Raw genomic sequence first — 55,639 nt, forward strand, 5'->3', positions numbered from 1 at the left:
GCGCCGCCATCGTCCGACGTGCAGGACCAGATCGCCCGCACCCTGGAATGGGTGGCGGAGCCGGGCCGGCACATCCTGACATTGTCGGATCCAGCCTACCCCCAAAGCCTGCTGACCACCGCCGACCCGCCGCTGCTGCTGTACGTCAATGGCGACCCGGCGCGCCTGGCCACGCGGGCGCTGGCGGTGGTGGGCGCCCGCAGCGCCACGCCGGGCGGCTGCGACAACGCGCGCGCCTTTGCCCGCCACCTGGCCGGCCACGGCTGGTGCGTGGTCAGCGGCCTGGCCCTGGGCATCGACGCCGCCGCCCACGAAGGCGCCTTGCAGGCCGGCCCCGCCGGCGCGGGCACGGTGGCCGTCATGGGCACCGGCATCGACCGCGTCTACCCCGCCCGCCACCGCGAGCTGGCGCACCGCATCGCCGAACAGGGCGCGCTGGTGTCCGAGCTGCCGCTGGGCACGGGCGCGCGGCCGCACCACTTCCCGCGCCGCAACCGGTTGGTGGCCGGCCTGGCGCGCGGCGTACTGGTGGTGGAGGCGGCGCGCCAGAGCGGCTCCCTGATCACCGCCCGCCTGGCCGGCGAAAGCGGCCGCGAGGTGTTCGCCATCCCCGGCTCGATCCACTCGCCGTTGTCGCGCGGCTGCCATGCGCTGATCCGCCAGGGCGCCAAGCTGGTCGAGACGGCCCAGGACATTACCGACGAGCTGGGCGGCGGCGACCGGGCCCCCGCGGCGACGGCGGCGGCCGCGCCGTCCCTGCAGGAAACCCCGCTGTTGCAGGCCCTCGGCTACGACCCGCTGCACCTGGACGCGCTGCAGGCGCGCACCGGCCTGGACGTCGCCACGCTGAACGCCCAGCTGCTCGAACTGGAACTGGCCGGTCGCGTCGCGCGCCTGGACGGCGGCCGCTTCCAGCGCCTGAAATAGGCAGCGGGGCTACTATTGGGATATTCGACCCGCGCCGGCCGCCCGGCGCGCCATTACTTGCCACAGGAAGAGACATGCCGCTGCCCTCCCGCGCCAAGATCGTCGAGGTATCGCCCCGCGATGGCCTGCAGAACGAAAAAACCCTCATCGCCACCGACATCAAGGTAGAGCTGGTCGACCGCCTGACCGCCGCCGGCTTTCCCAACATCGAGGCCACCTCGTTCGTCTCCCCCAAGTGGGTGCCGCAGATGGCCGATGCCGCCGACGTCATGGCCCGCATCCAGCGCAAGCCGGGGGTGATCTACTCGGTGCTGACGCCCAACATGAAGGGCCTGGAAGGCGCGCTGGCCGCCAAGGCGGACGAGGTCGTGATCTTCGGCGCGGCCAGCGAGGCGTTCTCCCAGAAGAACATCAACTGCTCGATCGCCGAATCGATCGCCCGCTTCGAACCGGTGGCCGAGGCCGCGCGCGCGGCCGGGGTGCGCCTGCGCGGCAGCATCAGCTGCGCGCTGGGCTGTCCGTACCAGGGCGAGGTGCCGGTCGAGGCCGTGGTGGACGTCGCGCGCCGCTACGTGGCGCTGGGCTGCGACGAGATCGACGTGGCCGACACCATCGGCGTGGGCACGCCGCGGCGGGTCCGCGAAGTCATGGCGGCAGTCACCCAGGTGATCGATCCGGCGCGCGTGTCCGGACACTTCCACGACACCTATGGCCAGGCGCTGGCCAACATCCTGGCGGCGCTGGAAACCGGCATCGGCATCTTCCACACCTCGGTGGCCGGCCTGGGAGGCTGCCCGTACGCCAAGGGCGCCACCGGCAACGTCGCCACCGAAGACGTGCTGTACATGCTGCGCGGCCTGGACATCGACACGGGCGTGGACTTCGATGCCGTGGTCGACATCGGCCAGTGGATGTCGGCGCACCTGGACCGCAAGGGCGGCAGCCGCGCCGGCAATGCGGTCGCCGCCAAGCGCGCCGCCTGAGCCGCGTGCGCCAGAATGCCCGCCCCGCGCCGCGCCACCGGACCCCGCCCGTCATGACCTCACTCTTTGCCCCGCCCCCGGCGGAAGAACGCGACGCGCTGCTGCGCGAAATCGGCCCGCTGCCGCTGACCGGCCAGGCCTGGCCGGACTGGGTGCGCATCCTGGCCTGGATCATCCTGGCCATCATCGGGGTGCAGATCGTCTCGTCGGCGATCCGGCTGCCGCCGGGTCAGGTCAGCACTGTATTGGCGGCCATCGTGATCCTGTGCTTCCTGGGGCTGGTGCTGGTCTCCTGGCACATGCAGAAATCCGTCACCACCATCGACGAGTCCGGCCTGCGCCAGACCTGGATCACCCGCCGCGAAGTGACCTGGCAGGAAATCCAGTTCGCCAAGTTCGTGCCGCTGCTGTTCTCGAAGCGGCTGGTGGTGTTCACCCAGCGCGGCCGCCCGGTGGTGTTCCAGGGCGGCACGCGGGAACTGCAGATCGCCTTCGCGAAGATTTCCCTGCTGTACCGGCGCAAGCGCTAGGCGGCCAGCGACACCGAGACCGGCGCGTTGGCCTCGCAGGCGTCCAGCGCCTGGCCGAGCCGCGCGATGCCCTGGGCGATCTGCGTTTCGTTCATGGTGGCGAAGGACATGCGCATGGCGTGCAGGTCGGCCTGCGCCGGATCGGCATAGAACGCCTTGCCCGGCACATAGACCACGCCCTGCTCGATGGCATAGGGCAGCAGGCGGGTGGCGTCGGCCTCGCCCTCGAGGCGGGCCCAGAAGAACATGCCGCCTTCCGGCTTGCGGAAGCTGACCCGGCCGGCCAGGCCGGCCAGTGCCTGGGCCAGCGCGTCGCAGCGCGCGCCGTAGGCGGCGCGGATGCGCGGCACGTGCTGCTGGTAGCGGCCGTTGGCCAGGTACTGCGCCACCACTTCCTGCACCCATGCCGACGACGCCATGTCGTCGGCCGCCTTGGCGCCCACGCAACGGCGGCGCACTTCGGCGGGCGCCACCAGCCAGCCGATGCGCAGCGCCGGCGCCATGGTCTTGGACATGGTCGAGATGTACACCGCCCAGTGGCGCGCCTCGCCCTCGGCCAGGGCGGCGATGGGCGGGACCACCTCGCCGGCGAAGCGCAGTTCGCCATAGGGGTCGTCCTCGACGATGAGGAACTGGTGCTTGACCGCCAGTTCGAGCAGCCGCAGGCGGCGCTGCCGGCTGATGGTGGCGCCGCACGGGTTGGAGAACGACGCCACCACGCAGACGATCTTGGGCTTCAGGCGCGCGGCCATGTCGTCCAGGGCGTCCACGTCGATGCCTTCCGGCCCGGACGCCACCGGATGCACGGTGGCGCCGGTGTAGCGCAGGGCCTGCACCGAATTGGGAAAAGCAGGGCTTTCGATGAAGGCATGGTCGCCGGGCTGCAACATGACGCGGCTGACCAGCGCCAGCGCCTGCTGCGAGCCGCCGGTCACGGCCAGCTCGGTATCGGGATCGCACGCCAGCCCGCGTTCGGCGGTGAGGCGCGCCAGCTCGGCGCGCAGGCTGGCCTGGCCGTCGATGTTGGAATACTGCAGGCACGCTCCGAGGCGCGCCAGCACCTGGTTCGACGCGCTGGTCAGGCCGTCGATGTCGAACAGTTCCTGGGCGGGATAGCCGCCCGCCAGCGAAATGGTGCCGGGGCTCATGGCGTACGACATGAGCGAGCGGATGGGCGAGGCGGCGGGAGTCTGGAAGGGGGCGGCGAAAGCGTAGCGTGGCGCTGCGGAAGACATGATGGAGGGCGGAGCCGGCGGGAACAGGGGCATCGGCGCGGCAGAACGCCGCGGGACGGCATAGAACCTTGAAATATAAACAAATATCAAAAGATTCTATGCCCGCCCCCCCAGGCCGGTCAACGCGCGCCGCGCCGGCCGCGCGGCGCGCGGCGTTTATCATGATCGTTTTGTATGGAATCCCCCACACACATGAGTTCCGACGACTCCATGGCGGCGCGCGTGGCGCGGCTGCGCCAGCGCATCGACGCGGCGTGCGAGCGGGCCGGGCGGGCCCCCGGCAGCGTGGCGCTGCTGCCGGTCAGCAAGACCTTCGGCGCCGAGGCGGTGCGCGCGGCCGCCGCCCTGGGCTTGCGCCGCTTCGGCGAGAACAAGACCCAGGAAATCCGCCAGAAGGCCGTGGAGCTGGCCGACCTGGACATCCAATGGGTAATGATCGGCCACCTGCAGACCAACAAGGCCAAGGACGCGGCGCGCGATGCCGCCGAAGTGCAGTCGCTGGACCGCCTGGAACTGGCCCATGCGCTGCAGCGCCGGCTCGAAGCCGCCGGCCGCGCCATCGACGTGCTGGTGCAGGTCAAGACCTCGCCCGAACCCAGCAAGCATGGCCTGGCGCCGCAGGACGCGGCCGGCTTCCTGCGCACCCTGGCGCGCGAATGCCCGGCCCTGCGGGTCCAGGGGCTGATGACCATGGCGGTGCAATCGGACGATGCCGGCGCGGTGCGCGCCTGCTTCCGCCGCCTGCGGGAGTTGCGCGACCGCCTGCGGGACGAGGCCATCGACGGGGTGCGGCTGGACCGCCTGTCGATGGGCATGAGCGGCGATTTCGAGATCGCCGTCGAAGAAGGCGCCACCGAAGTGCGTATCGGCAGCGCCATTTTCGGGGCCCGGCACTACGCCTAGCGGGCCCCGGCAGGGCGGGGCGGCGTCAGTGCTTCATGTGCATGCCATGGCCGGCGTTGTGGCCGATCGGCATGACCTTGAATTTCACCGCGACTTCCCCGGCGTGTTCGAACTTCAGGGTGGCGGGCACTTCGGCGCCTTCGGTGAACGGCTGCTTCAGCTTCAGGAACATGACGTGATAGCCGCCCGGCGCCAGCTTGACCTCGCCGTCGGCCGGCACCGGAATGCCGTCCGGCAGGTGGCGCATGCGGGCCACGCCGTTTTCGGTCTGCACGGTATGCAGCTCGACGCGCTCGGCGGCGTCGGAAGTCACGGACACCAGGCGGTCGGCGGTCTTGGCGTCGTTGTCGATCTCCATATAGCCGGCGCCGTTGGGCTGGCCGGGCGCGGTCGCGCGCACCCAGGCGTCGTCGATCTCGATCTGGCCGACCTTGTAGTCCACTGCCCAGGCGGACGTCGCGGCGCACAGTCCCAGCGCGGCCATGAGTGTCCATTGACGCAATTTCATGAGGCGTTCCTCCATGCTGCCGACCCGCGACCGGGCGCGGCGGGTTAACGCCGCCGGACCAGGTTGCCGGCGGCCGCCAGGACCGACTGGGTCAAGGCTTCCATAGCCTGCGAGTTTACCCGCCAGTGCTGCCAGTACAGCGGCACATCCTCAGTGGCGCGGGCGCGCAGCGGAACCAGGCGCCCGCTTTCCAGCGCTTCGTTGATCAGCGGCAAGGGGTTCATGGTCCAGCCCAGGCCGTCGAGAGTGGCCTGCACGAACGCGCGCGACGAGGGCAGCCACCACACGGGCGGCTGCCACGGCACATCGCCCATGACCTTGCGAGCGAAGCGCGCCTGCAGGGCGTCCTTGCGGTTGAAGACCAGCACCGGCGCGCTGGCCAGGCTGCGCGCATTGACGCCCTGGGCGAAATGGCGGGCGTGGAACTCCGGCGTGCAGGTCGCCACATACCGCATGCTGCCCAGCGGATGGATGCGGCAGCCCTGCACCGGGTCGGCCAGCGCGGTGACCGCGCCCATCACCGAGCCGTTGCGCAACAGCGCCGCGGTGTGGTCCTGGTCTTCGGACTGCAGGTCCAGCGTCGCCCGGCTGCGCGCCGCGAACAGCCGGGCCGCCTCCATGAACCAGGTTTCCAGGCTGTCGTGGTTGACCGCCACCGCGATGCTGGCGTGCGGCACGGCGTCGCCTTCCAGGCCGAGGCGGTCGAGGGCGTCGTGCTCTAGCAGCGCGGTCTGTTCGGCCAGCTGCACCAGCACCTGGCCATCGGGCGTGGGCACCGCCGGCACGGTGCGCTGCACCAGCAGCCGGCCCATGCGCGCCTCGAGCGCCTTGACCCGTTGCGACACCGCCGATGGGGTGACATTGAGGGCTGAGGCGGCCCGTTCGAAGCTGCCTTCGCGCACCACCGCGGCCAAGGCGCGCAGGTTGCCGTGATCGATTTTCATGACATTAGATTTGCTTAATCAGCTTAAACAAAATTAGCTTTATTTCATCGATTCCACAAGCCAGAATACGGGTCCTGGCCGCGGCGCATTGCCGCGGCGTTGTTTTCATCGCCACGCCGGTGGCCTGCTCACCCCACGGATCATGTTTTCGCTCGCGTCCTTGCCCGCTTTCTTCACCGCCTGGGCCAGTGGCACCGCCACCGGCCTGGGGCTGTTCGCCGTGGTGGGCGCGCAAAGCGCGTTCATCCTGCGACAGGGGCTGATGCGCGCGCACCTGCTGAGCATCCTGGCCGTGTGCGCCGCCATCGACGCCGTATTCATCTTCGCCAGCGTGTGGGGGCTGCAGGCGGTGGCCGCCTGGTTCCCCTGGCTGACCGAGGCGGTGCTGTGGTTCGGCGTGGCGTTCCTGGCCTGGTACGCGCTGCAGTCGGCCCGCCGCGCGCTGCGGGCGCAAGGCGGCCTGGTCGCCGCGCGGCAAGCCGTGCCGTCGCGCCGCGCCGCCCTGCTCGGGGCGGCCGGCTTCACGCTGCTGAACCCGCATTTCTGGCTGGACATCATGGTGGTGGGCTCGCTGGCGCACAGCTTCGAAGACGCCCGCCTGGCCTTCGCCGCCGGCGCGCTCACCGCCAGCCTGCTATGGCTGGCCGTGCTGGGCATCGGCTCCCGCCTGTTCGCCCCCTGGTTCGCCAACCCGCGCGCCTGGCGGGTGCTGGACGGCGGGATCGCCATGGTGCTGATCGTATTGGTGGGGCGGCTGGCCTACAAAGGGTTGGCGGGATGACCGGTCGGTTCCTGAGGGCCATGACGGGTTCTTCTGGACGTCGTGGCGGGGCGGCCGGTAGGCCAGGCTTCTTTGCCGCCCATGGATTCTTCTTGCCGAAGAATTACATGGCCTAGCCGCCGGCCAATCACCGCTCACCCCTCGAACCTCATCGCCACACCCGGGCATGCCAAGCCTGAATGCCTTGCTGGGGCCGCTCGGGGCGGCCCCAGAAAGGCGGCCCCACAAACTGTTCCTGTCCCCACCCGCGGCAGCCGACGAAGTGCAAGCAAGACGACCTGCCCGGCGATGGGATGAACTCAAGCCACTGCGAGTCGTGGCGGGGCGGGGGCCGTGGGCGGGCGCCTCGGGGCCGAGCGAGCGGAGGCCGAACGGAGGCCCGCAGGGGCCGGAGGAGGCGAGCGATGCGGTGTCGGCCGCCCGGGCGGCCGACCGGCACCGTGAAGCCCGCCCACGGCCCCCGCCCCGCCACGACGCCCAGAAGAATTCACCCCACCCCGCGACTACTCCCCGACTCCATCTCCGCCGTATTCCTTCAACCCCTCCAGATCAAGCACCCGCACCGCCCCATACTCCACCCGCAACAAGCCCACCCCCTCCAGCTTCCCCAACGCCTGGTTGGCGCGCTGCCGCGACACCCTCGCCAGGTAGCCGACTTCTTCCTGCGTGATGGCCAGCCGCATCCCCATGCCGGGATACAGCAGCGGATTGAAGAGTTCGGCCAGGCAGCGCGCCACGCGGGCATCCGGGTCCAGCAGGCGGTCGTACTCGGCCTTGCCGATGAACTGCGCGACGCGCTCATTCAGTTGGTGCAGCAGATAGCGGTTGAACGGAATGCTGGTGTCGAGCAGCCAGTCGAAGGTGGCCGCCGGCAGCCGCGCCACCACGGAATCGCGCAATGCCACCACGTCGTACTTGCGCACTTCGCGCTTGAGCAGCGAGCCTTCGCCGATCCAGCCGCCGGCCGGCACGCCGGTCAGCGAGGCGATCTTGCCTTCGGCATTGCCCACGGAAACCTTCACCAGCCCGGCCAGCACGCCGATCCAGACCTGCGCAAGTTCGCCTTTGCGCTCTATGATCGTGCCAGCCTGCGCGGACTGCACGGCGATATCCCGCTCGACGCGCGCTTGCTGCTCGTCGGTCAAGACGCGGAACCAGGCCGCGGCAAGGTGCAGGGAATCGGCTAGCTGCATCGGGAATACCCTATATGTTCCTGGAATGTCGCAATCGTGACAGTCGGTCGCAACCCAACCTTATACCTTAACTACCGCTGCATATCGAAAATGAACTGGTCAAGTGCCGCCCCGGTGTTCATGCCGCCAGCTTGAACGCCACACGGGGCGGCCCCCAAACCGGAGGAGACAACGTGGCGCATGCACTGCCCGCCGGCGCACCCGCGCCGGCCACGCCAGGCACTTTCCCTGGCCTGCTGCTGGAGCACGCCCGGGTGCGCGGCGCGCGGCCGGCCATCCGCGAGAAAGACCTGGGCATCTGGCAGACGCTCAGCTGGGCCGAAGTCGCCAGCCACGTCCGCCAGGCCGCGCACGGCCTGGCCGCGCTGGGCATCGCGCCGGGCATGCACGTGGCCGTCATCGGCGAGAACCGCCCGCGCCTGTACATCGCCATGATGGCCACGCAGGCGCTCGGCGCGATCCCGGTGCCGCTCTACCAGGACGCGGTCGCGCAGGAAATGGTCTACGTCCTGCAGGACGCCGGCATCACCGTGGCCGTGGTCGAAGACCAGGAACAGGTCGACAAGATGCTCGAAGTGCGCGACCAGTGCCCGGCCCTGGCGCACGTGGTGTACGATGACCCGCGCGGCATGCGCCATTACACCGACCCGATGCTGCGTTCGTACGAACAGCTCGAGGCCATCGGCCGCGAGCATGCCGAACGCCATCCCGCGTATTTCGACGACGCGGTCGCGGCGGTGCAGCCGCACGACGCCGCCGCCATGTTCTATACCTCCGGCACCACCGGCAAGCCCAAGGGCGTGGTGCTGACGCACCATGCCCTGATCGACCGCGCGCGCGCCGTGGCCGAACTGGAAAAACTCACCGACCAGGAAGACGTGCTGGCCTACCTGCCGCCCGCATGGATCGGCCAGAACATGTTCTCGTACACCCAGCTGCTGGTCAGCGGCTTCACGGTCAACCACCCCGAATCGCCCGATACGGTGGCGATCGATATGCGCGACATCGGCCCCACGTATTATTTCGCGCCGCCGCGCGTGCTGGAAGGGCTGCTCACCCATGTCATGATCCGCATGGAAGACGCCGGCCGCCTCAAGCGCGCGATGTTCCGCCGCTGCATGAACCTGGCGCGCAAGGTGGGCGTGCGCATCCTCGACGGCGAGCCGGTGGGCGCGTGGGACCGCCTGCGCTATGCCATCGGCAACGTGCTGGTCTACGGTCCGCTGCGCAACGCGCTGGGCATGAGCCGCGTGCGCGTGGCCTATACCGCCGGCGAAGCCATCGGGCCGGACCTGTTCGTGTTCTACCGGTCCATCGGCATCAACCTGAAGCAGCTGTACGGCTCGACCGAGACCTCGGTGTTCGTCTGCGTGCAGCCCGACGGCCAGGTGCGCGACGACACCGTGGGCCCGCCCGTCAGCGGGGTGGAAATCCGGGTAGCCGACAACGGCGAGATCCTGGTCAAGAGCCCCGGGCTGTTCAAGGAGTACTACCGCAACCCGCAGGCCACCGAAGAAGCGCGCGACGCGGACGGCTGGTTCCATACCGGCGACGCCGGCTACTTGGACACCGACGGCCAGCTCAAGATCATCGACCGCGCCAAGGATGTCGGCAAGCTGGCCGACGGCAGCCTGTTCGCGCCCAAGTACCTCGAGAACAAGCTCAAGTTCTTCCCGCACATCAAGGAAGCGGTGGCCTTCGGCGCCGGCCGCGACCACGTCTGCGCCTTCGTCAACATCGACCTCGAAGCCGTCGGCAACTGGGCCGAGCGCCGCGGCCTGCCCTACGCCGGCTACACCGACCTGGCTGGCAAGGACGAGGTCTACCAGCTGGTGGGCGAGTGCATCGAGCAGATCAACGCCGACCTGGCGGGCGACCCCAAGCTGGCCGCCTCGCAGATCGCCCGCTTCCTGATCCTGCACAAGGAGCTGGACCCGGACGACGACGAACTCACGCGCACCCGCAAGGTGCGGCGCGCCTTCATCGCCCAGAAGTACGGCGTGCTGGTCGACGCCCTGTTCGCCGGCCAGGAATCCCAATACATCGAGACCGAGGTCAAGTTCGAGGACGGCCGCGTCGGCAAGATCGCCGCCGACCTGAAGATCCGCCCGGTCAAGACCTTCCCTCCCATTACCGCCCGGGCCGCGTAGACCATGAGCCAGACAGACCGCGACCAGCGCATCGGCAAGGTCATGCTCGACCTGCAGAACATCTCGCTGTCGTTCGGGGGCGTGAAGGCCCTGACCGACATCTCGTTCAATGTGCGCGAACACGAGATCCGCGCCATCATCGGCCCGAACGGCGCCGGCAAGAGCTCGATGCTCAACGTCATCAACGGCGTCTATACGCCGCAGCAGGGTGGCATTGAATTCGAGGGCAGGCGCTACTCGCGCATGAACCCGCGCCGCGCCGCCGAGATGGGCATCGCCCGCACGTTCCAGAACCTGGCGCTGTTCAAGGGCATGAGCGTGTTGGACAACATCATGACCGGCCGCAACCTGCGCATGAAGTGCGGTCTGCTGGCGCAGGCGCTGCGCTGGGGGCCGGCCGAGCGCGAGGAAATCCGCCACCGCGAATTCGTCGAGAACATCATCGACTTCCTGGAGATCCAGGCCCACCGCAAGACGCCGGTCGGCCGCCTGCCGTACGGCCTGCAGAAGCGCGTCGACCTGGGCCGGGCGCTGGCCATGGAACCGCGCCTGCTGCTGCTGGACGAACCCATGGCGGGCATGAACATCGAGGAAAAGCAGGACATGAGCCGCTTCATCCTCGATGTCAACGACGAGTTCGGCACCACCATCGTGCTGATCGAGCACGACATGGGCGTGGTCATGGACATCTCCGACCGCGTGGTGGTGCTGGACTACGGCAAGAAGATCGGCGACGGCAAGCCCGACGAGGTCCGGTCCAACGAGGCGGTGATCCAGGCCTACCTGGGCGTCTCGCACTAAACAAGGCAGAAAGACATGGGATTTTTCCTGGAAACCCTGTTCGGCGGCCTGATGAGCGGCATGCTGTACGCGCTGATCGGCCTGGGCTTCGTGCTGATCTTCAAGGCCTCGGGCGTGTTCAACTTCGCGCAGGGCGCCATGGTGCTGGTGGCGGCGCTGTCGATGGCGCGCTTCTCGGAATGGATCCCCGTCTGGCTCGGCTTCGAGAACCAGCTGCTGGCCAATGTCCTGGCGTTCATCGTCAGCGCCCTGCTGATGTTCCTGCTGGCGGTGGCGGTGGAACGCTACGTGTTGCGCCACCTGGTCAACCAGGAGGCGACCACGCTGCTGATGGCCACGCTCGGCATCAGCTACTTCCTGGACGGCCTGGGCCAGATCGCCTTCGGCAGTTCGGTCTACAGCATCGACGTGGGCATGCCCAAGGATCCGGCCTTCATCCTGGAGTCCATGTTCGAGGGCGGCATCCTGATCAACCTGGAAGACCTCACCGCCGCCGTGGTGGCGGCGCTGCTGGTGGCCACCCTGGCCATCTTCTTCCAGTACACCAGCACCGGCCGGGCGCTGCGCGCGGTGGCCGACGACCACCAGGCGGCCCAGTCGATCGGCATCCCGCTGAACCGCATCTGGGTCATCGTCTGGAGCGTGGCGGGGCTGGTGGCGCTGGTGGCGGGCATCATCTGGGGCTCGAAATTCGGCGTGCAGTTCACCCTGTCGACCGCGGCGCTGCGCGCCCTGCCGGTGGTCATCCTGGGCGGGCTGACATCGGTGCCGGGCGCCATCCTGGGCGGCCTGATCATCGGCGTGGGCGAGAAGCTGTCGGAAGTCTACCTGGGCTCGCTGGTGGGCGGCGGCATCGAAATCTGGTTCGCCTACGTACTGGCGCTCGTGTTCCTGCTGTTCCGCCCGCAAGGGCTGTTCGGCGAGAAAATCATCGACCGGGTCTGAGGACAAAACCATGTTCTACCGCGAAAACGGCCAATTCAAGACCGGCTATCGCGCCGACCAGCAGATCTTCCCGATCCGCCAGGACCGCATCTTCATCGGCCTGCTGCTGGCGATCGCCTTCGTGGCGGTGCCGCTGCTGGCCAGCGACTACCTGCTGCGCGCCATCCTGATCCCGTTCCTGATCCTGGCGCTGGCCGCCGTGGGCCTGAACATCCTGGTGGGGTACTGCGGCCAGATCTCGCTGGGCACCGGCGCCTTCATGGCGGTGGGCGCCTACGCCGCCTGGAACTTCGGCGTGCGTTTTCCCGGCATGCCGCTGGTGGCGCAGATCCTGCTGGGCGGCTGCTTCGCCACGCTGGTGGGGGTGCTGTTCGGCATACCCAGCCTGCGCATCCGCGGCCTGTACCTGGCGGTGGCCACGCTGGCCGCGCAGTTCTTCGTCGACTGGGCGTTCCTGCGCATTCCGTTCTTCACCAACTATTCCTCGTCGGGCAGCGTGTCGGTGCCGCCGCTGACGGCCTTCGGGCTGCCGGTGCACACCTCGCTGCAGCGCTACCTGTTCGTGCTGATCTTCGTGGTGGTGTTCGCCCTGCTGGCCAAGAACCTGGTGCGCGGCGCCATCGGCCGGCAATGGATGGCGATCCGCGACATGGACGTGGCGGCGGCGGTGATCGGCATCCGGCCCATGTACGCCAAACTCACCGCCTTCGCGGTCAGCTCGTTCATCGTGGGCGTGGCGGGCGCGCTGTGGGGCTACATCCACCTCGGCTCCTGGGAACCGCTCGCTTTCGACCTGGCGCGCTCGTTCCAGCTGCTGTTCATGGTGATCATCGGCGGGCTGGGCTCCATCATGGGCAGCTTCTTCGGCGCGGCATTCATCGTGCTGGTGCCGGTGGCGCTGACCAACGTGCCGCACCTGCTGGGCCTGTCCCTGTCGGTGGACACCGCGGCGCACATCGAACACATGGTGTTCGGCGCGCTGATCGTGTTCTTCCTGATCGCCGAGCCGCACGGGCTGGCCCGCCTGTGGAGCATCGGCAAAGAGAAACTGCGCATCTGGCCATTCCCGCATTGAGTTCCGGCCGCCGCGCCGGCACGCGCGGCGGCCCTTTCGACTACCCGGCCTCAGACCGGGCCAATCCCGGTGTCACATGCACCAAGCAGGAGGTAAATGGAGATGAAGCGTCTTAACCTGAAGTGGGCAGCGGCCATGGTGGCCGTATCCGGCGCCCTGACCGCGGCCGCCGCGCCGGCGCTGGCGGCGGAAGAGCAATTCGTTCCGCTCTTGGTGTACCGCACCGGCTCGTTCGCGCCGCTGGGCATTCCGTGGGCCGACGGCAAGCTGGACTACCTGAAGCTGGTCAACGCGCGCGACGGCGGCGTCAACGGCGTGAAGATCACCTACGAGGAATGCGAGACCGCCTACGCCACCGACCGTGGCGTGGAATGCTACGAGCGCCTCAAGGGCAAGAACGGCGGCGCGTCCGGCTTCGATACCCAGTCCACCGGCATTACCTTCGCGGTGAGCGACAAGGCCATCGTCGACAAGGTGCCGGTCGAGACCATGGGCTACGGCCTGTCCCAGTCGGTGGACGGCAGCGTGTTCGAATGGAACTTCCCGCTGCTGGGCACCTACTGGACCGCCGCCGACGTGATGATCCAGGACATCGCCAAGAAGGAAGGCGGCATGGACAAGCTCAAGGGCAAGAAGATCGCCCTGGTCTACCATGACTCGCCCTACGGCAAGGAGCCGATCCCGCTGCTGCAGAAGCGCGCCGCCGCGCAGGGCTTCGAGCTGCTGCTGTATCCGGTGACCGCGCCCGGGGTGGAGCAGAAATCCACCTGGCTGCAGATCCGCCAGTCGCGTCCTGCCTACGTGCTGCTGTGGAGCGCCGGCATCATGACGCCCACCGCCATCCGCGAGGCGCAGGCCAGCGGCTACCCGCGCGAGAAGATGTACGCGATCTGGTGGGCCGGCTCCGAAGGCGACGTGAAAGACCTCGGCAACGTGGCCAAGGGCTACAACGCCATCACCATCCACAACAGCGCCGCCCAGGGCAAGGTCTATGAAGACCTGAAGAAGTACGTCTACGACAAGGGCCAGGGCAGCGACGCCTCGGGCAGCACCACGCTGGGCACCATCGCCCATACCCGCGGCATGATGATCTCGATGCTGCAGGTCGAGGCGATCCGCACCGCCCAGGAGAAGTTCGGCAAGGGCAAGCGCATGACGCCGGAACAGGTGCGCTGGGGCTTCGAGAACCTGAACATCACCCAGGAACGCCTGAACGAGCTGGGCTTCGGCGACATCATGCGGCCGGTCAAGACCTCGTGCAGCAACCACATGGGCGACGACTGGGCCCGCATCGTGCAATGGGACGGCAAGGAGTTCAAGGTGGTATCGGACTGGTACCAGTCCGACAAGTCGGTGACGCGTCCGCTGGTGCAGGAAGCCGCGGCGAAGTACGCCAAAGAGAAGAACATCACGCCCCGCAAGTGCGAAGGCTGATGTGAACCGGCCGCCGGCGCCCGCGCGCCGGCGGCTACCCCGCCGCAGGAATCGCCATGACCGCTGCAAATCCCGCCGAAGCCGCCAAGATGCTGTTGGACGTGAACGGCATCGAGGTCATCTACAACCACGTCATCCTGGTGCTCAAGGGCGTGTCGCTGCAGGTCCCGGAAGGCCGCATCGTGGCGCTGCTGGGCGCCAATGGCGCCGGCAAGACCACCACGCTGCGCGCCGTGTCCAACCTGCTCAAGGGCGAACGCGGCGACGTCACCAAGGGCTACATCCAGTATCGCGGCCAGCGCATCGAGCGGCTGTCGCCGGCCGAGCTGGTCAAGCGCGGCGTGGTGCAGGTAATGGAAGGCCGCCACTGCTTCGCCCACCTGACCATCGAGGAAAACCTGCTGACCGGCGCCTACACCCGCGACCTGAATCGCGGCGACACGGCCGCCGCGCTGGAGCGGGTGTACCAGTATTTCCCGCGCCTGAAGCAACGCCGCGCCAGCCAGGCCGGCTACACCTCGGGCGGCGAGCAGCAGATGACGGCCATCGGCCGCGCGCTGATGGCCAACCCCAACATGATCCTGCTCGACGAACCGTCGATGGGGCTGGCCCCGCAGATCGTCGAGGAAATCTTCGAGATCGTGCGCGACCTGAACCAGCGCGAACGGGTCAGTTTCCTGCTGGCCGAGCAGAACACCAACATCGCCCTGCGCTATGCCGACTACGGCTACATCCTGGAAAACGGCCGCGTCATGATGGACGGGGCGGCCGACGACCTGGCGCGCAACGAGGACGTCAAGGAGTTCTACCTGGGCATTTCCAGCGGCGAGCGCAAGAGCTTCCGCGACCACAAGTTCTACCGGCGCCGCAAGCGCTGGCTGGCCTAGGTCTCCCAGGGCGACCCCGACGTTTTCCCCCTATGGCATCCCGAAGAGTGCGACCTCATGCCTGCGTTTTTTGATGCACTGGAAACCCGCGCCCCCGAAGAGCGCGAACGCGACCTGATGGCAGCCCTGCCGGGCGCCATCGAACGCGCCATGGCCGGGGCGCCCGCCATCGCCGCCCAGCTGCGCGGCGTCGACCCGCGCGGCATCACATCGCGGCAGGCGCTGGCCGCGCTGCCGGTGCTGCGCAAGCACGAACTGCTGGAACGCCAGCAGCACAGCCGGGCCGGCGCCGGCCCGGCCGGCGCGGCCAAGGCCTTCGGCGGCTTCTCGACCATCGGCTGGGGCCAGGCGCTGCGCGTGTTCGCCTCGCCCGGCCCGATCTACGAACCCGAGAGCGCGCGCGCCGACTACTGGCGCTTCGCCCGCGCCCTGTACGCGGCCGGCTTCCGGTCGGGCGAACTGACCTACAACTGCTTTTCCTACCATTTCACGCCGGCCGGCTCCATGATGGAAACGGCGGCCCACGCGGTCGGCTGCACCGTGTTCCCGGGCGGCACCGGCCAGACCGAACAGCAAGTGCGCGCCATTGCCGACCTGGCCCCCAGCGGCTACACCGGCACCCCCAGCTTCCTCAAGATCATCCTGGAAAAGGCCGACGAACTGGGCGTGCCGCTGCCGTCGCTGCGGCGCGCGCTGGTGTCGGGCGAGGCGTTTCCGCCCTCGCTGCGCGACTGGCTGGCCGCGCGCGGCATCGACGGCTACCAGGCCTACGGCAGCGCCGACCTGGGCATGATCGCCTTCGAGACCGGCGCCCGCGAGGGCTTGGTGGTGGGCGAGGAAATCATCGTCGAGATCGTGCGGCCGGGCACCGGCACGCCAGTGCCCGACGGCGAGGTGGGCGAGGTGGTCGTCACCACGCTCAACCCCGACTACCCGCTGGTGCGCTTCGGCACCGGCGACCTGTCGGCCATTCTGCCCGGCGCGTCGCCCTGCGGCCGCACCAATATCCGCATCAAGGGCTGGATGGGCCGCGCCGACCAGACCACCAAGGTGCGCGGCATGTTCGTGCATCCGTCCCAGGTCGCCGAAGTGCTGGCGCGCCACCCCGAGATCGCGCGCGCCCGGCTGGTGGTCAGCGGCGAAATGGGAGCCGACCGCATGGTGCTGCAGGTCGAGGCCCCCGAGCGCGGCGACGCGCTGGCCGCGCGCATCGCCGAATCGGTGCGCGAGGTGACCAAGCTGCGCGCCGACGTGCAATGGGCCGAGCCGGGCAGCCTGCCGAACGACGGCAAGGTGATCGACGACGTGCGGTCGTACAAATAGCGCGGCGCCTCCAGGTGTCAGACACCCTTATGGGTGTCTGACACCTTCCGCCGACACGCCACCGCCTCTGCCAGGTGTCAGACACCCCGTGGGTGTCTGACACCTCCTGCCGGCACGCCGCCGCTCGCCGCTTGCGCCGCGCGCCAATATCCCGCAACATCGATGCATCGCCGCCGGGCCTTGCACGCGTTGCCTCATGTTCGCCGAAGCGCAATCCGACCCTTCCCTGTCCAAAGAGGCCTATGAAGCCCAGGAAGCGCGGCTGCGCGTCGCCTTGCTCAAGGCGCAGTACGAGCGCCTCGAACGCGCCGAGCGCGCGCTGCTGATCGTGGTGGCCGGCATCGACGGGGCCGGCAAGGGCGCCACCATCAACCTGCTGAACGAATGGATGGACCCGCGCCATATCCAGACCCTGGCGTTCGGCCCCCCCGAGCCCGACGAGCAGGAACGCCCGCCCATGTGGCGCTACTGGAACGAACTGCCGGCCAAGGGCCGCACCGGCATCGTGTTCGGCTCGTGGTACGTGCCGCTGCTGCTCGAGGCCGCCCGCAAGAAGCCCCGCCAGCGCCGCATCGAGGCGCACGCCGAGGCCATCCGCCGCTTCGAGGCCGTGCTCTCGGCCGACGGAGTGCAGATCATCAAGCTGTGGTACCACCTGTCGGACAAGGCGCAGGCCGAGCGCACCGAGCGCCTGCTGGCCAGCCCCGAAACCGCCTGGCAGGTGACGCCGGCCGACCGCAAGGTGCGCAAGAAATACGACCGCCTGTGCGATGCCGGCCGCCTGGCCATCGGCCTGACCAACGGCGCGCACGCGCCCTGGGTGGTGATCCCCAGCGCCGACGACCGCCTGCGCGCCGTGCGCACCAGCGAAGCGGTGCTGGCCGCGCTGCGGCAGCGCGCCGCGCCGCGCGTCGATCCGGCCTATGCCGGGCCGCCCGCGAAGCCGGCGCGCGGCGCCCGCCGGCTCGAGCAGCTCGACTACGACGCCCATATCGACAAGGACGACTACGAAACCGTCCTGGGCCTGCTGCAGGGGCGCCTGGCGCGCGCCGTCCGTTCGCCGGACTTCCGCCGGCGCAGCCTGGTCCTGGTGTTCGAAGGGCAGGACGCCGCCGGCAAGGGCGGCACCATCCGGCGCGTCACGCATGCGCTGGACGCGCGGCAGTTCGACATCACCCCGGTCAGCGCGCCCGCCCGGCACGAACTGGCGCGCCCGTATCTGTGGCGGTTCTGGCGCCGCCTGCCCCGACAGGGCCGCATCGCCATCTTCGACCGCTCCTGGTATGGCCGCGTGCTGGTCGAGCGCGTCGAGGGGCTGGCCGCGCCGGCCGCCTGGCGCCGCGCCTATACCGAGATCAACGATTTCGAGCGCCAGCTGGCCGAGCACGGCGCCATCGTGCTGAAGTTCTGGCTGGCGGTCACCGCCGACGAACAACTGCGGCGCTTCCGCGAACGCGAACAGTCGCCGTTCAAGCATTTCAAGATCACGCCCGACGACTGGCGCAACCGCAAGAAGTGGCGCGAGTACGGCGCCGCGGTCGACGACATGCTGGCGCGCACCGACAGCGCCCACGCGCCCTGGCACGTGATCCCGTCCAACGACAAGCGCTACGCGCGCGTGCAGGTGTTGCGGCATATCGTCGCCGCCCTGGAAGATTCCCTCTGACCCTCCGGTTCTGCCCATGAAGCCCGCCAAGCCCTCCGCCGATATCCGCCCTGTCGTCTCCGCCAACTTCGAAGTCTGGCTGCCCCTCTGGAAGGGCTACCAGGCCTTCTACAACGTCGACATTCCCGACGCAGTCACCCGCAGCACCTGGGAACGCTTCCTGGACCCGGCCGAGCCCATGCACGCCGCGCTGGCCTATGACGGCGGCCGCGCCGTGGGCATGGTGCACTGGATCCTGCATCGCTCGACCTGGACGGCCGGCGACTACTGCTACCTGCAGGACCTGTTCGTGGCGCCGGACGTGCGCGGCGGCGGCCACGGCCGCGCCCTCATCGAGCACGTATACGCTCAGGCGCGCGCCGTCAACGCCGCGCGCGTCTACTGGCTGACCCACGAAACCAACCATACGGCGATGCAGCTGTACGACCGCATCGCCGACCGGCCCGGGTTTGTGCAGTACCGGAAGGTCCTGTGAGCGCGCGCGACCCCGACTGCCCCCTGTGCCGCGAAGACGGCGGCGACCTGCTGTGGCAGGGCCCGCACCTGCGCGTCATCGAGGTGCCGGATGCCGACTACCCGGGTTTCACCCGGGTCATCTGGAACGCCCACATCCCGGAGATGACCAGCCTGTCCACCCACGGGCGCGAGCTGCTGATGCGCGCGGTCTACGCCGTGGAACAGGCGCAGCGCGACATCCTGGCGCCCGACAAGGTCAACCTGGCCTCGCTGGGCAACATGGTGCCGCACCTGCATTGGCACATCATCCCGCGCTGGCGCGGCGACCGGCATTTCCCCGACGCGGTATGGGCGCCGCCGCGCGTCGCCCCCGGCGCCGAACCGCCGGACTGGCACGCGCGGCAAAGCCGCATCCAGCAACTGCTGCCGCGCTACCGCAACCGGCTGGCCGAAGCCATGAACGCCTTGTTGTGGCATTGAATACAAAGGCCCGGCGCCGCTTGGCGCATGGAGGTGTCTGACACCCCATGGAGCACCCCGGGCCGGCAACGAGCGTGGCAAGGGGTGTCAGACACCTCGGTTCTCCCGGGAAGGTGTCTGACACCCCATGGAGCACCCCGCGCCGGCAACGGGCGCGGCAAGGGGTGTCAAACACCTCGGCCCCCAGGGAAGGCGCCAGACACCTCGATCCCCTGGCAAGGTGCCTGACGCGCCGGTCCCCGCAGGCTAGAGCGTGGTCGCCATGGCCGGGTCGCTGATGCCGTGCTTGCCGGTTTCCAGCCGGCCGGCGAAGCGTCGCTCGACGCCGTCGGCCACCAGCGTGAAGTCGTACCAGTTGCCGCTGTCGGCCAGCGTCCAGTGCTGCTCGGCCACGCCGCCGGCCGGCACGTCGAGCTGCCACGGGCCGTCGCCGCGATACGCATTGGCCTGCAGCGTCACGCTGGCCGGCGCGCTGCCGGCATTGGCCACCTTGGCGTACACCGCGCCGTTCTGCACGTCGTAGCAGACCTGCGCCTCCACTTTGGCGCCGGTCGCGCCGTTGCCGCTGAACGTGCGCACGAAGCCGTTGGTGCTGTAGACCCACAGGTCGTAATCGCCGCCGTCGGCGGGCGCGTCCCAGTCGTCTTCCAGCAGCTTGCCGGGCTCGACGGTGTAGCGGCGGGGGATCAGGTCCAGGTGCTTCTTGTCGTACACATGGAACACCGCGCCGACCGTGCCCGTATTGCTGAACAGCAGCGTCACGCGGCCGTCCTCGCCCACCCTGGCGCTGACGTGCAGCTCATACGGCAGTGCGCGCGAAGGGCGGGTGCCGGTTTCCTGGAACAGCGCCTGCGGCGTCGCCGGCGGATCGGCGCGCGGCAGGGTGCGCTGCTGGGCCTCCTGCGCGGCGTAGTCGCCATTGTCGGGCAGCACCGGGAAGGACGGATCGTTGGGGCTGGCGAAGTCGAAGGCCGAGGTCAGGTCGCCGCACACGGCGCGATGCCAGGGGCTGATGCTGTCGACCGTGATGCCGAAGCGCTTCTCCAGGAAGCGGCCCACCGAGGTGTGGTCGAACACTTCGGAACTGACCCAGCCGCCGCGGCTCCACGGCGAGATCACGTACATCGGGACGCGCGGCCCCAATCCCCACGGGCGCGTGGTGCCGCTGATGGTGTCGTCCTCCTTCAGGTACCGGCGGCCGGGGTCCGAGAAATACTCGCCGTCCAGCGGCACCGTGGACTTGCCCATCAGCTTGCCGTCGGCGTCGTACGACGGCACGGCGGGCGGCGGCAGGTGGTCGAACAGCCCGTCGTTCTCGTCGAAGGTGATGAAGAACACGGTCTTGCTCCACACCTCCGGGTTGGCGGTCAGCGCATCCAGCACGCGCGAGATGTAGTCGGCGCCCTGCGAGGTGCTGCCGCCGCCGCTGGGGTGCTCGGACACGGCCGGCCAGGGCAGCACCCAAGAGACCTGCGGCAGGGTGTTGTTGCGCACGTCGTCGGTCAGGTCCTCAAGGCTGTAGTGCTTCATGCCCTTTTCATACAGCGGCGAGCCGGGCTCGGCGGTGCGGAACGATTCGAATGCCAGGCCGCCGTGCATGGCGCCGGTCCAGTTGTTGTTGGGGTCCTGATAAAAGCGCCAGCTCACGCCGGCTTGCTCCAGCAGGTCGGGCAGCGTCGGCCACTTGAACGACGAGCCCTGGTAGGTGTAGCCCGGTTCGGGCAGCGCCCCGGTGATCCAGCAGCGCAGATTGTTCGGCTCGGAATCCGCATCGGTGCAGTTGATGCCCTGGCGGCCCAGCTCGGGGTTGAAGTTCGAGCCCGACCAGAACACGATGCGATTGGGATCGGTGCCGGTGGTGATCGAACAGTGATAGCCGTCGCAGATGGTGAAGGCTTCCGCCAGCGCGTACTGGAACGGGATGTCGTTGCGGCGGTAGTAGCCCATCGAATGCACGTTCTTGTACTTGGGCCAGAAGCCGAACTTGCCCTGGTTCCAGGCCGCCTGGGAATCCGAAAACGAGTGCGGCGTGCCCGGCACGAAGATGGCGTTCATCGACTCGCGGTCCAGGTGGTACGGCGGCACCTCCTTGGTGCCGTCGGACTGGAACCACACCGACTTGCCGCTCGCCAGCGGGATCGGGAACCGGTCGCCGAAGCCGCGCACGCCCCGCATGGCGCCGAAGTAGTGATTGAAGGCGCGGTTCTCCTGCATCAGGATCACCACGTGCTTGACGTCCTGGATGGTGCCGGTTTCAACCGCGGCCGGGATCGCCAGCGCCCGCTGGATCGACGCGGGCAGCATGGCGGCGGCCGACAGGGCGCCCATGGCGCCGGCCGATTTGCGCAGGAAGTCGCGCCGGTTCGCATTGCGGGGCGCGAGGTCGCCGGCCGCCGGGGGGAAAGGCTTGTTCATGGAGGTTCTCAGGCTGGAAGGGGAACGGTGGACGAGGCTGGCCGCGGCGGCAGCCGGCTCAGGGCGCGCAGCGCAGTTGCGGCGCGGGGGTTTCCGGCGTTTCGGGCTGCTGCACCGGCGGATCGTCATCGTCGTCGCTGCCGCTGCCGCAGGCGGTCAGCAGACAGAACAGCAGGCTGGCCGCCAGCGCGGCCCAGGGGCGGGAAGAAAGCGCATTCATCACGGGTCCTCGTGCAGTGGGAGTCGTCGATGGATGGCAGCTTAGGTAGCCAACATGACAGCCGAATGAATAGATTTCAAATATTGTTTATTACAAATTGAGCGTTACTCAGTTACACTGCGCGGGCCTTTTCTGCCGACGCATTGCATGTCCACCTACGCTGCCCCCGCCCTGCCCCGTCCCGCGCCATTCCGCCCGTCCGCCACGCCCTGGCACGCCGGGCGCTCCAGGCTGATCCTGGACCTGGACGGCACGCTGATCCGCGAACACGAACCGATCGACGGCGCGCACGCGTTGCTGCAGGCATTTCGCGGGCGTTTCGCCATCGTCTCGAACAACTCCACGCACACGGCGCGCCAACTGGCCCGGCGCTTGCGCGGCATGGGCCTGCCGGTGCGCGCCGCGGACCTGGTGCTGGCGGGGGAACAGATGGTGGAGTACCTGCGCGGCCACCATGCGCAGGCGCGCATCCTGATGTACGCCTCTGCGGCGCTGCGCCGCCACGCGGCGGCGCGCGGCTGCCGGCTGGTCGAGCGCGATGCGCACATCGTGGCGCTGGCCCTGGACAAGCGCTTCGGCTATGCCGCGCTGGCCGACGCCGCGCACGAGTTGGCGCGCGGCGCGCGCCTGGTGGTGAGCAACCCCGACCTGACGCACCCGGGACCGGACGGCCGGCAGGTGCCGGAGACCGGCGCCCTGCTGCAGGCCGTGCGGGCCTGCGCCGGCGTGGCGTCCTGGCATATGGTGGGCAAGCCAGAGCCGGCCATGTTCGAGGAAGGGCTGCGCCGCCTGGGCGGCGCGCCGCACGACACCCTGGTCATCGGCGACAACCCGCTGACCGACGGCGCCGGCGCCGCGCGCGCCGGCCTGCCCTGTCTGCTGCTGGGCCACGACGCGGGCGCGGCCGCGGCCACGCCCGCGCAACTGCTCGCGCTGGACGACGCCCCGCTCAGTAGCGCTTGAGCGACAGCACGTTGAAGGTGCGCTTCAGGGTGTCGACCGACTTGTCGTAGTTGGCCAGCGCCAGGCAGGCGATCAGCGCGTCGATGATGGCGAGCTGCGCCAGCCGGCTGGTCATGGCCTCGGTGCGGAAGCGCGTCTCGCGCGCCATGGTGTGCAGCAGCACATCGGCGAAGGGCTGGATCGGCGACTTGCCGAAGTTGGTGATGCAGATGGTGCGCGCGCCGGCCTCTTTGGCCAGGCGCGTGGCCAGCACGGTTTCGTGGGTGCTGCCCGAATGCGAGATGGTCAGCACGGCCACGTCGGGCCCGGTCAGCGACGCGCTGATGGCCTGCACGTGCGAATCGGTGACCGCGGTGGCGTTCAGGCCGATGCGCAGCATCCGGTAGTGCGCGTCCTCGGCGATGGTGGCCGAGCTGCCGATGCCGTAGATCTCGATGCGGCGCGCCTGCGCGAGCAGCCGCACGGCCTGTTCCAGGGCCTGTGTGTCGAGCACCGAGGCGGTTTCCTGCAGGGCCTGGATATTGCTCTGGAAGATCTTGCCCACCACCGTGCCGGCGCTGTCCTCGGGCGCAAGGTCTTCGTGGATGTACTGCACTGGCCGGACGATTTCCTGCGCCAGGGCGATCTTCAGTTGCTGGAAACCCGTGGCGCCCACCATTTTGCAGAAGCCGATGACGCTGCCTTCGCTGGACTCGGTTTTCTCGGCCACTTCGCTGACCGACATGTGCACCACCTGGGCGGGGTGCCGGATCACGAATTCGCCGATGCGCTGCGTGGCGGGGCCCATGGACGACAGCAGGCTTTCGATGCGCGCCAGCATGGCGGGCGGCGCCGCATGGGTGGCGGGAGCTTCGGCGCCGGAGGCTGCGGGCTTCTTGGTAGTGGCCATGGCGTGACAATCAGGGGAGCGGCCATTCTCTCACAGCCACATGACGCGCCGCCACGCCGGCGGTATTCAGCCCGGCCGGCCGTCCACTCGCGGACGCGCCAGCCGGGGCGCGTAGGCCAGCGCGTACAGCGTGAAGCCCAGCACCCAGCACAACGCGGCGCCGTAGAGCCAATGCAGGAAGCCGGCCGGCCAGACCAGCGGCCCCAGCACGCGCAACACGGCGGCGGCGACGACCAGCCAGTAGGCCGCGACCTCGGCGCGGCCCGCCGCCAGCCGCCGGCCCGTATGGCCCAGCGCCGTGCGGGTGATCATGGCGATGATGGCCGTGCCCACCACGCCCACCGCGAAGGCGTGCTCTGCCACGCCGGGCATCACCCAGCCCAGCGCGCTGGCTGCCAGCAGCAGGAAGCTGACCGGCAGCCAGGCGTACGCCAGGTGCAGGATCCACAGAATGGGCCGGTTGCCCACCGCATAGCCGCGCCAGCCCGCCACCCGCACCGCCAGCAATGCGCCGGCCAGCGCAGCCAGCGGCGCCATCAGCCAGCCGGGCGCGGCCAGCACCCAGGCCAGCAGCGCCAGGATGGTCGCCCCCAGGATGGGTTTGCCCAGCCCGGGATACGACTTCAGGCGAAAGCCGGGCACGGCATTGGTCGTGAACATGGGCAGCACGCGCGCGCCGATCACCACCACGAACAGCACGGGCAGGGCCAGGCCCGCCACGCACACGCGCAGCGCCAGGCCGGGTTCGCCCAGCCAGGCGCAGGCATGAAAGAGCAGGTTGACGGCGCCGTACACCCACAGCGCGAGGGCGAGCGGGTAATTGCGGCGATTGCCCGCGCGCCGCAGCACGCGCGTGAAGGCCAGCGCCGCCAGCGGCAGGAACAGCCCGTCGAGCAAGGTCGCCAGCCACAGCGGGCCGGACCACATAGCCACGCGGCCGGCCAGCCACAGCGCGGTCAGGGCCGCCAGCGCCGGGCCGGCCGGCGTGTCGACGCCGGTCCAGGCGCGGCCGGCGGTAAACAGAAAACCCACGACGATCGCGGCGGCGAAGCCGAACACCATTTCGTGCGCATGCCACAGCAGGGCCAGGCCCATGGCGCCGGCGCCCGGCGGCGGCAGCAGGCCGGCCAGCTGCCCCGCCCAGACCGCCACCGCCACGGCGGCGAACAGCGCGCCGCACAGGTAGAAGGGCCGGAAGCCCAGGGCGAACAGGGCCCAGCCCGAAGGCGGCGCTTGCCGGGGCTCGGCGGGCCGGTGCAAGGAAGAAGGAGAAAGGGGGATCTGGACCATGGCTGTCGGACAAAAAAATGGCGCCGTGCGGATGGGCACGGCTGTGCACGAGTCTACCCGCGCGGCGCAACGCCAACGGCCATCGCGCCGATGTCGGCGGCCTATTACGCAAATGTTTGCGCTTCCGCAAAATGCCTGGTCGCGTATATCTTACGACGATCAGGTTATTTGGCGAGCCGCGACGGGCTGGCTAAGCTGTCGGGCTCCGGAATGCGGCCGGCGCTGTGGCGGCCGCGCTTATGGGGAAGCACACCATGAAGATTGCAAGAACATTGATCGGCGCCGCCCTGCTGGCCGGCGCCATGGCCGGCGCGCAGGCCGCCACCCTGGACGTCGTGCGCGAACGGGGCGAACTGCGCTGCGGCACCACGACCGGCTTTGCCGGCTTCTCGGCGCCGGACGCCAAAGGCGTATGGCGCGGCCTGGACGTCGACCTGTGCCGCGCGATTGCCGCCGCGGTGTTCGGCGACGCCGGGAAGATCAAGGTCGTGCCGCTGAATTCGCAGCAGCGCTTCACGGCGCTGCAGTCGGGCGAGGTCGATGTGCTGACGCGCAACACCACGGTGACCCAGCAGCGCGATACGGCGCTGGGCATCATCCATGCCGGCATCAATTTCTACGACGGGCAGGGTTTCCTGGTGCCCAGGTCGCTGGGCGTGAAGCACGCCACCGAGCTCAATGGCGCGACCATATGCCTGCAGACCGGCACGTCCAACGAGAACACGCTGGCCGACTGGGCGCGCGCGCACAAGGTGGAATACAAGCCGGTGGTCATCGAGACCTTCAATGAAGTGGTCAACGCCTTCGCCTCGGGACGCTGCGACGTGTTCAGCACCGATGCCTCCGGCCTGGCCTCCATCCGCATCTCCAAGCTGCAGAACCCCGACGACTACCTGGTGCTGCCCGAGATCATCTCGAAAGAGCCGCTGGGGCCGTTCGTGCGCCAGGGCGACGACGCCTGGCTGAACATCGTGCGCTGGTCGCTGTCGGCAATGATCGAGGCCGAGGAATACGGCATCACCTCCGCCAACGTGGACCAGCAGACCAACAGCGCCAACCCGAATATCCGCCGCATCCTGGGCGTGACGCCGGGCGCCGGCGCCAACATGGGCCTGGACGAAAAGTGGGCCTACAACATCATCAAGCAGGTGGGCAACTACGGCGAGAGCTTCGACCGCAACGTGGGCGCCGGCAGCCCGCTGAAGATCGAGCGCGGGCTGAACGCGCAATGGCGCGATGGCGGCCTGATGTACGCGCTGCCCATACGCTGAAGCCGGCAGCGCGGCGGCTGGGGGGAATTGAACCCCCCGCCGCTCAATTGATGCTGTAGCCGCGGCCCTTGAAGCACGCGCCCATGGCGCGGCTGTACGATTCGGTAGCGACGCCGGTGGTGTATTCGCTGATGTTGTCGGGGTCGAAACCGCTCTGGTTCATGGCCCAGCGGCGGCATTCGGCGCGGTCGCGCGCCTGCTGGGCATCGCTCTGGCCCTTGGCCGGGTAGGCGATGACATCCAGGCTGGACGAGGCCGCAATGCGCGGCGTCGAATACGTGACAGTGGGCGCCACGTAGGTGACGGGCGGGGCGGCATAGACCGGCGCCGGGTAGGCCACCGGCGGGTAGTACACGGGCGGCGACACATACGTGACGCCGCTGTAGCCATAGCGCGGCCCGCTGCTGAGCGCCAGCGCCACGCCGGCGCCCAGCAGCGCCGCGCCGCCCACCCACCAGCCGGAGTAATAGCCGCCATGGTAGCGGCCATGGGCCGAGGCCTGGCCGCTGGCCGTGGCCAGCAGGGCGGCCGCGACGGCCGCGCACCAAAATCGGGACTTCATGTTCGTCTTTCCTGAAAATCACTGGCCGCCGGCGCCGCGGGCATGCCGTGGAGAGAAACGCGGGCGGGAACAGCCATATGTACTTTACTCCCGCGCCGCGGGCCTGTCGCGCGCCAGGCCGGCGCGCCATGTAAAAGCGGCATCACGGCGTTTCAAGGGCGCGGCGCCCGGGCCGGGCCGCCATTGGAAGAACGGCGCCGCGGTATGCAAAAATCCGGCCCATGCCTTTTGACAATCGCTTGCAGAAAAATTCCCTGGCCGCGCAGGCCGCCCAATTGCCGGCCGCCTGGCAAGCGGCGTTCCAGCAACCCGACGTGGCCCGGGCGCTGCGCGAGGTGACCGCCTACGTCGAGCAGCGGCTGGCCGAGGGCGCCGTGGTGTATCCGGCCACCCCGTTCCGGGCCCTGGAGGGGCTGGTTCCGGCCGAAGTGCGGGTGGTGATCCTGGGCCAGGACCCCTACCATGGCCCCGGCCAGGCGCAGGGCCTGGCCTTCTCGGTGCCCGACGATTGCAAGCGCCCGCCCAGCCTGCGCAACATTTTCAACCAGATCGCCCAGGACCACCCGGGCACGCCGCTGCCGCGCGGCAACGACTTGTCGCGCTGGACGCGCCAGGGCGTGCTGCTGTTGAACACCGCGCTTACCGTGGAAGACGGCCAGCCGGCTTCGCACGCCAGGCGCGGCTGGGAAACGGTGACGGACGCCCTGATCAGCCTGGTGGCGCGCGACCCCGCCCCCAAGGCTTTCTTGCTGTGGGGCGCGCATGCGCAAGCCAAGCAGGTGTTGCTGCCCGACCACAGTGGCCATCTGGTGCTGACCGCCAACCACCCCTCGCCGCTGTCCGCGCGGCGCCCCCCTGTGCCGTTCCTGGGCTGCGGCCATTTCGCCCAGGTCAATGCCTGGCTGGCCACCCAAGGCAAAGCCCCTATTGACTGGACCACCGAAGAAAACCAAGGGGATGTACGCCAGGGCGAATTCGGGTTATGATCGCGGCACTGCACAAATTTGTGCCGGCATTAAATCCGCGCCCTGAGTAGCACCACGCGGTCACTGACGCAGTTTGTCGGGTCAGCTTCCCGACCCCATGCCGGTCACCATCGATTCCTGACCTCCTTTCCTTTCGCCTCGCGCTTCACATACAGCGCGCCGCGCGCACGGTTGTTCCGGTCGGCCCGATGCTCCATCAACCGTCGCCCGGACCCGCCGCTTTTCCTTCGGCTCGCCTGGCACATGCGCCGCTTTGCGCGGCAAGGACAAGGTATGTCTTTCGAAACCCTGGGTCTCGCGCCCACTCTGCTGTCGGCCCTGCAAGAGGCCGGCTTTTCCGCCCCCACGCCCGTCCAGGCCGCCGCCATTCCGCAGGCCCTGGCCGGCCATGACCTGATGGTCTCGTCGCAGACCGGCAGCGGCAAGACCGCCGCCTTCATGCTGCCCGCCCTCAACCGTATCGCCGGCCAGCCCGGCAACAAGGGCGTGGGCGTGCAAGTGCTGGTGCTGACCCCGACGCGCGAACTGGCCCTGCAAGTCACCGAGGCGACCGGCTCGTACGGCCGCAATCTGCCCGGCCTGCGCACCGCCACCGTGGTGGGCGGCATGCCCTACGGTGCCCAGCTCAAGGCGCTGTCGCGCCGCGTCGACGTGCTGGTGGCCACGCCCGGCCGGCTGATCGACCACCTGAAGGCCGGCCGCGTCAAGCTGAACACCGTGCACACCCTGGTGCTGGATGAAGCCGACCGCATGCTGGACATGGGCTTCATCGAAGATATCGAAACCATCGTCGAGCGCCTGCCCGAGCAGCGCCAGACGCTGCTGTTCTCGGCCACGCTGGATGGCACCGTGGCCAAGCTGGCCGCGCGCATGATGCGCGAACCGCAGCGCATCGAAATGGCGGCCCAGAAAGAAAAGCACGCCAATATCACGCAAAGCCTGCTGTACGCCGACGACGCCAGCCACAAGATGCAGCTGCTCGACCACGTGTTGCGCGACGCCAAGCTGGACCAGGCGATTGTCTTCACCGCCACCAAGCGCGGCGCCGACGACCTGGCCGACCGCCTGGCCGACCAGGGCTTTGCCGCCGCCGCCCTGCACGGCGACATGAATCAGCGCCAGCGCACCCGCACGCTGACCCAGTTGCAGCGCGGCCAGTTGCGCGTCCTGGTGGCCACCGACGTGGCGGCGCGCGGCATCGACGTGCAAGGCATCAGCCACGCCGTCAACTTCGACCTGCCCATGCAGGCCGAAGACTACGTGCACCGCATCGGCCGCACCGGCCGCGCCGGCCGTGATGGCCAGGCCTTCACGCTGGCGACCCACGCGGAACGCCACAAGGTGCGCCGCATCGAGCATTACATCGGCCAGTCGATCACTCCGGAAACCATTGCCGGCCTGGAACCCAAGCGTACGCCGCGCCCCTATGCCGGCGGTCCCGGCCGTGGCGGCAAGCCGTTCGGCAAGCGCCCCGGAGGTTTCGGCGGCGATCGCCCGCAATCGCGCGAGGGCCGGGGCTTCCGCGCCGATGCGCAGCGCGAGGGCGGCTGGCGCGGCCATGACGCCAAGCCCCGCGAGGGCGGCTTCCGCGGCGAGTTCCAGCCGCGCGAAGGCGGCTGGCGCGGCCGCGACGAGCGCCCCGCCCGTCCGGCCGGCGAGCGCGATTTCCGGCCCGCCCGCGCCTTTGGCGAGCGCCCGCAACACGGCGACTGGCGCGCCGAGCGCGACGCCCGCCCGACGGCCGGGTACGAACCGCGCCCGCACCGCGACGGCGCCCGGCGCGGCGAGTTCCAACCGCGCGGCGAATTCCAACCTCGTGGCGAGTTCAAGCCGCGCGGTGAATTCAAGCCGCGCAGTGAGTTCAAGCCGCGCGGGGACTTCCAGCCCCGTGGCGAATTCCAGCCCCGCGGTGAATTCCAGCCCCGCCAGGCGCGCGGCGAAGGCGATTTTCGTGGCGCCGAGCGCCGTCCCGGCGGCTTCCGGCCGTCGACCAAGCCGTTCGCGCAACGCGCCGGCGGCCCGTCCAAGCACTACGGCAAACCCGGCGGCCCGCGCCGCGGCTAAACCGCACGGCAGGGGCGGCATGGGACAATAACGCCCATGCAACGCCCTGCCACTGCCTCCCTCCCCGCTCTCGACCCGGACAGCGCGCGCCACAGCGCGCGCGCCGCCGCCCACCTGCGCCAGGCCATCGGCGCGGCGGGCGGCTGGCTGCCGTTCGATCAATGGATGGCGCAAGCGCTTTATGCGCCGGGCCTGGGCTATTACGCCGCCGGCGCGCTCAAGCTGGCCGCGCCGGCCGTGGATGCGCGCGGCATGCCCATCGCGGCGGGCGATTTCGTCACCGCGCCGGAACTGACGCCATTGTTCGGTCACACCGTGGCCCGGCAAGTGGCGCAGGTGCTGGCCGACACCGGCACGGCCACCGTACTGGAATTCGGCGCCGGCACCGGCGCCCTGGCCGACAGCGTGCTGGCCGGGCTGGACGCGCTCGGCGTGTCCGCCGACTACCGCATCATCGAAGTCTCGGCCGACCTGCGCGCGCGCCAGCAGGCACGCCTGGCGCCGCATGGCGCCCGCGTGCAGTGGCTGGACGCGCTGCCAACCAGTTTTTCGGGCTGCGTGCTGGCCAACGAAGTGCTCGACGCCATGCCGGTATCGCTATTCCGCTGGAGCGAGGCCGGCGCCGTGCTGGAGCGCGGCGTGGCCCTGGACGCGAACGGCGACTTCGCCTGGGACGACCGGCCGGCCGGCGCGCCATTGGCGCAGGCGGTGGCGGCGCGCATGCCGCCGCTACCCGGCTATGTATCCGAGATCAACCTGCAGGCCGAGGCCTGGATGCGGGCAATGGGCGGCTGGCTGGCGTGCGGCGCCGCCCTGCTGTTCGATTACGGCTTCCCGCGCCGCGAGTACTACCATCCGCAGCGCGCCGGCGGCACGCTGATGTGCCATCTGCGCCACCATGCCCACGCCGACCCGCTGGTCGCCCCGGGCGTACAGGACATCACCGCCCATGTCGATTTCACCGCCATGGCCGACGCGGCGCTCGAGGCCGGCCTGCAGGTGCTGGGCTATACCTCGCAGGCGCGCTTCCTGATGAACGCCGGGCTGGCGGAACTGCTGGCGCGGCACGATCCAGCCGATGCGCGCGCCTATGCGCAGGCGGTGGCGCCGGTGCAGAAACTCCTGAGCGAAGCCGAGATGGGCGAGCTGTTCAAGGTGCTGGCCGTGGGCCGCGACATCGCCGCGCCGCTGCGCGGCTTCGCGCGCGGCGACCGGCTGGCGGCGCTGTAGGCGGCGCGCCCGGCAGGTCGGCAGGGCGGCAGGTGTCTGACACCCTACGGGAGTCAGACACCGAGCTACGACTTAGCCGCGCGCACAGCGGTGCCAGCACCTCCGCAGCCTGACACCCGGGAATGGGCCGCGTACGGAGCGGCCGCGCAGCACGCGGCGGGCCGCTCGATCGCCCATGCGGCGTTTGCCTGGCGCGGCACAATATCGGAAACTGTCTGGCGCCGGCGCTGATGCCGGATACCCCGGACAATGCCACGGAGACCTTCATGCCCCCTTCATCGCTCGACGGGCGCCGCATTCTCGTTGTCGAAGACGAAGCGATGATCGCCATGCTGCTCGAGGTTCACCTGGCCGATTTCGGATGCGAGGTCGCGGGCTCGGCGAACAGCGTGCGGGCGGCGCTGCAGCTGATCGAAGACGAGCCGGGCGCCGACGCCGCGATCCTCGACATGAACCTGGCCGGTGAACCCGTCAACCCGGTGGCCCGCGCGCTTTCGGCCAGGCGCATTCCGTTCCTGTTCCTGACCGGATACGGCAGCCAGCCTGTCGAGGCCTACCCGGATGCGCCGGTGCTGGGCAAGCCGCTGGAAGTCAATCAACTGCGCCGGGCGCTGGAGCAGATCTCGGCGCCTGGCCGATCGACCCCGTGACGCCGTCCTGGCGCCACGGCAGGCACAGCTCGACATGCAACCCCGAGGCCAGCCACTGGCGCGACAGCGTGCCGCCCAGCTGCGCCACGCACCGGTCGATGAGCGCAGAACCCAGCCCGGCGCGCGTCGGCTGACACACCGCCGGGCCGCCGTTTTCGGTCCAGCGGATCACGATGTCGTCCGGCGCGCGGTGCCACTGGACTGCAAGCCTGGCGCCCGACACCGATAGCGCGCCGTATTTGGCGGCATTGGTGGCCAATTCGTGGATGATCATGGCCACCGATTGCGCGGCCATCGGCGCCAGCGGCAGCGCCGGCCCTTGCAGCCAGACGCCGCTTTCATCGCTTTTCATGTAAGGCGCCAGCTCCTCGGTGACCAGCTGGGCCAGGTCGGCGCCCGCCCAGCTGCTATGGGCCAGCAGGTTATGGGCGCGGGCCAGCGTCCGCAAACGGCCATCCAGCGCCGCGCGGTAACTGGGCACATCCGGGGCTACGGTCAGGGCGACGAACGACTGCATGACCGACAACAGATTATTGGCGCGATGATTCACTTCGTGCAGCAACAGCCGCTGCCGCTCCTCGGCCTCCTTGCGCTCGGTGATGTCGACCAGCATGTTGATGCCGCCGACGATATTGCCTTGGGCATCGCGCAAAGGCGTCGGATAGGGCAGGAACACAATGCGGGAACCGTCGGGGCGTTCGGCGATCGCTTCCACTCCCCGCACCTCGCGCCCTTCCTTCAGCGCCACGGCCATCGGGCATTCGTCAGGCCGCATGGGGCTTCCGTCCAGGCGGTACAAGCGCCAGGTCACGCACCATTCGTCCGATCCCAGGATGGGGCGGCGGCCCGACAAGGTGACGGCAGCCTCGTTATAGAAGGTGATGCGGCCCTGTGCATCGGTGGTGTAGATGGCGGCCGGCAGTGCATTCAACAAGCCGTGATACAGGAATTCCTGGATGATCCCGGGCGGCTCGGCGGCCTCGCGAGGGGCGGCCTGCGGCGTCTCGCCGGCGGGCAGCGGCGCCGGGCGCGGTGGTTGCGGGGTATTCATTCATCCTCCTTGCCGAAGCGCGATACCGCCGCGAGCGTGCGCAGGCGCGCCTCGTGCAACGCCGGCTTGATGCGCGCCGGGTCGCCCGCGCATTGGCGGGCGATGGCGCCGGCATCCACGGCGCGCACCGCCTCGGCGCGGCGTTGCCAGGCCGGCAGGTCGATCGCGGCCACCACCGCCGCCGCCTGCAACAGCGCGATGAAACGGTCCGGCTTGCGCAGCGCGTCGCAAGACTCGATCAGCGCCAATTGGGCGGCGGGATCGGCGGCGCCGGCCTGGTCCACCACGCGCGGCAGCAGGCGCGCCTGGTCGGCGCAGTCGGTCGGCACGCGCAGGCGGCGGGCTAGCGCATCGCGCTCGGGCGTCAACCGGCACAACAGGGCATAGCGGCCCGGCAGCGCCAGGTCCGTGCCGGCGGCGCGGTCCAGGTCGGCGCCCACCGTCTCCACCCCCTGCAATTCGGGCATCACGCGCGCCAGGGCGCCGGATTGCCGCAGCACGTCCAGCATGCGCGACGGCGTGGCCGCCATCAAGCCGCGCGACAACTCTTTCCAGACCCGTTCCGGCACCAGCGCATCCGCCTCGCCGGCATCCACCATGCGGCGGCACAAGGCCAGGGTCTCGGGCGCCACGGAAAATTCGCCGAAGCGCGCGGCGAAGCGGCCCAGGCGCAGGATGCGCACCGGGTCCTCGGCGAACGCCTCGCCCACGTGCCGCAGCACGCGCGCCCGAATGTCGGCCGCGCCATTGAGCGGATCCAGCAGTTCGCCTTGCGGCGTGCGGGCAATGGCATTGACGGTCAGGTCGCGGCGGCGCAGGTCCTGCTCCAGCGTGACGTCCGCGCCCGTATAGAAGGTGAAGCCCTTGTAGCCGCGCCCCGATTTGCGCTCGGTACGCGCCAGGGCGTATTCCTCTTTGGTGCGCGGATGCAGGAACACGGGGAAATCGCCGCCCACCGGGATGAAGCCGCGCTGCGCCATGTCCTCGGGCGTGGCGCCCACCACGACCCAGTCGCGATCGCCCGCCGGCAGGCCCAGCAGGTCGTCGCGCACGGCGCCGCCCACGATATATACCTGTAAGCCGGCGCAGTCCGGATCGGCCGGCAGGTCGGGCGCGGCGTTCACGGCAGCTCGGCCGTGCGCACCGTGGGCGGCTCGATGCGGCCGAGCCGCGCCTTCAGCGACTGCGGCTGCCCGGTAAACATGGCGGCGTAATACGTGGCGTTGGACATCACGTGCTTGACGTACAGGCGCGTCTCGGTGAACGGGATGGTCTCGGCGAAGATGGCGCCCTCGACCGGATGCGACAACGTGGCGCGCCAGGTCTTCGGCCGGCCCGGACCGGCGTTGTAGCCGGCGCTGGCCAGCACCTGCGAGCCATCCAGGCCATTGAGCACGATGCTCAGGTAATTGGTGCCCAGGACGGTGTTGGTGTCGAAATCGTTGACGCTGGACGGCGAATAGTCGGCCATGCCGATCTTGCGCGCCACCCATTTGGCGGTGGCGGGCATGAGCTGCATCAGCCCCGAGGCGCCTACATGCGAACGCGCGTTCATGACGAAGCGCGATTCCTGGCGGATCAGCCCGTACACCCAGGCGGGGTCGAGGGCGATGGCGTTGGCCTGGGCGGTGACCCGGCCCTCGAACGGCGCGATGTAGCGCTGGGTGAAGTCGACTTCTTTCTCGGTGCGCTCCGAGGTGTTGACGACGCGGTCGTAGATGTCTTCGGCGCGCGCCAGCTCGGCGGCGGCCAGCAATTGGCGGTCGGACATGCCGCGCAACGCGAAATTCCATTCGCCCACCGCCTCGGACCGCCAGCCCAGCCGGAACAGGTGCACGGCGCGGCGCAGGCCGGCATTGGCGCGCGCCTCGGCCATTTCCTGGTCGGTGACCGGCGCCGGCCGCGGCGGCACCGTGATGCGGCGGCCGAGTTCCTCGGCCGCCAGCTGGCCATAGAAGTTGTATTGGTCGGCGATGCTGGCATAGCCCTGCTGCGCCTGGGCGGCGCGGCCGCGCGCCGCGTCGCTGCGCGCCTTCCAGTAGACCCATACCGGCTCGGCCTGCTGGGCGGCCGGCATCAGCTCGATGGCCGCATGGACCCAGCGCCAGTCGATCTTGGGCTGGCGCAGGGCCGAGCGCACGCGCCACGCGCCGTTGTAGTCGGTCAGCGCGATGTCGCCGGCTTCGCGGTACCAGGCGTCCGCCCGGCTGTCGAGATTCAGCGCCGCGATCAGCGCATACTGACTGCGCACCCAGGCCAGGTTCGACTTGGGCAGGTTATTGGCCCATTCGCGCCGCAAGTAGGAATCGGCCACGTCGAGGTCCTGGCGCGCCAGGCGCGCCAGCGCCACGGTGGCCAGTTCCTTTTCATTGCGGCCCACCAACTGGTGATCGCGCCGGGTCAGCCACTTCATGGGGCTCTTGAGCAGCGCGTCGAAAGTCTTCTGGTCCTTGAGCTCGAAGATGTAGCCGGCGAACTTGCGCGCATCGCCGACCCGGTCGGTCTCGATGGCGGCGCGCAGCTGCGGCTGGATCTCGTCCCAGCCCAGCACCCCGTCGGCGACGAGCTGATCGTAGAGGTTCCAGCAGTCCCGGCCTGGCGAGAAGGCCTCGAGCGCCTGCCTGGCGGTGGCGCGCTGGCCGGTCATGTGGCGCGCTTCGAGGATGGCGCAGCGGGTCTGCGCATTGGCGTCGGGGACGTCGCCCAGTTCGCGCGCGGTCTCGAAATCGCCGCTGCGCGCCGCCGACAGGATCCAGCTGCCGCGCAGCCGCTCGGCCAGGTAGGTGCCGGCGTGGTCTTTCAGGAAGCGCGCCGCTTCGGCCTTGGGCTGCACGCCGCCGGGCGGATTCCAGAGCTGGTAGCGCAGCAGCCAGTAGTCCGGGTAGCTGCCCAGCAGGTCGCTGCGCGCCTGCGGCGCCAGCATGGCCAGCACCGACCACTGCTTGCGCTCGTTGGCTTCGCGAGCCGCGATGACCGCATCCCGGGCGGGCGTCTGCGCCGTGGGCGGCAGGCCGGCCAGCTTGACCGGCGGCACGGCGATCGCCGGGCGGGCGGCCTGTGCCGGGGCGGCCGGCGCGTGCCCCTGCTGGGCATCGACCGACGAGCAGGCTGCGGTGAACAGGGCCAGTACGGGCAGCCAGCGCCGCGCCCCGCGGGGCTCGAACGTGCTGGATTTCTGATAAGGTCCTGATTCAAGCCACTGCCGCATTGTCGACCCGCATGAACATTCGAAATTCCGCACAGAATAACGCAGTCGCGCTACGCGCGCGATTGCGGCAAGCCCGCGCCGACCTGCCCGCCGCGCAACGCGACCGCGGCGGCCTGCTGATGCGCGGACGCCTGTTCACCTGGCTCAATGCCGCGCGCGACCAGGCCGTCAAGCGCGGCGCCCGCCCTCCCGCCACGGTGGCGGCATTCTGGCCGCTGGAACACGAGCCCGACCTGCGCCCGCTGCTCGACCAATGGGCGCAGGCCGGCATCGCCGTCGCGCTGCCGGCCATCCGCGAGCCCGCCGCGCCGCTCGAGTTCCGCGCCTGGACTCCCGGCGCCGCCTTGCGCGCCGGCCCGTACAACGTGCAAGAGCCGGCCGCCGACAGTCCGCTGCTGCGCCCCGACGTGGTCCTGGTGCCCACGCTCGGCTACACCCTGCAGGCCGACCGCCTGGGCTACGGCGGCGGCTATTACGACCGTACGCTCGCCGCGCTGCAGCGCGACGGCCAGCCCTGCACCACCATCGGCGTGGCCTGGAACGAAGGCCTGATCGACAGCGACGACTACCAGCCGGCCGAGCACGACGTGCGGCTCGATGCCGTGCTCACGCCCGACGGCTGGGTGCCCGAGCCGCCGCTGCTGGGTCCCGGCGCGCCCACCGGCGGCAGCCTGGGGTCGTACGTGCTGCGCTGACCGTCCGCCGGCGCGGCGCGCCGGCCAGCGCGGCCCCTTTGCCATCCTTGACGATTGCCGCGCCGGGCCCTCGGGCCGCGCGGCGCCTTGCTGCGCCCCCATAGGAAGCAGCATCGCACCACTTTGGTGCACGCCGCTCAGGGCCAACCCGCCTACCTGCGCGGCGGGCCTTCTGCTACAACGACTACAGGCCCACGGACATCCCGTGCCCGCGGGACCTGGCATAAGGGTTGCTTGATTGCAGTCGGCGCGTCCGCCCACGCGCCCACGTTTCGGGCCGCAGGCTCCATCCGGATCACGCGGCCGGCCCGGACCGGTACAAGGAGGAGCCATGCAGCATCCCCAGCCCGCCCCCGCGGCGGCGTATGACGAAATGGTCGACGCCCACGGCGAAGTGCGCCCTCACTACCAGGCGTTCTCGCAGTGGCTGGCGCAAGAGCCCGAAGACGCCATGGCGGCGCGCCAGATCGAGGCCGACCTGAGCTTCCGGCGCGTCGGCATCACTTTTTCGGTGGCCGGCGACGAGGCCGGCACCGAGCGGCTGATCCCGTTCGACCTGATCCCCCGCATCATCCCCGCCGACGAATGGCAGCGGCTGGACGCCGGCCTGAAGCAGCGCGTGCGGGCGCTGAACCTGTTCATCCACGACATCTACCACGGCCACGAGATCGTGCGCGCGGGCGTGGTGCCGGCCGAACAGGTATTCCTGAATGCGCAGTACCGCCCCGAAATGCAGGACGTGGACGTGGCCGAGGACATCTACTGCCACATTGCCGGCGTGGACATCGTGCGGGCCGGGGCCGGCGAGTTCTATGTGCTGGAAGACAATCTGCGCGTGCCCTCCGGCGTGTCGTACATGCTGGAAAACCGCAAGATGTCGATGCGCCTGATGCCCGACGTATTCGGGCGTGTGAAGGTCAAGCCGGTGGCGCATTACCCGGACCTGCTGCTGGACAACCTGCGCGAAGTGGCGCCGCGCAGCATCGACGCCCCGACGGTCGTCGTGCTGACCCCTGGCATGTACAACTCCGCATACTTCGAGCATGCCTTCCTGGCCCAGCAGATGGGGGTGGAGCTGGTCGAGGGCCAGGACCTGTTCGTCGAGCAGAACACCGTGTACATGCGCACCACGCAGGGGCCGCGCCGCGTGGACGTGATCTACCGGCGGGTGGACGACGACTTCCTCGACCCGCTGTCGTTCCGCGCCGATTCGGCGCTGGGCGTGCCCGGCCTGCTGTCGGTGTACCGGGCCGGGCGCGTCACGCTGGCCAACGCCATCGGCACCGGCATCGCCGACGACAAGTCCACTTACCAGTACGTGCCCGACATGATCCGCTTCTACCTGAAGGAAGAGCCGATCCTGGCCAATGTGCCCACCTGGCGCTGCGCGCGGCCCGACGAGCTGTCGCACGTGCTGGCCCACATGCACGAACTGGTGGTCAAGGAAGTGCACGGCGCCGGCGGCTACGGCATGCTGGTGGGCCCGGCCGCGACGCGCGCGCAGGTCGAGGCCTTCAAGGCGCGGGTGCGCGCCAACCCGGCCAACTACATCGCCCAGCCCACCCTGGCGCTGTCGACCATCCCCACCTATGTCGAGGCCGGCGTGGCGCCACGCCACGTCGACCTGCGCCCTTACGTGCTGTGCGGCAAGGACATCCGCACCGTGCCCGGCGGGTTGTGCCGCGTGGCCCTGGTGGAGGGCTCGCTGGTGGTCAACAGCAGCCAGGGCGGCGGCACCAAGGACACCTGGGTACTGGGAGACTGACCATGCTGAGCCGCACCGCCGACAACCTGTTCTGGATGTGCCGCTACATCGAGCGCGCCGAGAACACCGCCCGCATGCTGGACGTCAACCTGCAGATGTCGCTGCTGCCGCAGGATGCGCAAGCGCGCGACGGCCTGTGGCGCGCCGTGCTGCGCATCTCGGAACTGCAGCACGGCTACGACGCGCGCTACCCCGCCGTCACGCCGCTGGACGTGCTGCACTACATGGTGCGCGAACCGCACAACCAGTCGTCCATCTACGCCTGCCTGCGCGCCGCGCGCGAGAATGCACGCGCCGTGCGCGGCAGCCTGACCACCGAAGTCTGGGAAACCTACAACGCCACCTGGCTGGAACTGCAGAAGCACCTGCAGACCAACCTGCCCGAACGCAATCCAGGCGAGTTCTTCGAATGGGTCAAGTTCCGCGCCCACCTGGCACGCGGCGTCACCATCGGCACCATGCTGGAAGACGAGGCGCTGCACTTCCTGCGGCTGGGCATGCACCTGGAACGCGCCGACAACACGGCGCGGCTGCTCGACGTGAAATTCCACGAAGACGACGGCGACCACCCCGCGCGCGCCAGCCGGCACAGCGAGTTCTATCGGTGGTCGGCGCTGCTGAGCTCGGTGTCGGGGCTGGAGATCTACCGCAAGGTGTACCGCGACGTGATCACGCCGGACCGGGTGGCCGAACTGCTGATCCTGCGCCCGGACATGCCGCGTTCGCTGCTGGCCTCGGTGCAGGCGCTCAACGAGGACCTGGCGCGCGTGTCGAACCAGCGCTCGGCCGAGACCGAGCGGCGCGCCGGCATGCTGCACGCCGAACTGCGCTACGCGCGCGTCGAGGACATCCTGCATAGCGGCCTGCACCGCTACCTGGAGCGCTTCCTCGACCGCATCAACGACCTGGGCAACCGCATCAGCCAGGATTTCCTGGTCCCGCTGGCCGCCTGAGGAGCCCCGCATGAAGCATTTGATCAGGCACCTGACGCAGTACCGCTACACCGCGCCGGTCGGCTACAGCATCCAGACCCTGCGCCTGACGCCGCGTCCCGACGAGCACCAGCGCACGCGGCGCTGGCGCATCGACGCGCCAGGCCCGCTGCAGCAGCAGGTCGACGCCTACGGCAACATCACGCATGTGCTGACCCTGACCCGCCCGCACGACAGCATCGAGCTGAGCGTAACCGGCCAAGTCGACATCGACGAGCTGCCCGACGGGCGGCTGCGCCCCGAAGACAACCGCCTGCCGGTGCACGCCTATTGCGTGCCGACGCCGCTGACCCAGGCCGACGACCCGATACGGGAGTTCGTGCATGCCGCCCTGCCCGGCGGCCTGCGCACCCCAGCCGACGCGCTGGCCCTGGCCGGCGCCATCTGCGACCGGGTGGCCTACGAACCGGGCACCACCGACGTCACCACCGCCGCCGGCCAGGTGTTGACGCTGGGCCATGGGGTGTGCCAGGACCACGCCCACCTGTTCCTGGCCTGCGTGCGCGGGCTGGGCATCCCGGCCCGGTATGTGAGCGGCTACCTGTACACCGAGGCCGAGCATGCCGCCAGCCACGCCTGGGCCGACGTATGGCTGGCCGATGTCGGCTGGACCAGCATCGATATCACCAACCGCCAGTTTGCCTCGGAATGCCACTGCCGCCTGGCGGTGGCGCGCGACTACGACTCGGCCTCGCCGGTGCGCGGGGTGCGCCACGGCGGCGGCGAGGAATCGATGACGGTCTCGGTCCAGGTGCAGGCGGCCGGCCAGCAGTAATTGGGGTCGATTCACGGGCGCGGCCGGCACGCCGCCCGGTTCCCCCCTACAATACGCCAGCCGTTTTCCACCGTACGACCATGACCTACTGTGTAGCCGCCCGCCTGGACGCGGGCCTGGTTTTCCTGTCCGACTCGCGCACCAACGCGGGCGTGGACCAGATCAGCGTTGCCCGCAAGCTGAACGTCTTCGAGCAACCCGGCGACCGCGTCATGGTGCTGCTGACCTCCGGCAACCTGGCGATCAGCCAGGCCGTGGTGAACCTGCTGGCCCAGCTCGACGGCGACAGCCCCGATTCCCTCTGGTCGGCGCCCGACATGTATGAAGCCGCCCGCCGCGTGGGCGAGGCCGTGCGCCGCGTGCACGAGCGCGACGCCGAGGCGCTCAGCGAGCACGGCGTGGATTTCAACATCAACCTGATCTTCGGCGGCCAGATCGGCGCCGAGCGCTGCCGCCTGTTCCAGATCTATTCGGCCGGCAACTTCATCGAGGCCAGCCCGGACGTCCCGTACGTGCAGATCGGCGAGGCCAAGTACGGCAAGCCCATCCTCGACCGCGTGCTGCGCTCCGACACGTCGCTGGACGAGGCCGCCAAGTGCGCGCTGATTTCCATGGACTCGACGCTGCGCTCGAATATCTCGGTCGGCCTGCCGCTGGACATGCTGGTGTACGAAGCCGGCGCGCTGCGCGTCACGCACTTCGCCCACATCGACGAAGACAACGAGTACTTCCGCATGATCCGCAAGACCTGGGGCGAACGCCTGCGCCAGGTCTTCGCCGAAATCGCCGACCCCAGCTGGACCGACGCTGGCGCGAGCGGCTCGCTGGCCGCCGCGGGCCGCCTGCACCAGCCGCACCGGCTCACCCCGGGCGGCGCCGACGCGACACCCGCGCCGCTGCAAGTGCTGGCGCAGGACCCGGGCAAGTCGCAAGCCAGCTGATCGTTCCGGTTCCAGTTGCCTGGCGCCCGCAGGGCTGATCCTTTCCGGTTCACGTTTTCAGGTGTCTGACGCCCGCAGGGTGTCAGACACCTGCGATGACACCAATGCGGGAGCGCGATCAGGCGACGCCAGCCGACGCAAGATCGAGCTGGCGCCAGATGCCGAGGGTCGCCTCGGCGTGGTTCAGCGTATAGAAATGCAGGCCCGGCGCGCCGTTGTCGAGCAGGTTCTGGCACAGGTCGGCCATCACGTCCACGCCGAATGCGCGTATGGAAGCCTTGTCGTCGCCGAACTCGGCCAGCCGCAGGCGGATCCAGCGCGGGATCTCGGCGCCGCACATTTCCGAGAACCGGACCAGCTGCGAGTGGTTGGTGATCGGCATGATGCCGGGCACGATGGGAATGGACACGCCCTTGGCCTGGGCGCGGTCGACGAAGTCGAAATAGGCGTCGGCGTTGAAGAAGTACTGCGTGATGGCGGCGTCCGCGCCGGCGTCGACCTTGGCCACGAAGTGGGCCAGGTCGGCGGCCGGGCTGGCCGCCTGCGGGTGCATCTCGGGATAGGCCGCCACTTCGATGTGGAAGGCGTCGCCGGTTTCCTGGCGGATGAAAGCCACCAGGTCGGCCGCGTAGCGCAGCTCGCCGGCATCGCCGCCCATGCCCGAAGGCAGGTCGCCGCGCAACGCCACCAGGCGGCGCACGCCCTGCTCGCGATAAGCGGCCAGGATCTCGCGCAGGTTGTCGCGGGTGGCGCCGATGCACGACAAGTGCGGCGCGGCATCGCAGCCCAGGTTCTGCAGCATGCGCACCGTGTCGGCCGTGCCGGCGCGGGTCGAGCCGCCCGCCCCGAAAGTGACGCTGACATAACGCGGCTGGATGGCCAGCATCTGCTTGGCCGCGCGCACCAGCCGCTCTTGGGCGGCGATGTCGCGCGGGGGGAAGAACTCCAGGCTCAGGGCGGGGGTGGAAGTCATCAGGGAATCAGTCGGGAAAGCAGGCCGGAAATGATGCTGTACAAAATGGCGCCCGCCACCGCCCACCAGAACCCGTTGACCTGGAAGCCGCGCAGGATGGACCCGGCCAGCCAGAACAACAAGGCGTTGAGCACGATGAGGAACAGGCCCAGGGTGACGATGGTGATGGGCAGCGTCAGCAACACCAGCACCGGCTTGACCAGCATGTTCAACAGGCCCAGCACCAGCGCGGCGACCAGCGCCGAGCCGAAGCTGGCGACGGTGATGCCGGGCAGCAGGTAGGCCACGGCCAGCAAGGCGACGGCATTCAAGAGCCAGACGAGTATCAAGGTCATTGTGTTCTCCGGTAGGCGCCAGGACAGGCGGGACATGCCGCGCCGGGCGGGCGCGGCATGTCCCTATTGTGCTACATCAGTAGCGGTAGTGCTCGGGCTTGTACGGACCTTCGACCGGCACGTTGATGTAGTCGGCCTGCTCGGGCCGCAGCGTGCTGAGGTTGGCGCCGAGTTTCTTCAGGTGCAGGCGCGCCACCTTCTCGTCCAGGTGCTTGGGCAGCACGTAGACCTGGCCGCGCACATAGGCGTCGTTGCGCGTGAAGAGCTCGATCTGGGCGATGGTCTGGTTGGCGAACGACGAGGACATCACGAACGAGGGGTGGCCGGTGGCGCAGCCCAGGTTCACCAGGCGGCCCTTGGCCAGCAGGATGATGCGCTTGCCGTCGGGGAACACCACGTGGTCGACCTGCGGCTTGATTTCTTCCCACTGGCAGTCGTCCAGCGAGGCCACGTCGATTTCATTGTCGAAGTGGCCGATGTTGCACACGATGGCCTGGTCTTTCATGGCGTTCATGTGCTCGCGGGTGATGACGTGGTAGTTGCCGGTGGCCGTGACGAAGATGTCGGCGTGGGCGGCGGCTTCTTCCATGGTGACGACCTTGTACCCTTCCATGGCGGCCTGCAGCGCGCAGATCGGGTCGATTTCGGTGACCCACACCTGGGCGCGCAGCGCGGCCAGCGCCTGGGCGCAGCCCTTGCCCACGTCGCCGTAGCCGGCCACCACGGCGATCTTGCCCGCCACCATGACGTCGGTGGCGCGCTTGATGCCGTCGACCAGCGATTCGCGGCAGCCGTACAGGTTGTCGAACTTGGATTTGGTGACCGAGTCGTTGACGTTGATGGCGGCGAAGGCCAGTTCGCCCTTCTGCGCCATCTGGTAGAGGCGGTGCACGCCGGTGGTGGTTTCTTCGGTCACGCCCTTGATCTGCGCCAGGCGGGTCGAATACCACTGCGGGTCGCGCGCCAGGGTGGCCTTGATGGCGGCGAACAGCACGCGCTCTTCCTCGCTGCCCGGCTTGGCCAGCACGGAGGCATCCTTCTCGGCGCGGGCGCCCAGGTGCAGCAGCAGGGTCGCGTCGCCGCCGTCGTCGAGGATCATGTTGGCGTGGCGGCCTTCGGGCCATTCGAAGATGCGGTGCGTGTACTGCCAGTACTCTTCCAGGGTCTCGCCCTTGACGGCGAACACCGGCGTGCCGGTGGCGGCGATGGCGGCGGCGGCGTGGTCCTGGGTCGAGAAGATGTTGCACGAGGCCCAGCGCACTTCGGCGCCCAGCGCCACCAGGGTTTCGATGAGCACGCCGGTCTGGATGGTCATGTGCAGGCTGCCGGCGATGCGCGCGCCCTTGAGGGGCTGGCTGGCGGCGTACTCTTCGCGGATGGCCATCAGGCCCGGCATTTCGGTTTCGGCGATGGCCAGCTCGCGGCGGCCCCAGCCCGCCAGCGACATGTCGGCAACGTGGTAATCGGCAACGGCTTGGTCGGTTACGGCATTCATGTGTGTGCTCCGGTAAAGATTCAACGGCAATGTGCGCATTGCGGACGGCCGTGCGGAACACCTATGAGACCGGCGCCCGCCCTTGCCGCCGTCGTTGCGACAAAGGTGAGCGCCGTTGCTGGGCGCCACGACTGCGGCGCCCGGAAAGATTCCTGAGCCTGGCGGCCCCTGCGTACCGCCCGCATGGCGGGCAGCCGGAGGTCGTCGCAGCGCTCCTCAGGACTGGATCGAATTGTACCGGCTGATGGGAGGCGTGCAAACCGGTTGACGTTGGTTTGCCGTGGCTGGATTGGTTGGTTGATAGATTGATTGATAGTGAGTTCTTGAGACGCCCGTGCCTGCCGGCGAGACCGGATCGGCCACGTCGGTCGGCTCGGGCGCGCCACCAGGCGCCCTCGGCCCCCTGCGGGGGCTGCCCTCCCTCCAACTGGCCGCTCCGGTCTCGCCGGCAGGCACGGGCTCGCAATGTCTCGTATCGGGGCAATACCGGTGCCGGACATCACATGTGGGAAGCCTCATATGCGGTGTCAGACACCCCCGTGCACAGTCGTGCTTAATGAGACGATGTCCCCGGGGTGTCTGACACCCACATCAACACACCAAGGTGGCACGACGATGCGCACGGCGCCCACACCAACGGGCCCCATCGCCAACGGTCCAGCGGACCACCGCATGCCGCTGTTGTGAGTCCAGGGCGGGGCTGGGGCGTGCGGGACGGCCAGTTGGAGCGAGGGCAGCCCCCGCAGGGGGCCGAGGGCGCCTGGTGGCGCGCCCGAGCCGAGCGACGTGGCCGGCCCGCACGCCCCAGCCCCGCCCTGGACGCCCTACTGCGATCCCTGGCCGCTATGGCCGCCGGCCTGCATGAAAAGAATCAAGCCATTAAGGCGACGCCGTGGCCGCCGGCCCCGCCGCAATCGGCCAGTCCGCCGCGCCGGCCGGGGTCAGCGGCACCAGCGCTTCGAGCAGGTCCTGGGCGATCTTCTCCCAGGTGCGCTTGAGCGCGCCCTCGCGCACGCCGGCCCGGTCCAGTTCCAGCGCCTGGCGGCACGCCATGCCCAGGTCGTCGTTGACGAAACCGGTCGCGCCCGCCTCGATCACCGCCAGCGGCGCCTCGGTATGGAAGGCCGCCACCGGCGTGCCGCAAGCCATGGCTTCCAGCATCACCAGGCCGAACGTGTCGGTCAGGCTGGGAAAAACGAACACGTCGGCGGCCGAGTAATACGCGGGCAGCTTCTCGTCCGGCTGCATGCCGGTGAAATGCGCCTCGGGATACGCCTTGCGCAGGCGCGCCTCGTCCGGACCGGCGCCGACCACCACCTTGCTGCCCGGCAAATCCAGCGACAGGAACGCATCCAGGTTCTTCTCGCGCGCCACCCGCCCGACATTCAGGAAAATCGGCCGCGGCAAATCGCCGAAGGCATCGCGCGGGCCCGGCCGGAAATGCGCCGCGTCCACGCCGCGCGACCAGACCTGCAGGTTTGCCAGGCCGCGCGCCGCGACGATGTCGCGCACCGTCGGCGTAGGCACCAGCACCCGCGCCGACGGCCGGTGGAACCAGCGCATGTAGCGCCACGGCAGCGACGCCGGGATCCCCATGCGGGCCTGCAGATAATCGGGAAACAGCGTGTGGAACGACGTGGTGAAGCGCCAGCCCCGGCGCAGCGCCATGCGGCGCGCCGCCACGCCAAGAGGGCCCTCGGTGGCGATGTGCAGCGCGTCCGGCACCGTGTCGCCCAGGATGCGGCGCAACTGCCGGCCCGGCGTCAGGCACAGCCGCAGCTCGGGCTCGGAGGGCGCCGGAATGGTGCGCGAACCCTGCGGGCTGACCACGATCAGCTCATGGCCCCACTGGGTCAGCAGACGCTGCATGGTGGTCCAGGTGCGGACCACGCCATTGACTTGCGGCGGCCAGGCATCGGTGACGAGGACAATGCGCATCGGGCGACCCCCGGGCGGAAAAGTGGGCAATAGCGGGATTTAGCCTGCCCAATATGACACACCCACGACAGAAATGTGACCTGCCAGAGACAGCCCGGCCGCGCCGCGGCGCCCCCGCTAGCCCTTGCGGCGCGGGTAGCCCTGGGCGCGGATGCGCTGCCACACGGCCTGCTTTTCCGCGTCGGTCATGAACACCCAGTTGGCCACCTCCATGGCCGTACGGCCGCAGCCGCGGCAGATATCGTCGAACAGGGTGGAACACACGGCCACGCAGGGAGAATCGCTGGCGGCCAGGCTGCGCTGGGCCGCGGCATCGGGCGCGGCAACGGCGGCGTGATCGGGAGGGGTGTTGCTCATCTACGAAGCTTAGCACCCGCAGTGCGTTCCCTTTTAGATGCCCCTGCCGCCGGGTCGGGTCAACCGCAAGGCGTTCAGCGGAACAGCCGCGCCGCCTCCTCCAGCACCAGCTCGGGCACCTCCTCGGCCAGGTAATGCGCGCCTGGCAGGGCGCGGCCCGCGACATCGTCGGCAACCGCCCGCCACAGCCCCAGCACATCGAAATTGCGGCCCACCGCGCCACGCTCGCCCCAGAACACGCGCACCGGCATGCGCAGCCGTTCGCCGCTCTGCCGGCCGGCGCGGTCATGTTCCAGGTCCACCGTAGCCGACGCGCGATAGTCTTCGCACACGCCCGTCGCCCAGCCCGGCAGCCCGGCGCAGCGCTCGTACTCGGCCAGGGCGCGCGGCGCGAACAGCGCCAGCCCGCCGGGCCGGCCACCCATCACCGAGCGCACATAGAAGGCCGGGTCGCGGCCGATCATGGTTTCCGGCAGGGGCGCCGGCTGGGTCAGCCAGAACCAATGGAAATAGGCCTGCGCGAAGGCGCGCGTGGTGCCTTCGTACATATCGAGAGTCGGCGCAATGTCCAGCAGCATCATGCGCCCCACCCGCCCGGCGTGGTCCAGCCCCAGGCGGTGCGCCACGCGGGCGCCGCGGTCATGCGCCAGCACGTCGAAATGCTCGAACCCCAGGGCCACCATCAGGTCGGCCATGTCGCGCGCCATCTCGCGCTTGGAATGCGCGGCGTGGCCGGCCGAGGCCGGCGGCTTGTCGCTGTCGCCATAGCCGCGCAAGTCGGCGGCGACGCAGGTGTGATGACGGGTCAGCTCGGGCCAGACCCGGTGCCAGATGACATGGGTCTGGGGATGCCCGTGCAGCAGCAGCAAGGGCGGCCCCTCCCCCTGCACGCGGGCGGCGATGCGGATGCCGTTGACGGAAAAACTGCGCAGCGGCAGGTCGAAGAGCGTGTCGGTCACGATGCGTTTCCTCGCATGATGCCGGCGGGCCGGTCAGCCCGCCGCGTCCAGCCGGGCGCGCACGCGGCGCGCGGTATCTTTCAGCCAGGGGTGGCGCGCCCAGTGGGCGGCCTCGTAGCGGGCCACCGCGTCCAGCTGCGCCAGCGTGGCGCCGACCATGTCCCGCCCATGGGCGAACATGTCGCGATGCCGGGCCGACAACTGGAACGACGCCGCCCAGCCATCCGCCGTCCGCACCCGGCCGGCCAGCACGTCGATCTCGACGCGCGGGCTGGCGGTATTGGACACCCGTTGCAACAGCGCGTCCACGTCCGGGGCCGGCAGGGCCACCAGCAACAGGCCGTTGTTCAAGGCGTTGAAGAAGAAGATCTCGCCGAAGCTCGGCGCGATGACCGCGCGGATGCCGAACTGCTGCAGCCCCCAGACCGCGTGCTCGCGGCTGGAACCGCAGCCGAAGTTGGGGCCGGCCACCAGTATCGACGCGCCCGCATAGGCCGGCTGGTTGAGCACGCACTCGGCGCGCGGCGCGCCCGCCGCGTCGAAGCGCAGGTCGTACAGCAAGCCGCGGTCCAGCCCGGCCTTGTCGACGATGCGCAGGAACTGCTTGGGCATGATCTGGTCGGTGTCCAGGTTGCTGAGCGGCAGCGGGGCGGCAATGCCCGCGATCAGGGAAGATGTCGTCATGCTGCCTGCTCCAGGTCGCGCGCGTCGACGATGCGGCCGGCCAGCGCGGCGGCCGCCGCCATGGCGGGGCTCATCAGGTGCGTGCGGCCGCCGCGGCCCTGGCGGCCCTCGAAATTGCGGTTGGTGGTGGACGCGCAGCGTTCCCCCGGGCGCAGCACGTCGTCGTTCATGGCCAGGCACATCGAGCAGCCGGGCTGGCGCCACTCGAAGCCAGCCTCGATCAACTGGGCGGCAATGCCCTCGGCCTCGGCCTGCGCCCGCACCGCGCCCGAACCCGGCACCACCATGGCGCGCACGCCGGGCGCGACCCGGCGGCCGCGCACCAGCCCCGCCACCTCCCGCAAGTCCTCGATGCGGCCATTGGTGCAGGAACCGATGAAGACGCGGTCGATCGGCACCCCGGCGATCGGCGTGCCCGGCGCCAGGCCGATGTAGTCGACGGCCTTGCGCAGCGCGATGCGCGCCAGCGCGTCCGGCTCCGCCTCCGGGTCGGGCACCGCGCCGGTCACCGGCAGCGCCTGGTCGGGGCTGGTGCCCCAGGTCACGAACGGCGCGATGGCGGCGGCGTCGAACGCGTGCTCTGCCTCGAAGCGCGCGTCGGCATCCGTATACAAGGTGCGCCAATGCGCGCGGGCCTGCGCCAGTTCGGCGGCGTCGAGGTGGCGGGCGCGCGCCTCGACATAAGCGCGGGTGGTGGCGTCGGGCGCGATCAGCGCGGCGCGCGCGCCCGCTTCCACGGTCATGTTGCACAAGGTCATGCGCGCCTCCGCCGACAGGCCGGCGATGGCCTCGCCGCAGTATTCCACCGCATAGCCCCGCGCGCCCTGCGCGCCCAGCCGATGCACCACATAGATCACCAGGTCCTTGGCCGACACGCCCGCGCCCAGGCGCCCGTCGACGCGGATCCGCAGGTTGCGCGCCACGCGGTACACCAGCGTCTGGGTGGCGAGAATGTGCTCCACTTCGGACGTGCCGATTCCGAAGCCCAGCGCGCCCAGCGCCCCGTAGGTGGTGGTATGGCTGTCGCCGCACAGCACCACCATGCCCGGCAGGATCATGCCGTGCTCGGGCGCCACCACATGTTCGATACCCTGCAGCGGGTCGGTGGTGTCGAACAGGGCGATGTCCTGCTCGTCGCAGTTGCGCCTGAGGTTGCGCGCCTGCAGGGCGGCGTCCGGCTGCGCGATGACCCGCGCCGCGGCAGGCACCGGGTGCGTGGGAATGACATGGTCCACCACCGCCATCTGCTGGCCCGGCCGCAGCACCCCGCGCCCGCGCGCCGCCAGGCCGCTGAAGGCCTGCGGGCTGGTGTACTCGTTCATGATGTGCAGGTCGACGTACAGCAGCACGTGCTCGTCGTCGATGCGGGCCACCTCGTGGCTGGCGACCAGTTTGTCGTAAAGCGTCATGCCGGGCATGATCCGGGTCCTCGATGTGCAACGCCCGCGGCACCGCGCCGCGGGCCGAGCGGGTGCGTCAGTTGGGGGTAATGCCGGCGGCCTGGATGACGTCGGCCCAGCGGGTCATCTCGGCCGCCACCATGCGGTCGGTCTCCTCGGGGGTGGAGATCAGCGCCTCGAATCCTTCCTTGCGCATGCGCTCGGCAATCTCGGGGGAACGCAGCGCCTCGCCCAGGCTGGCGTTGAGCAGGTCCACCACCGCCTGCGGCGTGCCGGCCGGCGCGCTGATGACGAACCAGGTATTGAACTCGTAGTCGGGCAAGCCCGACTCGGCGATGGTCGGCACATCGGGCAGCAGCGGCGAGCGCGTCTTGCCGGTCACGCCCAGCGGCTTGAGCTTGCCGCCGTCGACCTGCGGCTTGGCCGCCGACAGCACTGGAAAGCTCATCTGCACCTGGCCGCTGATGGTGTCCAGCATGGCCGGCCCGCCGCCCTTGTACGGCACATGCAGGATCTGCGTCTGCGAGACCGACTTGAACAGCTCGGCCGCCATGTGGAAGGTGCTGCCGGTGCCGGCCGAGCCGAAGCTCACTGCGTTGGCCGGCCGGGCGCGCACATAGGCCAGCAGCTCGGCCACGCTGTTGACGGGCAGGCTATTAGTGACTGTCAGCACATGCTGCGAGGTCGCCACCGTGCCGACCGAGCGCAGGTCCTTGCGCGTGTCGAACGGCATGTCCTTGAACAGCGACGGGTTGATCGCCAGCGACATGGTGTTGATGGACAGCGTGTAGCCGTCCGGCCGGGCGCGGGCCACCGCCGCCATGCCGATATTGCCCGAAGCGCCGGCGCGGTTCTCGATCACCACGCTCTGCCCCAGTTGCTTGGCCCAGGCATCGGCGATCAGGCGCGCGGTGATGTCCACGCTGCCGCCCGGCGCAAAGGGCGCCACCAGGGTGATGGCCCGCTGCGGGAAGTCCTGGGCCAGTGCGGGGGCGGCCGCCGTGCAGGCAGCCAGGCTGGCAGCGGATATGAAGCGCCGGAAAACGGATGTAGCCATGGGGTCTCCTCTGGGGTGGGCCGCCGCGCGGCCTTGGTGTGATGTTGTGCGGCCAGTGTATAGGCCCATCTTGTTCTTATAATTAATGCCTGGATAAACCTTTATTTAATTCAATTTAATAATTGGCGAGGCCTGCGCGTGGATGCCCTGTCCGACCTGGCTTTCTTCTCGCTGCTGGTCAAGCACGGCAACCTGTCGGCTGCCGCGCGCGAACTGGGGCTCACGCCGCCCGCGGTGAGCACGCGGCTGGCGAACCTGGAGCGCCGGCTCGGCGTGCGGCTGCTCAACCGCACCACGCGGCGCGTCAGCGTCACCCAGGAAGGCGAGCTGTACCTGGCCGAAGGCGGCCGCATCCTGGCCGACCTGGAAGCGCTGGAACGCAACGTGGCCAGCGCGCGGGCGCAGCCGCGCGGGCTGCTGCGCCTGAATGCCACCTTCGGCTTCGGCCGCGCCCATATCGTGCCGGCGGTGGCGGACTTCGTGCGGCAGTATCCCGATGTGGAAGTGCAGATGCGGCTGACCGACAGGCCGGTCAGCCTGCTGGACGAGGGCTTCGACGTCGCCGTGCGCTTCGGCGAGATCCCCGACGCGCGCCTCACCGCCCGCAAGATCGCCTCGAACCGGCGCCTGCTGTGCGCCTCGCCCCAGTACCTGGCCGCCCACGGCGAGCCCCGTGCGCCGGGCGACCTGCAGCGCCATCGCTGCATCGTGGTGCGCGAGAACGACGTGGCCTACGGCACCTGGCACCTGCGCGCCGGGCAGCGCGTCGAGTCCGTGAAAGTGCGCGGCCCGCTCAGTTCCAACGACGGGCAGAGCGCCCTGGAATGGGCCCTGGCCGGCCACGGCATCGTCATGCGCTCGGAATGGGAAACCGCGGCCTATCTGCGCTCGGGCCGCCTGCGGCAGGTGCTGCCCGACTGGGACACGCCGCCCGCCGATATCCATGCGCTCTATCCGGAACGCCTGAACCTGCCGGCCAAGACCGTGGCGTTCGTGGATTTCCTGGTACAGCGCTTCGCCGGCCATGTGCGGACGCCGGGCAGCGACGAGAACGTGTGGTAATTCAGGGCGAGGGAGTTTTCTGGAAATGAACGGGATTTTTACGGCACGGGAAAGCGAGTTCGACGCCCTTGCCGCCCTGTGGGAAGCGTCGGTCAGGGCCACGCACGACTTCCTGCGGGAAGCCGATATCGCCGGGTTGCACCAACGAGTTCGCCACGAATATCTTCACGCGGTCGCGCTGCGCGTCTTCAAGAACGAATCGGGCCATGTCCTCGGATTCGTCGGCGTCGCGGACGGCAAGGTCGAGATGCTGTTCATCGCGCCGCAGGCGCGCGGGCAGGGGATCGGCAGGCAACTGTTGCGGCATGCCGTCGAACAGATGGGCGCCACGGCGCTGGACGTGAACGAACAAAACCCCCAGGCGGTGGGGTTCTACCAGCGCCAGGGGTTCGTCATCGTCGGCCGCTCGCCGGTCGACGGCCAGGGCAATCCTTTTCCGCTGCTGCACATGCGGCTGGACGCGGCGCGCCAGGCCGCGCGGCCTTGAACGCCACCGGATCCGGCGGGCATGCTAATGAAAAACCCCGCCACCAGGGCGGGGTCTTGCTCCATGCGCGGAAGGATCAGGCGCTGGCCTTGAGGGCCTGCGCCTTGTCCGTGGCTTCCCACGAGAACTCCGGCTCGGCGCGGCCGAAGTGGCCATAGGCGGCCGTCTTGGCGTAGATGGGGCGCAGCAGGTCGAGCATGTTGACGATGCCCTTGGGGCGCAGGTCGAAATGCTCGCGCACCAGCTTGGCGATCTGGTCGTCGGGGATGACGCCGGTGCCTTCGGTGTAAACCGTGATGTTGATGGGCTCGGCCACGCCGATGGCATAGCTGACCTGCACCTGGCACTGGCGCGCCAGGCCCGCGGCCACCACGTTCTTGGCCACGTAGCGCGCCGCATAGGCGGCCGAGCGGTCGACCTTGGAGGGGTCCTTGCCCGAGAACGCGCCGCCGCCGTGCGGGCAGGCGCCGCCGTAGGTGTCGACGATGATCTTGCGGCCGGTCAGGCCGCAGTCGCCCTGCGGGCCGCCGATGACGAAGCGTCCGGTGGGGTTCACCAGGAACTTGGTCTTGGGCGTGATCAGGCCGTCGGGGAAGCTGGGCCGGATGATGTCTTCGATGACCGCTTCGTGGATGGCGGATTGCGAGATCTCGGGCGCGTGCTGGGTGGACAGCACCACGGTGTCGACCTCGACCGGACGGCCGTCGACGTAGCGGAACGTGACCTGCGACTTGGCGTCCGGGCGCAGCCACGGCAGGCGGCCGTCCTTGCGCAGTTCGCTCTGGCGCTGCACCAGGCGGTGCGCGTACCAGATGGGCGCCGGCATCAGGTCGGGGGTTTCGTCGCAGGCGTAGCCGAACATCAGGCCCTGGTCGCCGGCGCCCTGGTTGAGGTAGTCCTCGGACTTGCGATCCACGCCCTGGGCGATGTCGGGCGATTGCTTGTCGTAGGCCACCAGCACCGCGCAGCCCTTGTAGTCGATGCCGTAGTCGGTGTTGTCGTAGCCGATGCGACGGATGGTGTCGCGCGCGACCTGGATGTAGTCGACGTTGGCCGTGGTGGTGATCTCGCCGGCCAGCACCACCAGCCCGGTATTGCACAGCGTCTCCGCGGCAACGCGGGCGTTGGGGTCCTGCGTGAAGATGGCGTCGAGGATGGAATCGGAGATCTGGTCGGCGACCTTGTCGGGGTGCCCTTCCGAGACGGATTCAGAGGTGAAGAGGAAATCGTTGTTGGCCACGGATGCGTCCTTACGAAACCGGCGGGGCCGGCACACAGGTTTGACGAGGCGCGTTGCGCCCCGGACCTGAACCTGACATGACGATCTGGGCGCGACGCTTTAGCGGATTTTGCCCGGGCCGCGTACCCGCGCCCCCGGCGTCGCCCCGCAAGTTGTCGGTTAACTCGGCGACTCGGGCCATTTTAGGCGAAAATGCCCGCTTCTTGCTGATCGCGCATCCATACCTGTTTCCGGCGCCCGCCCCGAAGGGGCGCGCCGACCCACGCCCCGCATGCTGCTTGCCCTGTTCCGCGCCGTCGCCCTGCTCCCCCTGCCCGTGCTGCACGCGGCCGGACGCGTGCTGGGCCGCCTGATCTACGCCTGGCCGGGGCGTTATCGCCAGCGCCTGCGCGCCAATGCCGCGCAGGCCGGCTATCCCGACGCCGCCTTCGCGCGCCGCGCCGCCGCCGAGACCGGCGCGATGATCCTGGAAATGCCCAAGGTCTGGTTCCGCAGCGCGGAAAGCCTGTCCAAGGTGGTTTCCGACGATTTCCACGTGGTCGAGGCCGCGCTGGCCGAAGGCCGCGGCATCCTGTTCCTGACGCCGCACCTGGGCTGCTTCGAGATCACCGCCCGCTACGTGGCGGTGGCGCGCCGCACCCCCGTCACGGTGATGTTCCGCCCGCCGCGCATCGCGGCGCTGGCGCCGCTGCTGGAAACCGCCCGCAACACCTCCGGCCTGAAGGCGGTGCCGGCCACCATGCAGGGCGTGCGCGAGTTCGTGCGCACCCTGCGCCGCGGCGAATCGGTCGGGCTGCTGCCCGACCAGGCGCCCGGCGAAGGGGAAGGCGTGTGGGCGCCGTTCTTCGGCCGCATGGCCTACACCATGACGCTGCCCGGCAAGCTCGCCGCGCAGACGCAGGTCGCCGTCATCGTGGTGGCGGGCGAACGCCTGCCGCGCGGGCGCGGCTGGCGCGTGCATTTCGCGCGCGTGCCGGAACCCCTGCCGGCCGACCCGCAAGCCCAGGCCGCGCTGTTCAACGCCGCCATGGAAGGCTTGATCCGCCGCATTCCGCACCAGTACCTGTGGAGCTACAACCGCTACAAGACCCCGCGCGGCGCGCCGCCCCCGCCCCCCGCGCCCGCTGCCGAAACCGCCTTGCCGCCCCATGACTGAATTCAAGACGCGCGCCCTGGCCTGGCTGTTCGCCTGGTTCGCCCGCCTGCGCCCGGCCACCCGCCTCAGATTGGGCGCCGCCCTGGGCTGGTTGACCCTGAAACTGGCCCGCTCGCGCGCGCGCATCGTGCGCCTGAACCTGCGCCTGTGCTTCCCCGACCAGCCCGAGGCAGTACGCGAACGCTGGGCCCGCGAGCACTTCCGCGCGCTGGCGCAGACCATCGTGGACCGCGGCGTGCTCTGGTACGGCACGCCCGAGGCCGTGCGCGAGCTGGTCACCCAGACCGGCGCCGACCGCATCAACGACCACATCGCCCAGGGGCACACGGTGATCCTGCTGGCGCCGCATTTCGTGGCCCTGGACGCGGCCGCCACCCGGCTCACCATGGAAGTGCCCAGCAGCGCCACCATGTACACGCCGCAGAGCGACCCGGCCGTCGACACCATCGTGCGCGTCGGCCGCGCCCGCTTCAACGAGGTCTTCCTGGTCAACCGCAAGGACGGCGTGCGCGAGCTCATCCGCCACCTGCGCGCGCCGCGGCCGGTCTACTACCTGCCCGACATGGATTTCGGCCGCGCCGGCGCGGTGTTCGTGCCGTTCTTCGGGGTGCCGGCCGCCACCCTGCTGGCCACGGCCCAGCTGGCCCGCAAATGGAATGCCGTCGTCATGCCGGTGGCCGATTTCTGGGACCCCGCCACCGGCCGCTATCACGTCGAAGTCCTGCCGCCGCTCGCAGACTTCCCGGGCGACGGCAGCCTCGAAGACGCCACGGCGCGCCTGAACCGCGAGATCGAAACCCTGGTGCGGCGCTGCCCCAGCCAGTACTACTGGGTGCACCGGCGCTTCAAGACCCGCCCGCTGGGCGAGCCGAAGTTCTATTGACGCCAACGCGGCCGCGTAATGGGCGATAATCGCCTCATGATGTGGAACTTCACCAAAATGCACGGCGCGGGCAACGACTTCGTCGTGCTCGACGGCGTGCGCCAGGCCATCCAGATGACGCCCGAGCGCGCGCGCGCCCTGGCCGACCGCCACTTCGGCATCGGCGCCGACCAGATCCTCCTGGTCGAGGCCGCCACGCGCCCCGACGCCGACTTCCGCTATCGCATCTTCAACGCCGACGGCTCCGAGGTCGAGCACTGCGGCAATGGCGCGCGCTGCTTCGTGCGCTTCGTGCACGAACAGCGCCTGTCCGACCGCAACCCGCTGCGCGCCGAGATCGCCACCGGCATCCTGGTGCTGGACGAAGGCGACGACGAGCAGGTCACGGTCGACATGGGCGTGACCCGCTTCGACCCCGCCGCCCT

The 55,639-nt window shown here is 69.4% G+C and carries 53 protein-coding genes and 1 riboswitch (2 of these 54 running past the window's edge); of the genes, 31 read left to right on the forward strand and 22 right to left on the reverse strand.

All coding sequences use genetic code 11. The features are described from left to right. The 3 genes from dprA to CAL24_RS22510 form a co-directional block, all read left to right on the forward strand. Nucleotides 1–927: the 3' portion of a DNA-processing protein DprA gene (dprA, locus tag CAL24_RS22500; RefSeq protein WP_094807981.1), read on the forward strand. Its footprint begins 183 nt before the window's first position; only the last 927 of its 1,110 coding nucleotides appear in the window; the start codon falls outside the window, past its left edge; its stop codon occupies nt 925–927. Between the two features lie 74 nt (nt 928–1,001). Continuing rightward, nucleotides 1,002–1,910: a hydroxymethylglutaryl-CoA lyase gene (locus tag CAL24_RS22505; protein ID WP_028354371.1), complete on the forward strand. Its 909-nt coding sequence runs from the start codon at nt 1,002–1,004 to the stop codon at nt 1,908–1,910. 53 nt (nt 1,911–1,963) lie between these two features. After that, on the forward strand, nt 1,964–2,440 hold the full coding sequence (locus CAL24_RS22510) for a membrane protein (protein ID WP_028354372.1): 477 nt from the start codon (nt 1,964–1,966) through the stop codon (nt 2,438–2,440). Here CAL24_RS22510 and CAL24_RS22515 read toward each other — a convergent pair. Continuing rightward, on the reverse strand, nt 2,437–3,675 hold the full coding sequence (locus CAL24_RS22515) for a PLP-dependent aminotransferase family protein (protein ID WP_094808119.1): 1,239 nt from the start codon (nt 3,673–3,675) through the stop codon (nt 2,437–2,439). The genes CAL24_RS22510 and CAL24_RS22515 overlap by 4 nt on opposite strands. 192 nt (nt 3,676–3,867) lie before the next feature. On the opposite strand from CAL24_RS22515, the gene CAL24_RS22520 reads away from it, so the two are divergent. Beyond that, entirely contained in the window at nt 3,868–4,578 is a 711-nt protein-coding gene (locus CAL24_RS22520) for a YggS family pyridoxal phosphate-dependent enzyme (protein ID WP_038853481.1), read from the forward strand. Nucleotides 4,579–4,603: 25 nt separating this feature from the next. On the opposite strand, the gene CAL24_RS22525 is transcribed toward CAL24_RS22520, so the two are convergent. Then, nucleotides 4,604–5,086: a copper chaperone PCu(A)C gene (locus CAL24_RS22525; protein ID WP_028354375.1), complete on the reverse strand. Its 483-nt coding sequence runs from the start codon at nt 5,084–5,086 to the stop codon at nt 4,604–4,606. 44 nt (nt 5,087–5,130) lie between these two features. After that, nucleotides 5,131–6,030: a LysR family transcriptional regulator ArgP gene (locus CAL24_RS22530; RefSeq protein WP_028354376.1), complete on the reverse strand. Its 900-nt coding sequence runs from the start codon at nt 6,028–6,030 to the stop codon at nt 5,131–5,133. A 142-nt stretch (nt 6,031–6,172) separates the two neighbouring features. Between CAL24_RS22530 and CAL24_RS22535 the strand changes: the two genes are divergently transcribed. Continuing rightward, nucleotides 6,173–6,811 carry a LysE/ArgO family amino acid transporter gene (locus tag CAL24_RS22535; protein ID WP_028354377.1) on the forward strand — a complete coding sequence of 213 codons (639 nt, stop codon included), beginning with the start codon at nt 6,173–6,175 and terminating at the stop codon, nt 6,809–6,811. A 503-nt stretch (nt 6,812–7,314) separates the two neighbouring features. On the opposite strand, the gene CAL24_RS22540 is transcribed toward CAL24_RS22535, so the two are convergent. After that, nucleotides 7,315–8,004: a Crp/Fnr family transcriptional regulator gene (locus CAL24_RS22540; protein ID WP_028354378.1), complete on the reverse strand. Its 690-nt coding sequence runs from the start codon at nt 8,002–8,004 to the stop codon at nt 7,315–7,317. A 173-nt stretch (nt 8,005–8,177) separates the two neighbouring features. On the opposite strand from CAL24_RS22540, the gene CAL24_RS22545 reads away from it, so the two are divergent. The 10 genes from CAL24_RS22545 to CAL24_RS22590 all read left to right on the forward strand — a co-directional run bounded on the left by CAL24_RS22545 (nt 8,178) and on the right by CAL24_RS22590 (nt 19,221). Then, nucleotides 8,178–10,154, forward strand: coding sequence for an AMP-dependent synthetase/ligase (locus CAL24_RS22545; RefSeq protein WP_028354379.1), 1,977 nt, complete (start codon nt 8,178–8,180; stop codon nt 10,152–10,154). A gap of 3 nt (nt 10,155–10,157) precedes the next feature. Next, complete coding sequence (locus CAL24_RS22550) at nt 10,158–10,955, forward strand: ABC transporter ATP-binding protein (RefSeq protein ID WP_028354380.1); 798 nt, start codon at nt 10,158–10,160, stop codon at nt 10,953–10,955. Between the two features lie 15 nt (nt 10,956–10,970). Further along, on the forward strand, nt 10,971–11,900 hold the full coding sequence (locus CAL24_RS22555) for a branched-chain amino acid ABC transporter permease (protein ID WP_028354381.1): 930 nt from the start codon (nt 10,971–10,973) through the stop codon (nt 11,898–11,900). A gap of 10 nt (nt 11,901–11,910) precedes the next feature. After that, a complete protein-coding gene (locus tag CAL24_RS22560) occupies nt 11,911–12,975 on the forward strand; it encodes a branched-chain amino acid ABC transporter permease (protein ID WP_028354382.1) in 1,065 nt (354 codons plus the stop codon). Between the two features lie 96 nt (nt 12,976–13,071). Continuing rightward, nucleotides 13,072–14,409, forward strand: coding sequence for an ABC transporter substrate-binding protein (locus CAL24_RS22565; RefSeq protein ID WP_028354383.1), 1,338 nt, complete (start codon nt 13,072–13,074; stop codon nt 14,407–14,409). Nucleotides 14,410–14,465: 56 nt separating this feature from the next. After that, nucleotides 14,466–15,296, forward strand: a complete 831-nt coding sequence (locus CAL24_RS22570) for an ABC transporter ATP-binding protein (RefSeq protein WP_028354384.1) — start codon at nt 14,466–14,468, stop codon at nt 15,294–15,296. Nucleotides 15,297–15,353: 57 nt separating this feature from the next. After that, entirely contained in the window at nt 15,354–16,619 is a 1,266-nt protein-coding gene (locus CAL24_RS22575; protein ID WP_028354385.1) for a phenylacetate--CoA ligase family protein, read from the forward strand. 196 nt (nt 16,620–16,815) lie between these two features. Further along, nucleotides 16,816–18,285, forward strand: a complete 1,470-nt coding sequence (gene pap / locus CAL24_RS22580) for a polyphosphate:AMP phosphotransferase (protein WP_094807982.1) — start codon at nt 16,816–16,818, stop codon at nt 18,283–18,285. A 16-nt stretch (nt 18,286–18,301) separates the two neighbouring features. Then, the gene (locus CAL24_RS22585) at nt 18,302–18,760 is read left to right on the forward strand and encodes a GNAT family N-acetyltransferase (protein ID WP_028354387.1); all 459 of its coding nucleotides are present in this window, start codon (nt 18,302–18,304) and stop codon (nt 18,758–18,760) included. Next, on the forward strand, nt 18,757–19,221 hold the full coding sequence (locus tag CAL24_RS22590; protein WP_028354388.1) for an HIT family protein: 465 nt from the start codon (nt 18,757–18,759) through the stop codon (nt 19,219–19,221). Before CAL24_RS22585 ends, CAL24_RS22590 begins: the two co-directional genes overlap by 4 nt. Nucleotides 19,222–19,467: 246 nt before the next feature. Here the strand turns inward: CAL24_RS22590 and CAL24_RS22595 are convergent, their stop codons facing one another. Together CAL24_RS22595 and CAL24_RS24190 are read right to left on the reverse strand one after the other, a co-directional pair. After that, complete coding sequence (locus CAL24_RS22595) at nt 19,468–21,636, reverse strand: phosphocholine-specific phospholipase C (RefSeq protein ID WP_051439406.1); 2,169 nt, start codon at nt 21,634–21,636, stop codon at nt 19,468–19,470. Nucleotides 21,637–21,694: 58 nt separating this feature from the next. Continuing rightward, complete coding sequence (locus CAL24_RS24190; RefSeq protein WP_155808184.1) at nt 21,695–21,856, reverse strand: hypothetical protein; 162 nt, start codon at nt 21,854–21,856, stop codon at nt 21,695–21,697. A 147-nt stretch (nt 21,857–22,003) separates the two neighbouring features. Here CAL24_RS24190 and CAL24_RS22600 point away from each other — a divergent pair, with 147 nt between their 5' ends. Next, nucleotides 22,004–22,819, forward strand: a complete 816-nt coding sequence (locus CAL24_RS22600) for an HAD-IIA family hydrolase (RefSeq protein WP_051439407.1) — start codon at nt 22,004–22,006, stop codon at nt 22,817–22,819. On the opposite strand, the gene CAL24_RS22605 is transcribed toward CAL24_RS22600, so the two are convergent. Together CAL24_RS22605 and CAL24_RS22610 are read right to left on the reverse strand one after the other, a co-directional pair. Further along, nucleotides 22,806–23,639: a MurR/RpiR family transcriptional regulator gene (locus CAL24_RS22605; protein ID WP_094808120.1), complete on the reverse strand. Its 834-nt coding sequence runs from the start codon at nt 23,637–23,639 to the stop codon at nt 22,806–22,808. The two genes, CAL24_RS22600 and CAL24_RS22605, sit on opposite strands and share 14 nt — an antisense overlap. Before the next feature lie 135 nt (nt 23,640–23,774). Then, nucleotides 23,775–24,998, reverse strand: coding sequence for an NnrS family protein (locus CAL24_RS22610; protein WP_094807983.1), 1,224 nt, complete (start codon nt 24,996–24,998; stop codon nt 23,775–23,777). 254 nt (nt 24,999–25,252) lie between these two features. Here CAL24_RS22610 and CAL24_RS22615 point away from each other — a divergent pair, with 254 nt between their 5' ends. Continuing rightward, nucleotides 25,253–26,269, forward strand: a complete 1,017-nt coding sequence (locus CAL24_RS22615; RefSeq protein WP_028354393.1) for an amino acid ABC transporter substrate-binding protein — start codon at nt 25,253–25,255, stop codon at nt 26,267–26,269. A gap of 43 nt (nt 26,270–26,312) precedes the next feature. Here the strand turns inward: CAL24_RS22615 and CAL24_RS22620 are convergent, their stop codons facing one another. Continuing rightward, nucleotides 26,313–26,831, reverse strand: a complete 519-nt coding sequence (locus tag CAL24_RS22620; protein WP_094807984.1) for a hypothetical protein — start codon at nt 26,829–26,831, stop codon at nt 26,313–26,315. 221 nt (nt 26,832–27,052) lie between these two features. On the opposite strand from CAL24_RS22620, the gene CAL24_RS22625 reads away from it, so the two are divergent. From CAL24_RS22625 to CAL24_RS22640, 4 genes are all read left to right on the forward strand, one after another. Next, entirely contained in the window at nt 27,053–27,817 is a 765-nt protein-coding gene (locus tag CAL24_RS22625; protein ID WP_094807985.1) for a uracil-DNA glycosylase, read from the forward strand. A gap of 273 nt (nt 27,818–28,090) precedes the next feature. Then, the gene (locus CAL24_RS22630) at nt 28,091–29,881 is read left to right on the forward strand and encodes a DEAD/DEAH box helicase (protein WP_051439408.1); all 1,791 of its coding nucleotides are present in this window, start codon (nt 28,091–28,093) and stop codon (nt 29,879–29,881) included. Between the two features lie 36 nt (nt 29,882–29,917). Continuing rightward, nucleotides 29,918–31,111, forward strand: coding sequence for a class I SAM-dependent methyltransferase (locus tag CAL24_RS22635; RefSeq protein ID WP_094807986.1), 1,194 nt, complete (start codon nt 29,918–29,920; stop codon nt 31,109–31,111). Nucleotides 31,112–31,377: 266 nt separating this feature from the next. After that, nucleotides 31,378–31,761, forward strand: a complete 384-nt coding sequence (locus tag CAL24_RS22640; protein ID WP_038853508.1) for a response regulator — start codon at nt 31,378–31,380, stop codon at nt 31,759–31,761. On the opposite strand, the gene CAL24_RS22645 is transcribed toward CAL24_RS22640, so the two are convergent. Genes CAL24_RS22645 through CAL24_RS22655 form a run of 3 tightly spaced genes read right to left on the reverse strand, consistent with a single transcriptional unit; the run spans nt 31,703 to nt 36,020 of the window. Next, nucleotides 31,703–32,812, reverse strand: coding sequence for a sensor histidine kinase (locus CAL24_RS22645; protein WP_094807987.1), 1,110 nt, complete (start codon nt 32,810–32,812; stop codon nt 31,703–31,705). The genes CAL24_RS22640 and CAL24_RS22645 overlap by 59 nt on opposite strands. Beyond that, complete coding sequence (locus CAL24_RS22650; protein WP_028354399.1) at nt 32,809–33,936, reverse strand: tRNA CCA-pyrophosphorylase; 1,128 nt, start codon at nt 33,934–33,936, stop codon at nt 32,809–32,811. The genes CAL24_RS22645 and CAL24_RS22650 overlap by 4 nt, the downstream gene beginning before the upstream one ends. Next, nucleotides 33,933–36,020 carry a lytic transglycosylase domain-containing protein gene (locus CAL24_RS22655; RefSeq protein ID WP_094807988.1) on the reverse strand — a complete coding sequence of 696 codons (2,088 nt, stop codon included), beginning with the start codon at nt 36,018–36,020 and terminating at the stop codon, nt 33,933–33,935. The genes CAL24_RS22650 and CAL24_RS22655 overlap by 4 nt, the downstream gene beginning before the upstream one ends. Nucleotides 36,021–36,031: 11 nt before the next feature. On the opposite strand from CAL24_RS22655, the gene CAL24_RS22660 reads away from it, so the two are divergent. The 5 genes from CAL24_RS22660 to CAL24_RS22680 all read left to right on the forward strand — a co-directional run bounded on the left by CAL24_RS22660 (nt 36,032) and on the right by CAL24_RS22680 (nt 41,188). Next, nucleotides 36,032–36,715: a 5-formyltetrahydrofolate cyclo-ligase gene (locus CAL24_RS22660; protein WP_028354401.1), complete on the forward strand. Its 684-nt coding sequence runs from the start codon at nt 36,032–36,034 to the stop codon at nt 36,713–36,715. Nucleotides 36,716–37,046: 331 nt separating this feature from the next. Then, nucleotides 37,047–38,480: a circularly permuted type 2 ATP-grasp protein gene (locus tag CAL24_RS22665; protein ID WP_028354402.1), complete on the forward strand. Its 1,434-nt coding sequence runs from the start codon at nt 37,047–37,049 to the stop codon at nt 38,478–38,480. A gap of 2 nt (nt 38,481–38,482) precedes the next feature. After that, nucleotides 38,483–39,433 (forward strand): alpha-E domain-containing protein, encoded by a 951-nt coding sequence (locus CAL24_RS22670; RefSeq protein ID WP_028354403.1) that lies wholly within the window; start codon nt 38,483–38,485, stop codon nt 39,431–39,433. A gap of 10 nt (nt 39,434–39,443) precedes the next feature. Next, a complete protein-coding gene (locus CAL24_RS22675) occupies nt 39,444–40,247 on the forward strand; it encodes a transglutaminase family protein (RefSeq protein WP_028354404.1) in 804 nt (267 codons plus the stop codon). An 80-nt stretch (nt 40,248–40,327) separates the two neighbouring features. After that, nucleotides 40,328–41,188 carry a proteasome-type protease gene (locus CAL24_RS22680; RefSeq protein ID WP_094807989.1) on the forward strand — a complete coding sequence of 287 codons (861 nt, stop codon included), beginning with the start codon at nt 40,328–40,330 and terminating at the stop codon, nt 41,186–41,188. A 118-nt stretch (nt 41,189–41,306) separates the two neighbouring features. On the opposite strand, the gene metF is transcribed toward CAL24_RS22680, so the two are convergent. The 9 genes from metF to CAL24_RS22725 form a co-directional block, all read right to left on the reverse strand. After that, nucleotides 41,307–42,161, reverse strand: a complete 855-nt coding sequence (metF, locus tag CAL24_RS22685; protein ID WP_094807990.1) for a methylenetetrahydrofolate reductase [NAD(P)H] — start codon at nt 42,159–42,161, stop codon at nt 41,307–41,309. After that, nucleotides 42,161–42,496, reverse strand: coding sequence for a phage holin family protein (locus CAL24_RS22690; protein ID WP_028354407.1), 336 nt, complete (start codon nt 42,494–42,496; stop codon nt 42,161–42,163). Before CAL24_RS22690 ends, metF begins: the two co-directional genes overlap by 1 nt. Nucleotides 42,497–42,572: 76 nt before the next feature. Continuing rightward, nucleotides 42,573–43,991, reverse strand: coding sequence for an adenosylhomocysteinase (gene ahcY / locus CAL24_RS22695; RefSeq protein WP_028354408.1), 1,419 nt, complete (start codon nt 43,989–43,991; stop codon nt 42,573–42,575). A 100-nt stretch (nt 43,992–44,091) separates the two neighbouring features. Then, a riboswitch (S-adenosyl-L-homocysteine riboswitch) is annotated at nt 44,092–44,215 on the reverse strand. Nucleotides 44,216–44,870: 655 nt separating this feature from the next. Next, a complete protein-coding gene (locus CAL24_RS22700) occupies nt 44,871–45,929 on the reverse strand; it encodes a glycosyltransferase family 4 protein (RefSeq protein ID WP_094807991.1) in 1,059 nt (352 codons plus the stop codon). A 117-nt stretch (nt 45,930–46,046) separates the two neighbouring features. After that, nucleotides 46,047–46,286: a DUF1289 domain-containing protein gene (locus CAL24_RS22705; protein ID WP_094807992.1), complete on the reverse strand. Its 240-nt coding sequence runs from the start codon at nt 46,284–46,286 to the stop codon at nt 46,047–46,049. Between the two features lie 74 nt (nt 46,287–46,360). Continuing rightward, nucleotides 46,361–47,245, reverse strand: coding sequence for an alpha/beta fold hydrolase (locus tag CAL24_RS22710; RefSeq protein WP_094807993.1), 885 nt, complete (start codon nt 47,243–47,245; stop codon nt 46,361–46,363). A 33-nt stretch (nt 47,246–47,278) separates the two neighbouring features. Then, nucleotides 47,279–47,929 (reverse strand): 3-isopropylmalate dehydratase small subunit, encoded by a 651-nt coding sequence (leuD, locus tag CAL24_RS22715; RefSeq protein WP_094807994.1) that lies wholly within the window; start codon nt 47,927–47,929, stop codon nt 47,279–47,281. After that, on the reverse strand, nt 47,926–49,347 hold the full coding sequence (gene leuC / locus CAL24_RS22720; protein ID WP_094807995.1) for a 3-isopropylmalate dehydratase large subunit: 1,422 nt from the start codon (nt 49,345–49,347) through the stop codon (nt 47,926–47,928). The genes leuD and leuC overlap by 4 nt, the downstream gene beginning before the upstream one ends. Nucleotides 49,348–49,405: 58 nt before the next feature. Next, nucleotides 49,406–50,386, reverse strand: a complete 981-nt coding sequence (locus CAL24_RS22725) for a tripartite tricarboxylate transporter substrate binding protein (RefSeq protein ID WP_094807996.1) — start codon at nt 50,384–50,386, stop codon at nt 49,406–49,408. A gap of 138 nt (nt 50,387–50,524) precedes the next feature. Between CAL24_RS22725 and CAL24_RS22730 the strand changes: the two genes are divergently transcribed. After that, nucleotides 50,525–51,448, forward strand: a complete 924-nt coding sequence (locus tag CAL24_RS22730; protein WP_094807997.1) for a LysR family transcriptional regulator — start codon at nt 50,525–50,527, stop codon at nt 51,446–51,448. Between the two features lie 25 nt (nt 51,449–51,473). Beyond that, nucleotides 51,474–51,935, forward strand: coding sequence for an acetyltransferase (locus tag CAL24_RS22735; RefSeq protein ID WP_094807998.1), 462 nt, complete (start codon nt 51,474–51,476; stop codon nt 51,933–51,935). Between the two features lie 76 nt (nt 51,936–52,011). Here the strand turns inward: CAL24_RS22735 and metK are convergent, their stop codons facing one another. After that, on the reverse strand, nt 52,012–53,175 hold the full coding sequence (gene metK, locus CAL24_RS22740) for a methionine adenosyltransferase (protein ID WP_028354416.1): 1,164 nt from the start codon (nt 53,173–53,175) through the stop codon (nt 52,012–52,014). Between the two features lie 271 nt (nt 53,176–53,446). On the opposite strand from metK, the gene CAL24_RS22745 reads away from it, so the two are divergent. The 3 genes in view from CAL24_RS22745 to dapF are tightly spaced (at most 18 nt apart) and all read left to right on the forward strand, a layout consistent with a single transcriptional unit that may run on beyond the window. Beyond that, nucleotides 53,447–54,331 (forward strand): lysophospholipid acyltransferase family protein, encoded by an 885-nt coding sequence (locus tag CAL24_RS22745; RefSeq protein ID WP_028354417.1) that lies wholly within the window; start codon nt 53,447–53,449, stop codon nt 54,329–54,331. Further along, entirely contained in the window at nt 54,324–55,214 is an 891-nt protein-coding gene (locus tag CAL24_RS22750) for a lysophospholipid acyltransferase family protein (protein WP_094807999.1), read from the forward strand. The genes CAL24_RS22745 and CAL24_RS22750 overlap by 8 nt, the downstream gene beginning before the upstream one ends. Before the next feature lie 18 nt (nt 55,215–55,232). Beyond that, nucleotides 55,233–55,639, forward strand: the 5' end (the start) of a protein-coding gene (dapF, locus tag CAL24_RS22755; RefSeq protein WP_094808000.1) for a diaminopimelate epimerase. It continues 508 nt past the right edge of the window; the window shows 407 of its 915 coding nt (coding positions 1–407); its start codon is at nt 55,233–55,235; its stop codon lies off the right edge, out of view.

The sequence above is a fragment of the Bordetella genomosp. 2 genome, assembly GCF_002261345.1.
Taxonomy (GTDB): domain Bacteria; phylum Pseudomonadota; class Gammaproteobacteria; order Burkholderiales; family Burkholderiaceae_B; genus Bordetella_A.

What these genes read in the sequence shown, in the direction of transcription:
- CAL24_RS22585 (WP_028354387.1), top strand. Translation starts at nt 18,302, where the DNA reads ATGAAGCCCGCCAAGCCCTCCGCCGATATCCGCCCTGTCGTCTCCGCC.
- CAL24_RS22750 (WP_094807999.1), top strand. Translation starts at nt 54,324, where the DNA reads ATGACTGAATTCAAGACGCGCGCCCTGGCCTGGCTGTTCGCCTGGTTC.
- CAL24_RS22605 (WP_094808120.1), bottom strand. Translation starts at nt 23,639, where the DNA reads ATGCTGGCGCGCATCGAAAGCCTGCTGTCGTCCATGGGCCCCGCCACG.
- CAL24_RS22555 (WP_028354381.1), top strand. Translation starts at nt 10,971, where the DNA reads ATGGGATTTTTCCTGGAAACCCTGTTCGGCGGCCTGATGAGCGGCATG.
- CAL24_RS22525 (WP_028354375.1), bottom strand. Translation starts at nt 5,086, where the DNA reads ATGAAATTGCGTCAATGGACACTCATGGCCGCGCTGGGACTGTGCGCC.
- CAL24_RS22705 (WP_094807992.1), bottom strand. Translation starts at nt 46,286, where the DNA reads ATGAGCAACACCCCTCCCGATCACGCCGCCGTTGCCGCGCCCGATGCC.
- CAL24_RS24190 (WP_155808184.1), bottom strand. Translation starts at nt 21,856, where the DNA reads ATGAATGCGCTTTCTTCCCGCCCCTGGGCCGCGCTGGCGGCCAGCCTG.
- CAL24_RS22660 (WP_028354401.1), top strand. Translation starts at nt 36,032, where the DNA reads ATGAACATTCGAAATTCCGCACAGAATAACGCAGTCGCGCTACGCGCG.
- CAL24_RS22565 (WP_028354383.1), top strand. Translation starts at nt 13,072, where the DNA reads ATGGAGATGAAGCGTCTTAACCTGAAGTGGGCAGCGGCCATGGTGGCC.
- CAL24_RS22535 (WP_028354377.1), top strand. Translation starts at nt 6,173, where the DNA reads ATGTTTTCGCTCGCGTCCTTGCCCGCTTTCTTCACCGCCTGGGCCAGT.
- leuD (WP_094807994.1), bottom strand. Translation starts at nt 47,929, where the DNA reads ATGACGACATCTTCCCTGATCGCGGGCATTGCCGCCCCGCTGCCGCTC.
- CAL24_RS22570 (WP_028354384.1), top strand. Translation starts at nt 14,466, where the DNA reads ATGACCGCTGCAAATCCCGCCGAAGCCGCCAAGATGCTGTTGGACGTG.
- CAL24_RS22540 (WP_028354378.1), bottom strand. Translation starts at nt 8,004, where the DNA reads ATGCAGCTAGCCGATTCCCTGCACCTTGCCGCGGCCTGGTTCCGCGTC.
- CAL24_RS22725 (WP_094807996.1), bottom strand. Translation starts at nt 50,386, where the DNA reads ATGGCTACATCCGTTTTCCGGCGCTTCATATCCGCTGCCAGCCTGGCT.
- CAL24_RS22550 (WP_028354380.1), top strand. Translation starts at nt 10,158, where the DNA reads ATGAGCCAGACAGACCGCGACCAGCGCATCGGCAAGGTCATGCTCGAC.
- CAL24_RS22615 (WP_028354393.1), top strand. Translation starts at nt 25,253, where the DNA reads ATGAAGATTGCAAGAACATTGATCGGCGCCGCCCTGCTGGCCGGCGCC.
- CAL24_RS22610 (WP_094807983.1), bottom strand. Translation starts at nt 24,998, where the DNA reads ATGGTCCAGATCCCCCTTTCTCCTTCTTCCTTGCACCGGCCCGCCGAG.
- CAL24_RS22690 (WP_028354407.1), bottom strand. Translation starts at nt 42,496, where the DNA reads ATGACCTTGATACTCGTCTGGCTCTTGAATGCCGTCGCCTTGCTGGCC.
- CAL24_RS22665 (WP_028354402.1), top strand. Translation starts at nt 37,047, where the DNA reads ATGCAGCATCCCCAGCCCGCCCCCGCGGCGGCGTATGACGAAATGGTC.
- CAL24_RS22510 (WP_028354372.1), top strand. Translation starts at nt 1,964, where the DNA reads ATGACCTCACTCTTTGCCCCGCCCCCGGCGGAAGAACGCGACGCGCTG.
- pap (WP_094807982.1), top strand. Translation starts at nt 16,816, where the DNA reads ATGTTCGCCGAAGCGCAATCCGACCCTTCCCTGTCCAAAGAGGCCTAT.
- CAL24_RS22600 (WP_051439407.1), top strand. Translation starts at nt 22,004, where the DNA reads ATGTCCACCTACGCTGCCCCCGCCCTGCCCCGTCCCGCGCCATTCCGC.
- CAL24_RS22520 (WP_038853481.1), top strand. Translation starts at nt 3,868, where the DNA reads ATGAGTTCCGACGACTCCATGGCGGCGCGCGTGGCGCGGCTGCGCCAG.
- CAL24_RS22630 (WP_051439408.1), top strand. Translation starts at nt 28,091, where the DNA reads ATGTCTTTCGAAACCCTGGGTCTCGCGCCCACTCTGCTGTCGGCCCTG.
- CAL24_RS22735 (WP_094807998.1), top strand. Translation starts at nt 51,474, where the DNA reads ATGAACGGGATTTTTACGGCACGGGAAAGCGAGTTCGACGCCCTTGCC.
- CAL24_RS22575 (WP_028354385.1), top strand. Translation starts at nt 15,354, where the DNA reads ATGCCTGCGTTTTTTGATGCACTGGAAACCCGCGCCCCCGAAGAGCGC.
- metF (WP_094807990.1), bottom strand. Translation starts at nt 42,161, where the DNA reads ATGACTTCCACCCCCGCCCTGAGCCTGGAGTTCTTCCCCCCGCGCGAC.
- CAL24_RS22670 (WP_028354403.1), top strand. Translation starts at nt 38,483, where the DNA reads ATGCTGAGCCGCACCGCCGACAACCTGTTCTGGATGTGCCGCTACATC.
- CAL24_RS22560 (WP_028354382.1), top strand. Translation starts at nt 11,911, where the DNA reads ATGTTCTACCGCGAAAACGGCCAATTCAAGACCGGCTATCGCGCCGAC.
- CAL24_RS22530 (WP_028354376.1), bottom strand. Translation starts at nt 6,030, where the DNA reads ATGAAAATCGATCACGGCAACCTGCGCGCCTTGGCCGCGGTGGTGCGC.
- CAL24_RS22655 (WP_094807988.1), bottom strand. Translation starts at nt 36,020, where the DNA reads ATGCGGCAGTGGCTTGAATCAGGACCTTATCAGAAATCCAGCACGTTC.
- CAL24_RS22640 (WP_038853508.1), top strand. Translation starts at nt 31,378, where the DNA reads ATGCCCCCTTCATCGCTCGACGGGCGCCGCATTCTCGTTGTCGAAGAC.
- CAL24_RS22675 (WP_028354404.1), top strand. Translation starts at nt 39,444, where the DNA reads ATGAAGCATTTGATCAGGCACCTGACGCAGTACCGCTACACCGCGCCG.
- CAL24_RS22745 (WP_028354417.1), top strand. Translation starts at nt 53,447, where the DNA reads ATGCTGCTTGCCCTGTTCCGCGCCGTCGCCCTGCTCCCCCTGCCCGTG.
- CAL24_RS22620 (WP_094807984.1), bottom strand. Translation starts at nt 26,831, where the DNA reads ATGAAGTCCCGATTTTGGTGCGCGGCCGTCGCGGCCGCCCTGCTGGCC.
- CAL24_RS22505 (WP_028354371.1), top strand. Translation starts at nt 1,002, where the DNA reads ATGCCGCTGCCCTCCCGCGCCAAGATCGTCGAGGTATCGCCCCGCGAT.
- CAL24_RS22515 (WP_094808119.1), bottom strand. Translation starts at nt 3,675, where the DNA reads ATGTCTTCCGCAGCGCCACGCTACGCTTTCGCCGCCCCCTTCCAGACT.
- CAL24_RS22700 (WP_094807991.1), bottom strand. Translation starts at nt 45,929, where the DNA reads ATGCGCATTGTCCTCGTCACCGATGCCTGGCCGCCGCAAGTCAATGGC.
- CAL24_RS22595 (WP_051439406.1), bottom strand. Translation starts at nt 21,636, where the DNA reads ATGAACAAGCCTTTCCCCCCGGCGGCCGGCGACCTCGCGCCCCGCAAT.
- CAL24_RS22625 (WP_094807985.1), top strand. Translation starts at nt 27,053, where the DNA reads ATGCCTTTTGACAATCGCTTGCAGAAAAATTCCCTGGCCGCGCAGGCC.
- CAL24_RS22680 (WP_094807989.1), top strand. Translation starts at nt 40,328, where the DNA reads ATGACCTACTGTGTAGCCGCCCGCCTGGACGCGGGCCTGGTTTTCCTG.
- leuC (WP_094807995.1), bottom strand. Translation starts at nt 49,347, where the DNA reads ATGCCCGGCATGACGCTTTACGACAAACTGGTCGCCAGCCACGAGGTG.
- ahcY (WP_028354408.1), bottom strand. Translation starts at nt 43,991, where the DNA reads ATGAATGCCGTAACCGACCAAGCCGTTGCCGATTACCACGTTGCCGAC.
- CAL24_RS22645 (WP_094807987.1), bottom strand. Translation starts at nt 32,812, where the DNA reads ATGAATACCCCGCAACCACCGCGCCCGGCGCCGCTGCCCGCCGGCGAG.
- CAL24_RS22635 (WP_094807986.1), top strand. Translation starts at nt 29,918, where the DNA reads ATGCAACGCCCTGCCACTGCCTCCCTCCCCGCTCTCGACCCGGACAGC.